Raw genomic sequence first — 56,268 nt, forward strand, 5'->3', positions numbered from 1 at the left:
GTGGGGGGGGGGGGAGGGGGGTGAAAACGGGTCGGCGGGGGGGCGGGGGGGGGGGGGGGCGGGGGGCGCACGGGGGGGAGGTCTCAGCCCCGCTCATCGTTCCTCCTCAGGACGGGCGAAGTGGCGGTGGGACCGGCCGGCCGGTCCCACCGCCACTTCGCTTCCACGATGCACGATGTCAGCTGTTGGCGCCCTCGAGCGCGTCAGCGAAGTCGTTGAGGAACTCCGTGTACGTCTGGATGCCCTCATTCGTGTACGTGTCGGCGGGCATGTACACGATCTGATCATTCTGCACGGCCGTGACGCCCGCGAGCGCCTCGGAGTTCTCCAGGATGTCGGCGGCGGGTTCCACATCGCCCTCGCCGACGGCCGCGTCACGATCCATCACGAGGATCCAGTCCGGGTTGGAGTCGGCGATCGCCTCGACCGAGATGTCATCGCCCTGGTGATCGTCGGACGCCCCGTCGATCTCGAGCGCGGGTGTCAGGCCGAGGATGTCGAAGATCGGGCCGAGGGTGCGCCCCACCGTGGGAGCGAGATAGCCGATCTCACCCCCGGAGGTGTTGACAGCCATGACGCTCTGTCCCTCATCGTAGGCGGACCTCGCCCGCTCGACGGCCTCATCGAAGTCGTCGACGAGCTGCTGAGCCTCGTCCTGCTTGTCGAAGATCTCGCCGAGCACGGTGACCTGTCGCTTGAGCTCCTCATCGAAGGGCTCGCCCTCGCGCGGTTCGAGCTCGAGGACAGCGGCGTCAGGCACCAGCTCAGCGATCTGGTCGTCGTAGTCGACGAAACGCTGGCCACTGATGACCAGATCCGGTTCGACGGCGACGATCTGCTCGAGATCGGGCTCTCGGTGGTTGCCGATGTCGATGATCGAGTCGTCGGTGGTGTAGTCGATGGTGTCGGGCATGAGCGAGACGGCCGCGGCACTCAGCTCGATGTCCCAGTCCGCGAGGGTCTCGAAGGTTCGATTGTCGAGGGCGACGACCGAGGCCGGTGGGGAGGCCACGGTCTGCGTGCCGTTGTTGTCCTCCACCTCGACGGTACTGCTCTCATTCGCCGGCGTGTCGTCGTCGGAGCCCGACGAGGAGCACGCCGCGAGGACGAGGGCGGACACCGCGACGACTGAGAGTGTCGCGATCGGACGGCGCAAGGACATCGATTTCTCCTTCTGGCGGACGGCTAACGAGTCGATCGGCCTTCACTGCCGCCGACCGAAGACAGGCTAACCTAACTACAATGCCGAATGGCCTCCTCCCCTACCCCTTGTGAACTGGCTCATAGTGGGGCATGCTGGGCATGGCAAGAAGAACTCCACAGCGACCCGGTCCCGGTACCCACGCGGCGATCTCCCGTCCCACAGGGCAGTCGTCTCGGGACATCCGCATAGCGGCCCCGCGGCGATGATTCGACGAAGGCACGCTTGGTAGCCGATCACCGGGTTGATGGCGGCGTCACCCTACGCGGGTGGCGCCGCCGCCTTGTGCCCAGCGAGATCCACCGCCGTGGCTGGACCATGCCAGCGCATCGGGTGGTGAGCTATTCCGCACCTGCGCGCCGAAAGTGCGTGATCACTCACCTGGGTGATGCGATGAGCAGCGCGCCGAATACGGTCGAGAGATGCGCACGACACCGCAAGCGAGTCAGCGCGAGAGCGGTGACGCCTCCGCGGCGCGGGTCGCGGCCTCGGCGGCATACAGCAGCCATTGATGCACGCCTGTGCCGTCACTGGACCGATAGCCCTCGAGGGCGGCGAAATAACCCGGGGCGTCGGCGACATGTCCGGCCTCGGGGACGGTGACCGAGGCCGGATCGATGCCCTTGGCCACCCAGACCAGACGCTCGGCGGCACGCGCCACGACGGCATTGTGCGATACGAACGCCCCGGCATCGGCGATCTCCGCGTGGACCAGGGCGGCCACCACCAAGCCCGGCGCCTCCGTCGGCTGACCGAGGAGCCGCGCGAGATTGGTCAACCGGGCGACGCCCTCGGGGTTGACCGGACGGCCGAGCTCGGCGTCGTCGATGCTTCCGGCCGCGGCGATCGCGTGAATGCGGGCGAGGGCCTGCACCGGCGAACGCTGCCAGGCCGGCAGCAGCCCCAGCAGCTCGGTCGACAATCGCACCGCGCCCCGGGCGGTCGCGTCCCCGGCGCCGGCGGCGAGCTCATCGACCGTGTACGCCGAGCCCTCCAGAGTCGCGGTGGCCCAGGCGCCGAGCAGCAGTGCCTGCGCGGTGTCCTCCGGGGCGGTCTTGCGCAGGCCGCGGTCGCGCAGCACGGCGTCGATCCCGTCTCGAGCTGCGGCGGCGGCGGACGGAACACCCTCCAGCGAGGCGGCCGCGATGAACGGATCGGACACCACGGCAGCGTATCGCCATCTCGCCGGGTGGACGGACGCTGCCCCACCGCACCGGAGGGGCCCGGCGACGGCCACCACGGCGCGTGGGATCTGACCCGATCGGGCCATGAGGACAGTTACGATCGAGGGGTGAACCCCGTCGCGCCCGCAGCACGCGCCCTCAACTGGTTGGTCGGCGACCACCTGGCGCTCGTGCTGCATGTCGGCGACGGCCCCCTCGCCTATGAGCTGGCTGACCAAGGACACGATGTCACGATCGTCGGCGATGACGTGACCACCGTCCGCCACCAGCACATCTCCTATGTCCGTTCTCAGGGCGACCTCCTGCCCTTCCGCTCGCGCAGCTTCGAGGCCGTCGTCGCGCCCGAGATCGACGACGAGGTCACCGCCCTCGGCGAGTACGCGCGGGTCCTGACCGACGACGGCCTGCTGTCGACCATCGCCCGCCGCTATGACGACTCGATCCCCTGGATGCGCAAGCTGCGCACCATCACCGGGGACCGCTCGGGTGACGTCACACCCGTCGCCACGTTCACCGCCTCGGGACTCTTCAACGTGCCCGAGCGCCAGGAGTTCAATGCCTGGGAGGAGCTGGACTTCCCGACCCTCATGCGCTTCGCGGAGACGACCAAGCACCCGTCGGTGCCCGGTTCCGCCCTCGGCGCCGTGCGCGACCTATGGCGCGAGTACGGCGAGCAGACCGGATCCCTCAGGCTGCGCCACGAGACGATCTGCCTGCGGGCACGTGTGGACAAGTCACAGCTCGCGGCCGAGCCCGATCCGCCCGACACCGTCCTCATCGACTTCCGGTGACATGACCGATCTGGCGCTCGCCGCCGTGTTACTGGTGGCCGGGCTCGGCGCGGCCCTGCTGATCCGCTGGCGCTATCTGGGCCGTCGGCGAGGGCTCGGATCCCCCGAGGAGAGGGCCACCTATACGACCCTGCACACCGCCTCCCTCGCCGCCCCGGCGCTGCGCGGTGGGCTCACGGCCGAGAGCGCCGGCCGGGCCGTGCCGCATCTGCGCGCACTCATCGGCGCCCGGACCGCGGGCCTCACCGACGCGCAGGGGCCCTTGGCCTGGGAGGGCGATCCCGCCTGGGCCGAGACCGCACAGGCGGTCCGCGACGTGCTCGACAGCGGGCGACCTCAGGCCGCCGGCGATGCCTTCGCCGCGCCGCTGACCGTGGAGGGCCGGGTCGTCGGCACCCTCGTCGTCGCCGACGACGCCCCCTCGGCAGGACTGGCACGGACGGTGACCGAGGTCGCCCGGTGGGTCTCCAGTCAGCTCGAGCTCGCCGAGTTCGATGCCTCCCGCACCGCGCTTATGGAAGCCGAGCTGCGGGCGCTGCGGGCGCAGATCTCCCCGCACTTCATCTACAACTCGCTCGGAGCGATCGCCTCCTTCGTCCGGACCGATCCCGAGCGAGCCCGCGAGTTGCTGCTGGAGTTCGCGGACTTCACCCGGTACTCGTTCCGCCAGCACGGCGAGTTCACGACCCTCGCTGAGGAACTGCGCTCGATCGAGCGCTATCTCGTCCTGGAGAAGGCGCGATTCGGCGACCGGCTGCGGGTCATGACCCGGGTGGCGCCGGAGGTGCTCAATGTGACGGTGCCCTTCCTGTCGGTCCAGCCGCTCGTGGAGAACGCGGTGCGGCACGGACTGGAGAAGAAGGACGGCACAGGGACGATCACGGTCGTCGCGGAGGACGCCGGGGCCGAATGTCTGATCTGGATCGAGGACGACGGAGTGGGCGCCGAGCCCGATGTCGTCCGCAGCGTCCTCTCCGGGCACGGCGACTCCATCTCGGTCGGCCTGGCGAATGTCGACGAGCGGTTGCGCACCGTCTACGGCAACGACCACGGCATCGTGGTCGAGACCGGCCCGGGGCTCGGCACCAAGGTCACGATGCGTGTGCCGAAGTTCGCCCCCGGCGTCGACTGACGGCCGTCCGGCCCCACTCGCGCCCCGTAGACTCACGGGGTGAAGTTCCTCAACGGACAGCAGCCGACGCACGACCTCACGTACAACGACGTCTTCATGGTGCCGAGCCGATCGGACGTGACCAGCCGTTTCGACGTCGACCTCTCGGCGAGCGACGGCACCGGTACGACCCTCCCGCTCGTGGTGTCGAACATGACCGCCATCTCCGGGCGACGCATGGCCGAGACCGTCGCGCGTCGCGGTGGCATCGCGATCATCCCGCAGGACATCCCCGTGGACGTCGTGGCCGCGACGGTCCGCCGGGTCAAGGGCGCTCACACCGTCTTCGATACCCCGGTCACGCTGTCCCCGTCGATGACGATCGGCGAGGCATTGAGCTTGATCCCCAAGCGGTCGCACGGCGGGGCTGTCGTCGTCGACGAGGGCAAGCTGGTCGGCATCGTCACTCCGCGCGACGGCGCCGAGATCGACCGCTTCGCCCAAGTCCGCGAGGTGATGCGCACCGACACCTTCACGGTCGATGCCGGCCTCGATCCGCGCGAGTACTTCAACGAGCTCTCCGCCCAGCACGTGCCCTTCGCGCCAGTGCTCGACGGTGGCGACCTGCTCGGTGTCATCACCCGCAAGGGCGCTTTGCGCTCGACGATCTACACCCCCGCGGTCGATGCCGAGGGATGGTTGCTCATCGGGGCCGCGGTGGGCATCAACGGCGACGTCCGCGGCAAGGCCGATGCGCTGCTGGACCTCGGCATCGATGTGCTCGTGGTCGACACAGCGCACGGCCATCAGGAGAAGATGATCGAGGCATTGCGCGTCGTCGCCGATGCCCGCGACGCCTTCGCCGAGCGCATCGGTCGCCGCGTCCAGATCGCGGCGGGCAATATCGTCTCCGCGGACGGCACCCGGGAGCTGGTGGACGCCGGAGCCGACATCGTCAAGGTCGGAGTCGGCCCCGGTGCCATGTGCACGACCCGCATGATGACCGGTGTCGGGCGTCCGCAGTTCTCCGCCGTGCTCGAATGCGCCGAGGCCGCCGATGTGCTCGGCGCGAGCGTCTGGGCCGACGGCGGAGTCCGCTTCCCGCGCGATGTGGCCCTCGCCCTCGCGGCAGGTGCGGGCAGTGTGATGATCGGCTCGTGGTTCGCCGGCACGCACGAGAGTCCCGGGGACCTCAAGATCGCCTCGGACGGCCGCGCGTACAAGGAGTCCTTCGGCATGGCGTCGTCGCGCGCCGTCGCCAACCGCACGCGCGACGCGGCGGGCTTCGAGAAGGCCCGTATGGCGTTGTTCGAGGAGGGCATCTCCACCTCGCGGATGTTCCTGGATCCCGAGCGCCCGGGTGTCGAGGACCTCATCGATCAGATCACCGCGGGTGTCCGTTCGAGCTTCACCTATGCGGGTGCGCGCAGCCTGGAGCAGTTCCGCGAGCGCTCGATCGTCGGCATCCAGTCGACCGCAGGCTACGACGAAGGACGCCCCCTCCACGCCAGCTGGTGATCCCGCCACGGAACGGTGAGTAGGCGACCATTCCCACAGCACAGCGGTGTGTAGGCGCCCTTCTCAAGCCAGGAAAGGACGCCTACTCACCGGCCTCCTCGGACGGGAGCGAACAACGAGTGCCAGCGTCGGGCGAAGAGGGGTGCTGGACCCTGGTAGCCACGCTCGACATCCCTCGCGAACTGCCGCGGATTTTCCGCGTGCTGGCGGCCCTCGTACTCGATCGCCAACATCCACACGCGATAGAGCAGGTCGACGATCCCGATCTCGCGCGCGCCGTCGTACACGGGTGCGTTGACATCGGGTGCCGGCAGTCCCGAAAACGCGAGGTATGCGCGCACCCGTGACTCCTTCGGCGAACGGCTGAGCGCATCCAGATGCGGCAAGACTCGCAGGCTCTGCGCCGCGCCTGGACGCCACGACTGAGTCCGGGCGATCCAGGCAATCTCATCGGTCGTCGCGTGCTCGCGATGGAGCAGTCAGTCGCGGATGACGATGAGGTCCAGCAGTCGGCCGGTCGCGCAGGCCTGAACGAAGGCCGATGCGAGGGTGACTCCGCGATCGTCGCAGGGAGGGAGAACCTCCGTCCGAGGAACGAAGACGCCGGGCAGGCGCAGATGCAGATCGCCGCTCACCGTGAAGTGGATCGGGCGGGGATCGCCGAGGAGCAGGCCGAGGTCATGGAGACGGCTGAGATGGCTCACGTGTGCGCGTTCCGGCAGCGCCAGTCGCGCCGCCTGAATCCAACCGTGGACGTCCATGCCGACCCCAGCGACACTCCATACACGGGGAAATAGCCGAACGAATCGCCGCCCACGCAGCATCTTCTCGGTCACTCCGAGCTCGCGTGCCATCGCATGGGTGAAGGGTCCGGCCATGAGCTCGGGAGGGATGGGGCGCGTCATGGAACCAGTCATCCCAAGGAAATACGGATCTGGCCAGAGCCGTATCACGGGACTGTGGATAATCTCCACCACGCACGACCGACGAGGGGCGGTGACTCAGCGTGCGGGGCGCGCTTCCAGGCCGGTGAGGATGATCGAGAGTCCGCGGTCGAAGGAGTTATCGAGGTCAGCGTCCTCCTCGATGGCACCGACGGCGCTGGCCTGGCGATGGGTCTGCGTCGACTGCGTGTGGCCGAAGGTGAACAGCAGCAGCGTGCGCGCCCCGTCATCGCCTACGAGATCGGCGAGCCGCTTCTCGACCCCGGACACCCCCAACCGGAAAGCCGAGGCAGTGGCGACGACCTCGGCGCCGTCGCGCACCGCGAGCATGGCGCTGCGCAGGGCATGGCACAACGATCTCGCATCTTCGCCGTCGACCTCGGACACCAGCTCATCGGCCATCAGCGCCAACAATGTCTGCTTGTTCGGCACATGGTGATAGAGGGCGCTGGGCTGAACCTCCAGCTCGGATGCGACCCGGCGCATCGAGCAGAACTCCAGCCCATAGGAGTCGAGCACGCGCAGAGCCGCTGCGACGACATCGGGGAGGCTGTTGGCCATGGCAGCATCCTATCGGGTAGCCTGAACGGCGTTCAGGTGAACACCGTTCAGTTCCTATGAGGAGTCCATCCATGACGACCCGCAGCCCGGCCCGTCGCCGCTCGTCGGCGGCCGACCTCGCCCTCATCACCACCTTCGCTGCCGTCATCGGCGTCTGCGCGGTCCTTCCCGCGATCACCGGCGTGGCCGGCGTCCCCTTCACCCTGCAGATGTTCGGCATCTTCATCGCCGGTGCACTGCTCGGCCCCATCCGCGGGTTCCTGGCCGTCCTCCTCTATCTCGCCGTCGCGACCGCCGGCGTGCCGATCTTCACGCAGGGCCAGGCCGGACCGGGCGTCTGGGCCGGGACCACCGGCGGCTACCTGCTCGCCTTCCCCTTCGCCGCGCTGCTGGTCGGCGCTGCGGCCGCTCTCGTGGCGCGTCGTGGTCCGGCGGTGTTCACCGTGACCGTGGCACTCGTGGCGGCGGTCGTGACCGTCGCGGTCGTCGGCACCCTCGGCACCCTCGGCATGGCGCGCGCCATGGACGTTCCCCTCGGCGTCGCGTGGGGCTATGCGACCCCCTTCTTCCTGGTGGATATCGTCAAGGGCGCCCTCGCTGCCGTCGTGGCCGCCGCGGTGCACCGGGCGTTCCCTCAGTTGCTGCGCGGGTAACGTCGACCCGTGATCGAGCTGCACAGTGCGAGCGTCGTCGTCGACTCCCCCGACGGCCCGATCACCCTGCTCCACCCCACGAGTCTGAGCCTGACGGAGCATCGGATCGGCATCATCGGTCCCAACGGCTCGGGCAAGTCGACACTGGTCCGCCTGATCAACGGCCTCGTCCTCCCGGCGACGGGCGAGGTGTTGATCGACGGACTCGACACCGGACGAGAGGGCCGCGAGGTGCGTCGCCGAGTCGGTTTCGTCTTCACACATCCAGACTCCCAGCTCGTCATGCCGACACCACTGGAGGACGTGACCCTCTCCCTGCGCCGGAGCGTCGCGAACAAGTCTGAACGCCGCGAACGGGCCCGTGAGGTGCTCTCGGAGATCGGACTCGCCGATCGTGCGGATGTCTCGGTGCACGCGCTGTCGGGCGGGCAGAAGCAGCTACTCGCCCTCGCGGGGGTGTTGGCGACCGAGCCCGAGCTCGTCGTGGCGGACGAGCCCACCACGCTGCTCGATCTGAGGAACGCCCGCCTCGTCGCCGCCCGGCTCTTCGGGCTCCGCCAGCGGCTCGTGCTCGTGACCCACGATCTCGACCTCGCCCGCCGATGCGACCGGGTCCTCGTCGTCGACGATGCGCGAGTCGTGTTCGACGGGGCCCCGGACGCCGCCGTCGATCACTACATCGCTCTGGCCGAGGCGACCCCATGAGCCGGCGAAGAACCGAGATCTGCTCCCTGTTCGCGCTCTCGATTGACGAACAGGGAGCACATCTCCATGCGGTGGCGACATGACTGAGCTGTTGGGTGTGTACCGCCCGGGGAGGACGCTGCTGCACCGCACCGGCCCCGGACCGAAGCTGGCATTCCTGGCGCTCTGGTCGATCGCGGTCGTGGCCCTACGTGGGCCGGTCGCGTCACCCATCTTCGTGGCCGTCGCTGTCGTCATCGCCGCGTGGTCGGGACTCCGGCTGCGGCGGTCGCTGCGGACGATGCGCGGGCTCCTCCTGATGCTCACACTCATCGCCGCCTTCCAGACCTGGCAGCGCGGCGTCGACGTCGCGATCGCGGTGGTGTCGAGCCTGCTGGCCCTCTTCCTCATCGGTCTGGCATTCACCGCCACGACGGCAGCCGATGATCTGCTGAACACCGTCGAACGGCTCGTCGCTCCCCTGCGCTTCGTCGGCCTGCGGCCCGAGCGGATCGCCCTCGCCTTCGCTCTCGTGCTCCGTGCCCTGCCCGCGGTCCTGGAGGTCGCGCGGGAGACACGCGCGGCGGCCCGCGCGCGTGGACTCGATCGCAGTCCTCGGGCACTGCTCGTGCCCTTCGTCATCCGAGTCGTGGCCCACGCCTATGCCACAGGTGACGCGCTCGCCGCCCGCGGTCTCGACGACTAGGGAATCACCGATGAGTGGGCCACCTCGGCGGGAACGGTGACCTGCGCGTCTCGAACAGGTCGAGCGGGTTGTCGGGTTCCGGGCGGGCCGCGCACGAAGGATGTGCTGCCGACCTGGACCCCCCTCCACACGGCCACACGAGGTCCCTATCCCTGCATCAAGCAGCTAGACGCGACGCGTGAACGTCAGGTGCACCACGCCGGTCGGCGAAGACACCGCCTCGAGGTCGTATCGCTCCTCGAGCGACTCCAACCCGTCCCAGAGGCGCACACCTCGCCCCAGCACGATCGGCACCTGGACCACGTGCATCACGTCGATGAGACCGGCGCCGAGGAAGTCACGGACCGTCGTCGGCCCTCCCCCGACGCGCACGTCGAGGTCGCCGGCGGCCTCACGGGCGAGCGCCAGCGCCTCGGCGGGTGGAGCGTCCACGAAGTGGAAGACCGTCCCACCCTCCATCTCGATCGACGGCCGGGGATGGTGAGTGAGGACGAAGACCGGCGTGTGGAACGGGGGATTCGGTCCCCACCAGCCGCGCCACTCCTGTTCGGTGCCCAGGTCCGGCCAGGGTCCGGTGAGGGGCCAGAACTTGCCCCGCCCCATGATCTCGGCACCGACCCCGTCCTCGTGCCGTCGCGCGAAGGACTCGTCCACGCCGTTGCTGCCGCCGGACTCCCCGAGCATCCTGCGGCCGAAGCGGGTGGCGAACATCCACTCGTGCAACCGCTCTCCCGCGTGCCCGAAGGGGTCCTCGAAGCTGAGGCCTTCGCCGGTGCCGAAGCCGTCGAGGGAGATCGAGAAGTTGTGCACGACGACCTGGGACATGAAGACTCCTCCACCATAATGTTCCGCCGCACAGCCTGAGGCCGCGACGCGACGGCCGGATGTGACTACCATCACCAAGGTGACTGCCCTGCGCACGCTCGTGGTCGATGACGAGCAGCCGGTGCTCGATGAGCTCGTCTGGCTGCTGGGACGCGACGACCGCATCGCCGACCCGATCGCCACAGCGCACTCGGGCACCGAGGCGCTCCGCCGGCTCGAGAGGGGCGATATCGACCTCGTCTTCCTCGACATCGCGATGCCGGGGCTGAGCGGTATCGAGATAGCGCGGCTGCTGGGACGTTTCTCGCAGGCACCGCAGATCATCTTCGTCACCGCACACGACGCGCACGCCGTGGAGGCCTTCGAGCTCGACGCCGTCGACTACCTGCTCAAACCGTTGCGCGAGGAACGACTCCGCGAGAGCATCCGCCGTGCGTCGGCCGAACGCGACATGGTCCACGACGCCGATGACACGATCGCCGTGGAGCTCGCCGGGGTCACCCGCTTCGTCTCGCGTTCGCACGTCACCTATGCCGAGGCACAGGGCGACTACGTCCGATTGCATCTGCTCGACGGTACCAGCCATCTGATCCGCGCATCGTTGACCGCACTCGCCGACGAGTGGGAGAGCGCGGGCTTCCGTCGCGTGCACCGCAGCATCGTGGTCAACCGGGCCCATCTCGTCGAGGCCCGATCACAGGGCGGTGGCGCGACCCTGGTGCTGCCCTCGGGCGACGGGACGACTGAGGTGCCGGTGTCCCGTCGGCACCTGCGCGACCTGCGCGAGCTCATCGGCGAGTTCAGCCCATGACCCCGCCACCGGAGCCGTGGGGAGGGAACGGATGAGCGAGCCGCGGAGGGAGCGGATCACCAGCCCGTTGACGAGTGCGCGGACCCATGTGCCGCGCACCGTGCGACAGGAGATCGATGAGTCGACCGGCGTCGGTCAGGTCTATGTCCGCAGCCTCGTGCGTTCGCAGCTGCGCGCGGCACTGACTGTCGTGGCGACTGTGGCGCTGACCATCGGCCTCCTTCCTCTCGTGTTCCTGGTGTTCGGCGACCTCTCCCGCACCACCGTCGCCGGTATCGGACTGCCCTGGATCGTGCTCGGCGTCGCCGTCTACCCCGCGATCCTCGTCCTCGGCTGGCTCTACGTGCGCTTCGCCGAGCGGGCCGAGCTGGATTTCGCCGCCCTCGTGGAGACCTCCGGCCAGGAGGAGGAGCCGTGAACTCGGGTGCCGCGGTCGCGGCGATCTTCGTGGTGACGGTCGCAACGGTCACCATCGGTGCCCTCGGCCTGCGGATCAGCCGCACGACCAGTGACTTCTACGTCGCCTCGCGGACGGTGTCGCCGGGGCTGAACAGTTCGGCGATCAGCGGCGAGTATCTGTCTGCGGCGTCCTTCCTGGGCATCGCGGGTCTCGTACTGACCTTCGGCGCGGACATGCTCTGGTATCCGATCGGGTGGACCACGGGCTATCTGCTGCTGCTGGTCTTCGTCGCTGCTCCCCTGCGGCGCTCGGGGGCCTACACGATCCCGGACTTCGCCCAGTTGCGACTCGGATCGAGCGGGGTCCGACTGACGTGCACCTGGCTGGTCGTCGGTGTCGGATGGCTCTATCTGATGCCGCAATTCCAAGGCGCGGGGCTGACGGTACAGGCGACGACCGGGGCACCTTCCTGGGTGGGCACGGCGCTCGTTGCTGTGGTGGTCGTGGTCAATGTGCTCTCCGGCGGCATGCGCAGCATCACCTTCGTGCAGGCCTTCCAGTACTGGGTCAAGCTCGCCGCGATGCTGGTGCCGCTGGCCTTCCTGCTGCTGGTGTGGCGCTCGGACGGCGCCCCGGGTCCGGTCGCCCCGGAGCAGTGGTTCGCCCCGCTGGGCGCCGCCACCCCGCAGAGCGTCTACACGACCTATGCAGTGATCATCGCGACCTTCCTGGGCACGATGGGACTGCCACATGTGGTGGTCCGCTTCTACACCAATCCCGACGGTCGGGCGGCGCGTCGGACGACGCTGATCGTGCTCGTACTGCTCGGCGTGTTCTACCTGTTGCCGACCGTCTACGGCGTCCTCGGACGCATCTATGCCCCCGATCTGGTCGACGCGGGCCAGGCCGACACGGTCGTCCTGGAACTGCCGGGCCGGATGATCGACGGGGTAGCGGGCGATGCGCTCTCCGCGCTGCTGATGGGCGGGGCGTTCGCGGCCTTCCTCTCGACCTCATCCGGGGTGACGATGGCGCTCGCCGGGGTGGTCGGGCAGGGCCTCAGCCGCCGCTCTTGGTGGCCCTCGCGGTGGTCCCAGGTGGCCGCGCTCCGGTGGGCCGCGGCCGCGTGCGTGTCCGTGCCTCTCGCGCTCGGACTGCTCGCCCAGCCGATCCCGGTGGCCAACTCGGTCGTGTTCGCCTTCGCCCTCGCGGCGTCGACCTTCTGTCCGCTGCTGGTACTGGGCATCTGGTGGCGGGGGCTGACCGCGCCGGGTGCTGTCGCCGGACTGGTCGGTGGCGGGCTCGCGGCGACGGCCGCGCCCCTGCTGACCCTCACCGTCGCCCCGTCCGGCTGGCTCGGCACGCTCCTCGCCCAGCCGGCGGCCTGGTCGGTGCCGCTGGGCTTCGCCCTGATGATCGGGGGCTCTCTGCTGACCCGGTCGCGAGTCCCCACCGATGTCACCCACACGATGGTCCGGCTGCACACCCCCGAGCGGCTTCGCCTCGACCGCGGCTGACCTCCGACGAGGCGGTAGACCGTCAACCTCATCGAGACCCGATGGGGTCGGCCCGGTCCCCCTACCCGATCCGTAGGGTTGGCCAGGCACCGCCACCTGCGCAGCGGAGCTTCCTAGAATGAGCGCCATGTACCGTCCGCCGTTCACCGGGGTCGACGACGACGCTGAGATCCGCTCCTTCGTCGCCGAGGTAGCCGCGGGCGAGGTCGTGACCTCGGGCCACGACGGCTTTCCCCGCTCCACCCGGCTCCCGCTCGTATGGCGCGAGGACCTGCTCATCGCCCACTTCGCGCGCGCCAATGACCACTGGCGCGAGATCGCCGACGGATCCCCCGTCCTCGTGATCGTCGGCGGCATCGAGGGCTATGTCTCGCCGAGCTGGTACGCGAGCAAGCGCGAGCACGGCCGCGTCGTGCCCACCTGGAACTACGAATCGGCGCAGATACGCGGTCGCGCGCGCGTCATCGAGGATCCCGACTGGCTCCGGGGGGCGGTCACCGCTCTCACGGAAGCCCATGAACGTCGGCGGCCCGACTCCTGGGAGGTCAGCGACGCGCCCGAGCGATTCGTCGAGGGCCAGCTGCGGGGGATCGTCGGCCTCGAGATCCGCATCGAGGACGTCGCCGCCAAGGCGAAGCTCAGCCAGAACCGCTCCGCCGCCGACCGCCAGGGTGTCGTGGAGGGCCTGGACGCGAGTGACGATCCCCGCGACCAGATCCTCGCCGAGCGCATGCGGCGCGTGTGAGCGAGTCCGACATGCTGCGGACTCGATCCGCGGTGCCGTTCGTCGTTCCCAGGACACCGCTCATCGCGTGACCCACGCCACATATCGACCTCGATCGGCCCTTGAGCGACCAGCCCGCGAACCATCTGGCACACCCCCGCGCGACGGTCCTAGCGTCGGCTCACGGCGCCACCGCCGCGCGCCGAGCCGATAACGAAAGGGGGAGCCATGGCCGAACCGATCTCACCTGAGACCCATGCCGCCTATGAGCGCGTCCACGCGACCGCGGAGTTCGCCGAGCTCAGGAACAACTACCGCAGCTTCGTGCTGCCGATGACCGTGGCATTCATGGTCTGGTACCTGCTATACGTGATCGCATCGAACTGGATGCCGGGCTTCATGAACACGCAGGTCTTCGGCACGATCAATGTCGCGCTGCTCTTCGGCCTGCTGCAGTTCATCACCACCTTCGGCATCGCCTGGTGGTACGCCCGGTACTCCGCACGCAAGATGGACCCGCTCGCGGACGATCTGCGCGACGGCTTCGAACGGGAGGTCGGCCAGTGACCACCTCACTGCTCTCCTCCGACGTCCTCCTCGCCGCGAGCGAGGAGTCGAATCAGGCCCTGACCGCCTCGCTCTTCGGCCTGGTCGTGGTCCTCACCGTGGGCATCACCTTCTGGGCGAGCCGGAACACCAAGACCGCCGCCGACTACTACGCGGGCGGACGCTCCTTCTCCGGCGTCCAGAACGGCTTCGCCATCGGCGGCGACTACATGTCCGCCGCCTCCTTCCTCGGGATCTCCGGGGCGATCGCGCTCTCCGGTTACGACGGCTTCCTGTACTCGATCGGGTTCCTGGTCGCCTGGCTCGTCGCGCTCCTGCTCATCGCCGAGCTGCTGCGCAACTCCGGACGGTTCACGATGGCCGATCAGCTGGCCTATCGGATGCGGCAGCGACCGATCCGCCAGGCCGCGGCGATCTCGACCGTGGTGGTCTCGATCTTCTACCTGCTGGCGCAGATGGTCGGCGCCGGCGCGCTCGTCTCGCTGCTGCTCGGGGTCGACTCGCAGGCGGCCAAGAACATCACCATCGTCTCGGTCGGCGTGCTGATGATCTTCTATGTCGTCGTCGGCGGCATGAAGGGCACGACCTGGGTGCAGATCGTCAAGGCCGTCCTGCTGATGTTCGGCACCCTGTTGATCAGCGTCCTGGTCCTCGCCAAGTTCGGCTTCAATCTCTCCGACCTGCTCGGCACGGCGGCCGAGGCGAGCGGCAAGGGCCAGGCCTTCCTCGAACCCGGGTTGAAGTACGGTATCTCGACGACGAGCAAGATCGACTTCCTGTCCCTCGGCATCGCCCTCGTGCTCGGCACCGCCGGACTTCCCCACATCCTGGTGCGCTTCTACACCGTGCCGACCGCCAAGCAGGCACGTGTCTCGGTGCTCTGGGCGATCGGCCTGATCGGCACCTTCTACCTGATGACCCTCGTGCTCGGCTTCGGTGCCGCGGCACTCGTCACCGGTGACGCCAAGGATCAGATCGCGGCATCGGGAGGCAATCTCGCGTCCCCGCTGCTCGCCGAGGCCATCGGCGGTGGTCCCGGCACGCTGGGCGGCGCGGTGCTGCTGGCATTGATCTCGGCCGTCGCCTTCGCGACGATCCTCGCCGTGGTCGCCGGCCTCACCCTGACCTCCGCCTCCTCGGTGGCACACGACCTCTACGCGAATGTGTGGCGCAAGGGCAAGGCCAGCGAGAAGGACGAGGTGAAGGTGGCGCGGATCTCGGCCTTCATCATCGGCGGCGTCGCGATCGCCCTGGCCATCCCGGGCCAGAGCCTGAATGTCGCCTTCCTGGTGGCACTCGCCTTCGCGGTCGCGGCCTCGGCCAATCTGCCCGCGCTGCTCTACAACCTGTTCTGGAAGCGCTTCAACACCCGCGGTGCGTTGTGGAGCATCTACGGCGGCCTGATCTCGGCGGTCGGCCTGGTGTTCTTCAGCCCGGTCGTCTCCGGCAAGGTCGACCCGGACACGGGCGCCAGCCTGTCGCTCTTCCCCGCGAGCGTCGACTTCAGCTGGTTCCCACTGGAGAACCCGGGCATCGTGTCGATCCCGCTCGGCTTCTTCCTCGGTTGGCTGGGCACGGTCACCTCCTCGGACAAGGGCTCGGTCGAGCGGTTCGCCGAGCTGGAGGTGCGCGCCCTCACCGGGGCAGGCGCCGAGAAGTGAGACCCCGGGGAGCGCCCCGTCGGGGGTGGGCGCTCCCCGGCCCCTTCGCCCGCCGGCGTGGTGTGCGACACAATCATGAACAGGAACCCATCCAAGGAGAGACATCCCGTGACCGAGACAGGCATCGACAACCTCGCCCGTGAAGATCGCGTCTTCGAGCCGCCGGCGGCGATCGCCGAGCACGCGAACGTCACGGCGGCCGCATACGAGGAGGCCGCCGCGGACCGGTTGGGCTTCTGGCGCACGCAGGCCGAACGGCTGGACTGGCAGACCCCCTTCACCGAGGTACTGGACTGGAGCAACCCGCCCTTCGCGAAGTGGTTCGCCGACGGCAAGCTCAATGTCGCCTACAACTGCGTGGACCGCCATGTGGAGGCGGGTCGCGGCGACAAGGTCGCCTTCCACTTCGTGGGGGAGCCCGGCGACACGCGCACCCTCACCTATGCCGATCTGAAAGACGAGGTCAGCAAGGCAGCCAACGCCCTCACCGATCTCGGCGTCCGAGCGGGGGATCGCGTCGCGATCTACCTGCCGATGATCCCCGAGGCCGTCATCGCGATGCTCGCGTGTGCGCGGCTGGGCGCGCCCCACACCGTCGTGTTCGGCGGCTTCAGCTCCGACGCGCTCTCCAGCCGGATCACCGACTGCGAGGCCAAGGTCGTCATCACCGCCGACGGCGGCTACCGGCGCGGCAATCCCTCGAGTCTCAAGCCGGCGGTCGACGAAGCCCTCGGCAAGGTCGACGGCATCGTGGAGCATGTGCTGGTCGTCCGCCGCACCGGCCAGGAGACCTCGATGACTGCGGGCCGCGACGTGTGGTGGCACGAGGTGGTCGATGCAGCGTCACCCGAGCACACGCCGGAGGCCTTCGACGCCGAGCATCCGCTGTACGTCATGTACACCTCGGGCACGACCGGCAAGCCGAAGGGCATCCTGCACACCTCGGGCGGTTATCTGACCCAGGCCTCCTACACCTTCCATGCGGTCTTCGACCACAAGCCCGACACCGATGTGTACTGGTGCACCGCCGATATCGGCTGGGTCACCGGCCACTCGTACATCGTCTACGGGCCCACCGCCGAGGGCGCCACGCAGGTGCTCTACGAGGGCACACCCGACACGCCGCACAAGGGCCGTTGGTGGGAGATCGTCGCCGAGTACGGCGTCACGCTCTTCTACACGGCCCCGACGGCGATCCGCACCTGCATGAAATGGGGCGCCGAGATCCCCGCCGAGTTCGACCTGTCGAGCCTGCGCATCCTCGGCACGGTGGGCGAGTCGATCAATCCTGAGGCCTATGTCTGGTACCGCGAGAACATCGGCGGCAGCCGTACCCCTATCGTCGACACCTGGTGGCAGACCGAGACGGGCGCCCACATGCTCAGTCCGCTGCCGGGCGTGACCGCCGCCAAGCCGGGCTCGGCGATGGGTCCGCTGCCAGGGATCAGTGCCGAGGTGGTCGACGATGCGGGCAACCCCGTCGGCAACGGCCAGGGCGGGTATCTCGTGCTCACCGAGCCGTGGCCGGCGATGCTCCGCACCATCTGGGGCGATGACCAGCGCTTCGTTGACACCTACTGGTCGCGCTTCCCCGATGTGTACTTCGCGGGCGACGGTGCCAAGAAGGATGAGGACGGAGCGATCTGGCTGCTCGGTCGCGTCGATGACGTCATGAATGTCTCGGGGCATCGGCTGTCGACCACCGAGATCGAGTCCGCTCTGGTGTCGCACCCGAGCGTCGCCGAGGCAGCGGTGGTCGGAGCGACCGACGACACCACCGGCCAGGCGGTCGTCGCCTTCGTCATCCTGCGCGAGTCGGCGGTCGACAGCGGCGAGGAGACGGTCGCGGAGCTGCGTGCCCATGTCGGCACGCAGATCGGACCGATCGCCAAGCCGCGGCAGATCATGGTGGTCGCCGAGCTGCCCAAGACTCGCTCGGGCAAGATCATGCGCCGCCTGCTGCGCGATGTGGCCGAGAACCGTGAAGTCGGCGATGCGACCACCCTCGCGGACTCTTCGGTCATGGACCAGATCACCGCCGGCATGAAGAAGGGCGCCGACGACGACTGATCCGCCCGTCGATATGTGTGCCCCGGGGTCCTCGGCCCCGGGGCACACGCCTGTGCGGCGCGGCCAGGAGAGGAGAGCGGGGAGGTCAGCCGGAGGTCAGGTACGGGCCACGATGTGCTTCCGTGGTCGCCATAGCCGCCTCGACAGCACATCGTCCATCGCGCAGATCGGACAGGTGGAGTGCTGCGCTGTCCTCACGGCCGGTTCTCGGTAGGCTCATCGCATGAGTGAGCAGCAGCCCGTCTCCGAGGAACCCACCATCGGCCACCTCGTCGCCGATGTCACGCGCGACCTCTCCTCGCTGATCCAGCACGAGATCCAGCTGGCGAAGTCGGAGATGAAGGTCAGCGTCCGCGCCGGTGGAATGGGAGCCGCGTTGCTCGCGGTCGCCGCGTTCCTCCTGCTGCTCGTCGTGATCCTCGCGTCGATCACCATCGGCTTCTTCCTGACGATGACCGGACTGCACCCCGCGTGGGCATTCCTCATCGTCACCGGCGGCTACCTGCTGCTCGCCCTCCTGCTCGCCTTCATCGGGATCCGCCGCTTCAAGAAGGTCACCGTCCCGCAGAAGACGATCGACACCGCCAAGCAGATCCCCACCGCCCTCAAGGGCAAGGTCGCCTGATCGCCTCGCCCTCGTCCACGTCGGCTGGACGCCGGACCCGGCTGCCCGCCGAGACCCCGGCATCGGGTCAGGCCGGTCGGCGCCGGCGCTCCCAGAGCGCCACGATCCCCCGGCACACCAGACCGACCACGATCGCCGCGACACCGGCCAGCGCGAGCTGTTCGACCCACTCGTCGAGCGAGGCGGTGAAGCGGTCGGCCACCGCATCGGTCAGCACCTGGCCGAACTGCGAGGATCCCGATGCGGCACGATCGAGGACGGCCGGCACCGTGACCCGCGTGCCGACATAGGTCACGCCCGCGATGGCGAGGGCACCCACCCCGACCCAGGCCAGCCCGGCCGACCGACGTCTCGCGAACACCAAGCACAGCACCGCGGCGGCACCCGCCGCCAGCAATGTGATCGACTTCCAGGTCGGCGTGGTCTCCACGAAACGCAGCCCGGGCGGAGCGGTGGCGACCGGCACGCGGACCTCCTCGGGGGATTCGATCGCGAGGGGCAGCGCCGTGTTCACCTGGTGCAGCGCGAGATCGACCAGCGGGGTGACGTCGACCTGCAACTGCTCCGGGATGTACCGCCCGCCGAACCACAGCTGGTGGCTGCGACGCTGCGAATCGTCCCAGGCCTCGCCGAAACCGGGCACCTCCTCGAGGGCGCCGAGCGCCTGGCCCAGCTGGGCCGCCACCTGATCGCGGACCGCCTCGGGAAGATCACCGGCCACCCGCGCGGCCGCCGTGTCAGCCACTGCCTCCACGACCCGCGGATCATCGCGGAGATCGCGCACGAGCTCGACATAGCCGCTCTCCTCGGCCACATTGTCGGCGATCCAGGTCACCGGCAGGGCCACGATCCCGGCCAGCACGGCGATCACCCAGCAGACCACCGAGGTCAGAGTTCTCATCGGACACATCCTCCTGTCGAGACTCGGTCGGTCGCCTCGATCCCCGCCTGGGCGTTGCCCGCGGCCTGCTCGGCCGTGACGGCGTAACCCGTCGACGAGTCGCTGATGGAGGCGGCGAACACGATGCCATAGACCTCACCGGCCGCCGAGACCAGCGGTCCCCCGGAGTTGCCCGAGCGCACGAGCGACCGCACGGAGAAGGCATCGCGCGGATGCTCCCCCTGGCCGTAGATGTCCGGCGCGCGCATCGTCGTGAGGTCGCGGATACGCGCGGCGCGAGCATCGAAGGGGCCGTTCTCTGGATAACCGAGGACCGCGGCCTCGGTTCCCGCCGCCCCGGTGAGGTCGAATCGGAGATTCGGGACGTCCAGATGTCGGGTGCGCAGCACCGCGATGTCCATCTCGGCATCGAAGAGCACGGGCACGGCGTCCACGGACCGGCCGTCGATCTGGACGACGGGATCGCTGACCCCGGCGACAACGTGGGCATTGGTCATGACTCTGCCGTCGGCGTAGACGAAGCCCGATCCCTCGATACCGCGGCCGCATTCGGCCGAGCCGATGATCTTGACCACGCTGCCCGCCGCAGCCCGGACCCCGGGCTGCGCGAGGGTCGCCTCGTCCGGGGGCTCCACCGAGGTGATGACCTCGGGCTCGAAGGGCTCGAGGTACCGCGGGAAGACGTCCTCGGTCAGCGACCGGCTGAAGGCCGCGAGCACATCGGAGGCCTGAGAAGGCATGACGCGGTCGACCCGCTCGAGGATCACCGAGGTGCGGACCGCCTGGCTCAGATACGGGAGCGATGCCCCGCTCGCGGCGAACCCGAGGGCCCACGCGGCGCCGAGGACCGCGACGATTCCCAGCGCGGCTCCCGCGACGGCGTCGATCGCGCGCCACGGCCCCTCGGTCACCCGCAGATCGCGTCCCACGAGACGCCCGAGGAACTGCCCCAGCAGCAGGAAGGCCACGACCAGGAGCAGCGAGAGGAGGGGGTGCGCGACATCGCCGCTGCCGAAGATCAAGGGGGCGACGATGATGCCGATCACGCCTCCGGCGACCAGCCCGATGCCCTCGATGAGGTTGACGACGAAACCGTGCACGAAGCCCGAGGCCGCGTACAGGACCACGAGCGCCAGCAGGATCAGATCGAGACTGTTCACGCCGCCGCCCCGTGGGCGCCCGGTCCATGCCGGCTCATGTCAGTGGATCTCCGGCAGCGGGCGCACGATGGACTCGTCCCAGGGCCTCGACCAACCGACCCGCTCGAACACCCGCGAGACGATGCCCGCCGTGAAACCCCAGAGCGGTGTCTCGGTGCCGATATCGAAGGCGGGGCCCTTCCACCCGGACGGGTGCACGACGCTGAAGCGCCGTCGCGGGTCGATCAGCTCCTCGATCGGCGTCCAGAGCACCTCGGCGACCTCCGCGACGCTCACCGGACGCAGTGTCGGGCTCCAGGAACGCCAGTAGCCGAGTACGGGAGTCACCGCGTGGTTGCTCGGCGGGACCCACAGGGTCGGCAGCTCGCCGAAGATCTGCACGGCGGCCGGATCGAGTCCGACCTCCTCGTGGGCCTCTCGAAGGGCCGTGGCCGCTGGGTCGGCATCGCCGGGGTCGGCGCGGCCGCCGGGGAAGGAGATCTGCCCGGCGTGATTGCGCAGCGTGCTCGCTCTCTCGGTCAGCAGCAGCTCGTGTCCGCGCGGCGTCTCAGCGAACAGCATGAGCACCGCCGAGGGGCGCGCATCGGCCGGCGGATGCGGGAAGCGGGGGGCGAGCTGCTCGGCCTCGACGGAGCCGGCGAGATCGGCCAGCGGCTGGAGCCAGCCGGGGAGGGTCGTGGTCATGCGCGTCCTTGGGTGGTCACGAGCTTCTCGGCCTCGACCGGATCGGTGGGTCCGATGCCGTACGAGGGACACCAGCGCGACACCGGGCAGGCGCCGCACGCCGGTGTGCGGGCGTGGCACCGTCGCCGGCCGTGCCAGATCAGCCGCTGGCACATGTCCGTCCAGTCCCGGCGGGGGAACAGGGCTCCGAGAGCGTGTTCGGCCTTGACCGGCTGTCGAGCGGTGGCCTCGTCGAGCCAGCCGAGCCGGCGGGTCAGGCGCGCCACATGGGTGTCGACGGTGATGCCGGGGATGCCGAAGGCATTGCCCAGCACGACATTGGCCGTCTTGCGTCCGACTCCCGGGAGCGTCACGAGGTCATCGAGGCGCGGTGGCACCTCGCCGTCGAATCTCTCGACGAGCGCCGCCGCCAGCCCGAGAAGGCTCTCGGTCTTGGCCCGGAAGAACCCGGTGGGTCGGATGATCTCCTCGAGCTCCGTCCGATCGGCCGCGGCGAGGGCGGCGGCATCGGGATAGGCCGCGAAGAGCGCCGGACTGACCGCGTTGACCCGACGATCGGTGGTCTGCGCCGACAACACGGTGACCACCAGCAGCTCGAAGGGTGAGGAGAAGTCGAGCTCCGGGCGAGCATCGGGGTAGGTCTCGGCGAGGACCCGATCGACCTTGCGGGCACGGCGCACCAGGGCGGTGTCGCGGCGGCCAGTCTCGGTCGTGGTCACACCGACAGCGTAGAGGTTCGGCGAAGGGTCGAGGTCCTCCGCCGCGGGCGCGGGACGCGCGGAGACTATCGTTCTCCGTTGGAATCGCCGCACGGCGGGCGTTGCGCCGCCCGTCATGTGGTCGAGTGTGAAAAACTGTGACACGGACCCCATTGGGCCGTGACCGAGAAGGAAGAACCAGTGACCGACGACGTACTGCGCCAAGCACCCCTGTTCAACGGACTCGACGATGCCGCGTCGAGCGCCTTGGAGTCCTCGATGGAGTCGTTGTCGCTGAGGCGCGGCGAGATCCTGTTCAACGAAGGCGATGATGGCGACAAGCTCTACGTCGTCGTCGATGGCAAGCTCAAGCTCGGACGCACCTCGCCCGATGGCCGTGAGAACCTGCTCGCGATCCTCGGCCCCGGTCAGATGTTCGGCGAGCTCTCGTTCTTCGATCCCGGCCCACGCTCGGCCACGGCCACCGCGGTCACCGATGTCGAGCTGCGCAGCCTCGGCCACGATGCGCTCGGCCCGGTGCTCAATGATCACGCCGATGTCGCCAAGGCTCTGCTCCACCAGCTCGCCGGGCGTCTGCGCCGTACCAATGAGGTCGTCGGCGATCTGGTCTTCTCCGACGTCCCCGGTCGCGTCTCGAAGGCCCTCCTCGATCTCGCCGATCGCTTCGGTCGTGAGGATGAGGACGGCATCCACGTCAACCACGACCTCACACAGGAGGAGCTGGCGCAGCTCGTCGGCGCCTCACGCGAGACGGTCAACAAGGCTCTCGCCGATTTCGCGTCCCGCGGGTGGGTGCGTCTCGAGCCCCGCAGCGTCGTCATCCTCGATCTCGAGCGTCTGCAGAAGCGCGCCCGCTGATCCCGGCTCCGATCCCGAGGGTGAGCGGTGACGTACGCACCTCTCAACAGCGCTGACACGTGCGCAGCCCACCGCCCGGGACGCTGAGGGGTGCGTAAGTCACCGCCCCGGAGTGGTGGCCCAGCGCTCGGTCCAGGTCAGTCGCGCAGGTAGGCGAGCTGAGCCTCCACGCTGCGCTCCGCGGCGGGCCACAGGACGGGGTCCACGTCGGCGTAGACCCGCTCGACGACCTCGCGTGCCGTCGTGTCGCCCGCGGCGAGCGCCGCACGTACCTGATCGAGCCGTTCCTGGCGGTGCACGATGTAGAAGTCCAGCACCGCTGCGGGATCCTCGATGACCGGACCGTGTCCGGGCAGGATCTGCCGGACGAGCCCCTCCTCGGTCATCTCGCGCAGGCGCGCGAGGGAGTCGAGATACGGCCCGAGCGCGCCGTCGGGCCAGGCCACGACGGTGGTGCCACGGCCGAGGATCGTGTCGCCGCTGAGCAGCGATCCTTCCGCGGGGAGCGCGAGGCACAGCGAATCCATCGTGTGACCGGGGGTGGCCACGGCCTCGATGCGCAGCCCGTCGACCTCGATGACCTCCATGTCGGCGACCGGCTCGGCATCGGAGCAGAACTGCTCGCCGATCGCGCGCGCCGGCGCGCCCGTCAGCTCCCGCATCCGGTCGAAGGCCTCGGTGTGATCGGCGTGATGATGGGTGTAGAGCACCAGCCCGACCTCACCGGCCGCCTCGATCACGACCGCGAGATGGTCCTCATCGGCCGGACCCGGGTCGACGACGACGGATCGCCGCGCACCCGGCTCACGCAGGATCCACGTGTTGGTGCCGTCCAGCGTCATGATCCCGGGATTGTCGGCCCGCACGACCGAGGCCCGCTCGGTCACCCGGGTCTCCCGCGACTCGCTCATGCCGCCACCTGCCAGGAAGAACAGCGATAGACAGGCCCCGGCATGAGATACCCCATCGTTCGCTCGCTCACAGGTGCTCCTGACTCTCGGTCTGCAGGTACATCTCGCCGTCCACCTCGACGATACGCGGCTCGATGGGCGTGACCGTCCGCTGCAAGGACGCGGCGAGGATCTCACCGGCTCGGTGCTCGACCAGCTCGCGGCAGGTGGCCACGGTCGGCGGCAGCATCGCCGCACCCCCGGCATCGACGCGCTCGAGCACCCTCGTCAACGGCGCCCACAGGGAGCGGTCGGCCTCCCCGCTGACACTGTCGATCCGCTGCCCATCGGGCAAGGCCGCCACGAAGAAGCGGGTGTCATAACGTCGCGGCTCGAAGGCCGGGGTGATCCAGTGCGCCCACACTCCGAGCAGATCGGCCCGCAGCACGAGGCGGTCGCGACGCAGGAACTCCGCGAAGCCGAGACGATGGTCCTCCAGGTCCTCGCGAGCCTGGGTCATCTCCGGGATCGTGGTGTCACCGAAGACCGTGTCGGCATCGGGACCCGCGAGCAGGACACCGGTCTCCTCGAAGGTCTCGCGCACGGCGGCGACGACCAGCGCGTGGGCGAGGTCGGGGGCGCAGCCGAGCCGCTCACCGAACTCCTCGGGAGACGGCCCGGTCCAGTCGACGACGCCGAAGTCGTCCTCGTGGACACCGCCACCGGGGAACACGTACATGCCCGCCGCGAAAGCCATCGACGACTGACGACGCATGAGGAACGCCTCTATCCCCTCCGCCCCGTCGCGCACCACGGCGATCGTGGCCGCATCCTTCGCCGGGACCGGGGACGTCGCCCGCTCCGCATACTCCCGTAGGCGCCCCGGCAGCGGGATCAGCATCAGCCCACCTCGACCACGATCTCGACCTCGACCGGCGATCCCAGAGGCAGCACCGCGACTCCGACGGCACTGCGGACATGCTGCCCCGCCTCGCCGAAGGCCTGCCCGATCAGCTCGCTGGCACCGTCGGCGACCTTCGGCTGGTCGGTGAAGGACGGATCACTCGCCACGAACACCACGACCTTGACGACCCGCACCACCTCATCCAGGGCGACCTGCGAGGCGACCGCGGCAATCGCATTCAACGCGCACTGGCGGGCAGCCGAGACCGCCTCCTCCAGCGAGACGCCCGCGCCGACCCTGCCCGTCACGTCGAGCCGGCCGTTCACGAAGGGCAACTGCCCCGAGGTGTACACATAGGCACCCGTGCGCAGCGCCGGGACGTAGTCGGCGACCGGTGCGGCAACGGCGGGCACCGTCAGACCCAGCTCGGCCAGGCGCTCCTCCACCGCGGTCACGTCAGGCCACCGGACGCTTGAAATAGGCGACGAGGTTCTCCGGATTGGGTCCCGGCACGATCTGCACGAGCTCCCATCCGTCCTGGCCGAAATTGTCGAGGATCTGCTTCGTGGCGTGCACGAGCACCGGCGCGGTCAGGTATTCCCACTTGGTCATGTGCCGACTCTAATGGACTGACGGCCCCTCGGGCCGTACACCGGTTCCACAGCACGACGACCTCGGACCGCCTACGCTCGGGACGTGGCTCTCTCGACCCCTCTGCACATCGTGACCGGCAAGGGCGGCACCGGCAAGACCACGGTGGCGGCGGCCCTCGCGATCGCCCTCTCCTCCGACGGAGGCCGGGTGCTGCTCTGCGAGGTCGAAGGACGGCAGCAGATCGCGCAGCTCTTCGATATCCCCCCGCTTCCCTATGAGGAACGCCCGATCGCGGGCACCGGGCGGGGTGGGGGCGAGGTCTATGCGCTGGCGGTCGATGCCGAGGCGGCTCTCCTGGAGTATCTCGCCATGTACTACCGGCTCGGCCGCGCGGGCAAGGCCCTCGATCGCTTCGGAGTGATCGACTTCGCGACCACCATCGCGCCGGGTGTCCGCGACGTGCTGCTGACCGGCAAGGTCTACGAGGCCGCACGCCGGCGGACCGACGGGCCTGAGAGCGACTTCGTGTACGACGCGATCGTCGTGGACGCGCCGCCCACCGGGCGGATCGCCCGCTTCCTGGGGGTCAATGACGATGTCGCCGGACTCGCCAAGGTCGGTCCGGTCAAGAACCAGGCCACGTCGATCATGACGATGCTCCGCTCGGAGCAGACCCGGGTGCATCTGGTGACGGTGCTCGAGGAGATGCCCGTCCAGGAGACCATCGACGGGATCGAGGAGCTCAGCGCCGCGTCCCTTCCGATCGGGCACATCGTCGTCAACATGGTGCGCCCGAGCCTGCTCAGCGAGGAATCGGCCGCGGCGCTCGACGCGGCGACCGTGGACGTCGACGAGGTGGCGGTCTCGCTGGCGCGTGTGAGCCTCCCCTCCGCGGCGGCACAGGACCTGCTCGATGAGGGCACCGCGCACCTCGAGCGCCAGCGCCTGCAAGACGAACAAGATTCCCTCTTGGCGGCGACCGGGCGTGACATCGTGCACCTGCCGCGCCTGGCCGATGGCATCGACCTCGGCGCCCTCTACGACCTCGCCGACGACCTCGAGGAGATGACGCGATGACCAGGCCCGCGCAGACCCGCCCCCGTTCGACCGCGCGGGGCGGTCGACAGGCACGCCGCGGCACGGCCCCCGCACTCGACGTCGACCGGCTCATCGACGACGATCGCACGCGGATCGTGGTCTGCTGCGGCTCCGGGGGTGTCGGCAAGACCACCTCGGCTGCCGCGATCGCCCTGCGGGCCGCCGAACGCGGTCGCCGCGTGTGCGTGCTCACGATCGACCCTGCCCGCCGACTCGCGCAGTCGATGGGACTGACCGAGCTCGACAACACGCCCCGTCCGGTCGACGGCATCGACACGAGTGCCGGCGGTTCCCTCGACGCGATGATGCTCGACATGAAGCGCACCTTCGATGATGTCGTGGAGGCCCACGCGTCGCCGGAGAAGGCGCAGCAGATCCTCCAGAACCCCTTCTACGTGGCGCTCTCGAGCTCCTTCGCCGGCACCCAGGAGTACATGGCGATGGAACGGCTCGGGCAATTGCACGCCGAGGGACGCTGGGATCTCATCGTGGTCGACACGCCACCCTCACGGTCCGCGCTGGACTTCCTCGACGCGCCGGAACGGCTGTCCTCCATGCTGGACGGCCGCTTCATCCGGCTGATGCTCGCCCCGGCCAAGGGACCGGCCCGTTTCCTGACAGCGGGGTTCGGAGTCGTGACGGCGGCGCTCAACAAGGTGATCGGTGCGCAGATCCTCACGGACATGCAGACCTTCATCGCGGCCTTCGACACTCTCTTCGGCGGATTCCGACAGCGTGCCGAGGCCACCTACGCCCTCCTGCAGGCCGAGGAGACCGCTTTCCTGGTGGTCGCGGTGCCCGATGACGCACCGATGCGAGAGGCCGCCTATTTCGTAGAGCGGTTGGAGGCCGATGAGATGCCTCTGGCCGGTCTCGTGGTCAACCGGTGCCACGACGAACGGGCCGCGGGCATCACGGCAGCCGATGCGGAGTCGGCATCGCCCCGGCTCGCGTCGGGCTCGGCGACCGACCAGCTGACCTCGGACCTGCTGGCCGTCCACGCCGACCGTGTCCGTCTCGCGGCACGCGAGGGCCGGGTGCGTCGCCGTTTCGCGGCCGCCCACGGCGATGTCGCGACCGCGGTCGTCCCTGCGCTCTCGGCCGATGTGCACGATCTCGACGGGCTGCGGACGATCGCCGAGCACCTCACCGCGCCACGTTGAGCATCGGACGGTTCGGTCAGCGCGTCGTCTGACGATCGGTGCCGCGCTCAGGCTCCTCCCGCGCGGGCTTCAACACGTCGTGCCAGCGGGTGACGTGGGGCCTACGGCGCAGGAGAGCACGACGCTCCCGTTCGGTCATGCCGCCCCAGACACCCCACTCGATGCGGTGGTCGAGGGCCTCGGCGAGGCACTCGGCCTTGACCTCGCAGGCATTGCACAGCTGCTTGGCGCGGTTCTGCTCCGCACCCTGGACGAAGAGATCGTCCGGGCGGCCGCGGCAGGCGGCCTCCTGGGCCCATTGGGCATTCCACATCGTCGAGCCCTTCCCGAGAAACCGGCCCCCGAGGGAGACCGAAGTGATTCGTCCGCTTCAGCCTAAGGGGAGAGCGCTGTCCAGTTGAGATCCCGGGGGATGGTTCCTCATAGCCCGAATGGGCCATCTTCGATGTTCCATAACGGACGACGCCATCGGCGATCCGATCGACGACCTGCCTCGGCGGTACCGCCGAGACATTGGCCATATCGCTTATCCTCGATGCATGGCATGGCGAGATATCGAGTCGACGATGAAGAAGGCTGCCCAGACACAGCCCAAAGCCGGCTCGACGTCGTCAGCGCTGTTCTCGATCGCGCGGCTCTCGGCCCTCGCCGGGTTGATCGTGGCAGCTGTGGCAGTCCCGGCGGCGACCGCCGCGACCATGACCACGCGCGAGGTCACCAGGGACGTCATGGATCTCCCGCTCACCCTCGAGGATGTCCCCAATCCCCAGACCACCGAACTGTTCGCCTCCAATGGCGACCGGCTGGCGTACTTCTACGAGGAGAACCGCCAGGACATCCCGCTCGATGAGATCGCCCCGGTCATGCAGGACGCGATCATCGCGATCGAGGACTACCGCTTCTATGAGCACGGTGCCCTCGACCTGCAGGGCACACTGCGTGCCCTCGTCAACAATACCGGCGGCGGCTCCACCCAGGGCGGCTCGACGCTGACCCAGCAGCTCGTCAAGCTGACCACGTTGCAGCAGGCCACCACGGCCGAGCAGCGGGCCGCGGCGGTGGAAGCCACCGTCGCGCGCAAGGTGCGAGAGCTCAAGCTGGCGATCAACTTCGAGGAGAAGTACACCAAGGACGAGATCCTCGAGCGCTACCTGAACATCGCCTACTTCGGCAGTGGAGCCTACGGCGTCAACGCGGCCGCGCAGCGGTACTTCTCGGTATCGCCCGCAGAGCTCACGGCCGGTCAGGCAGCGCTGATCGCCGGCCTGGTGCAGAACCCGGTCCAGTTCGATCCGCGGGTCTATCCCGAGCGGGCTCTCCAGCGTCGCAACACCGTCCTTGCGGTTATGGCCCAGCGCGGCAAGATCAGTGCCGAGGAGGCTACGCAGCTGAGCGAGGAACCCCTCGGCCTGAACGAGACGGAGTTCGCCAACGGCTGCTACGGCTCGGTGGCGGCCTTCTCCTGCGACTACATCCAGCGCCTGCTGCTGGAGGAGCCGGCCCTCGGCGACACCCGTGACGAGCGGCTACGGCAGCTCCAGCGCGGTGGCCTGACGATCAAGTCGAATATCGACATCGGCATGCAGAATGCCGCCAATGCGGCCGCGGCCGATCACGTGGACCCCACGGACCAGGCGATCGGAGCGTTGGCGATGATCGAGCCGGGCACCGGCAAGGTCCGCGCCCTCGCCCAGTCTCGGCCGATGGGCGATGACGCCGAGGCCGGCCAGTCCTATCTGAACTACACCGTCCCCAAGCAGTGGGGCGATGCCAACGGCTTCCAGGCGGGCTCGACCTTCAAGATGTTCACGGTGGCCGCCGCCCTGCGCAAGGGCATCCCCGTCAGCAAGAGCTACAACTCGCCGCAGACCATGACGATGCCGGCCGGCAGCTACTTCACCTGCGAGGGCAATGGCGTCGGCCCGTGGCCTCTGGCCAACTCCACCGGCTCGGGCACCTTCAATATGTACACGGCCACCCGCCAGTCGGTGAACACCTACTTCTCGCAGCTCGAACGCGATGCCGGCCTGTGCGAGACCGTGTCGATGGCCGAGGCGATGGGCATCCAGGTTCCCGATCGCGACAAGGTCGGTCCGTTCACGCTCGGCGCGACCGATGTCAGTCCGCTCGATCTCGCCGCCGCCTATGCGGTGCCCGCCTCCGGCGGCATGTACTGCAAGCCGCAGCCGATCGACGAGATCCTCGACCGCCAGGGCAATGTTCTCAAGAAGTACGAGCCCGAGTGCGATCGTGTGCTCACCGATGAGGAGGCCGCGCAGATCAACGACATCCTGCGGGGTGTCCAGGAGCCGGGCGGTTTCGGCCATCAGACCGCCGGCCTCTCGATACCCTCGGCCGCCAAGACCGGTACCACCAACGACACCATGAGCGTGACCTACGCCGGCTACACCCCCGAGCTCGCCACCGCGGCGATCATCGCGGGCGCCAACCAGGCCGGCCAGCCGCACGATCTGCGCGGCATCGTCATCAAGGGACGGGTACCGGGCGGCATCGCGTCGGGCTCCGGCCTCGCCGGACCGATGTGGGGGCAGGCCATGCGGGCGATCCAGGGTCAGCTCGCGCCGGTGGACTTCGCTCCGCCGCCGCGCCGCCAGCCGGCCAACCGGCCGCCGCCCCGGCCCGAGGCGCCGGCACCGCAGCCTGACAACGGCGGGGACAATGGGGGCGATGATGGGGGCGACGACGACTGACGAGATGCGCACGTCCGGCGGCCTCTCCGTTCGTTCCCTTCGTCACGGCCGGATGGACGATGCGTCTCGGTGGTTGTCCCAGCGACCACCGAAGCACATCTTTCGTACCGTCCGGGGTGTCAGCTGGTCAGCTGACGACGCACCTCAGCAGCGACCTGTGCTCCGTCGGCACGTCCCTTGGTCTGCGGCGTCACGACGCCCATGACGCGACCCATCGCCTTCATCCCCTCCCCGGCGGCACCGGTCTGCTCGATCGCGGTGGCGACCAGCTCGCGGAGCTCGTCCTCACCCAGCTGGGCTGGCAGGAAGTCCGCGATCACGGCGGCCTCGTCGCGTTCTTTCTGCGCCAGCTCGGGCCGGTTGCCGTCGTCGAAGGCCTCGGCCGCCTCGCGGCGCTTCTTGCTCTCGGTGGCCAACACGGCGATGACGTCCTCATCGCTCAGCTCACGTGCCTCGGATCCGGCGACCTCGGCATTGGTGATGGCCGTGAGGACCATCCGGATCGTGGACGAACGCAGGGAATCGCGAGCCTTCATGGCCGTGGTGAGCTCCGCGCGCAGGCGGTCCTTGAGAGCTGACATGGCTCCAGTATGACGCGGCGGCCCCGCCCCGGAACCGGGACGGAGCCGCGCACACCCAGGGAGGGTCAGGAACGCGGCTCCCAGCGGAAGAACCGACGCGCCATCTCGGTGCCGACGGCCGTCCAGATCACCAGTCCCGCTGCCGCGGTCAGAGCCGACCCGGGGGTCGGCACGTCGAATGCCAGCCGCGCGAAGGTGACGACCGCACCGCCCGGTGTGAGATCCATCAGCTGGCTGTCCGCGAACGGCGTCGCGAAGACCGAGCCGATGACGAACAGGAAGTAGGGGACCGTCGTCATCTGCGCGGCCGAGGCATTGGGAGTCACCGATGCGGTGCCAAGGCCCATCGCCAGACAGGAGACGATCGACCCGAGTGCCGCCGCCACGATCCACCACGGCTCGACAGGAACCTCGAAGCCGATGATCGCCAGCACCACCACGACCACGATCATCTGTGCCAGGCAGAGCAGGGCCGTCGGCAGTGTGATCCCGGCGAAGATCGCCACATCGCTGCTCTCGCCGGAGCGTAGCCGCTTGAGGTAGAGGTCCTGTCGCCGCGAGACCGCCGTCAGCGTGACGGTCATGTAGACCGTCATGCTGGAGAAGATCGCCACCATGATCGAGGTCAGGCCCGCGGCCGCCATCGGCCCCTCGGCGTCCTGGATGAGATAGAGCGCGGTCAGCGCCAACGGGAAGAGCGTGGCACTGAACAATACCGTCTTGTTGCGGGCGATCAGTTTCCACTCGGTCCGCGCGATCACCTTGGTCTGCCGTGCGGTACTCATACGAGCTCCTCCTGCTTCTGCTGGCCGGCGGCGATCTGTGCGAACACATCGCTCAACGACGCCTGACTGACGGTGATGTTCTCGAGACGGTGCCCCTGGGAGTCGGCCCAGCCCAGCAGTCGCCCGAGCGCCTGTTGCGCATCGGTGACATCCAGGACGACCCCGTCACCGGCTACCGTCTCCAACCGTTGCGGTCCGACGACGGTGCGCAAGGCACGGTCGATGTCGGCGCTCGACAGCTCCGCGGGTCGCCGGAAGGAGATCTGCGTCGGTCGGTCGTGGACCAGCTCGGCGAGGGTGCCCTCGACGGCGATGCGGCCGGCGTGCATGATCGCGATGCGATCGGCGAGACGCTCGGCCTCCTCGAGATAGTGCGTGGTCAGGACGATCGTCGTCCCCGATCCGCGCAACGTCTCGATGAGGTCCCAGGTGCGACGTCGCGACTCCGGATCGAGGCCGGTCGTCGGCTCGTCCAGGAAGACCAGATCGGGCCGCGTGATGGTCGCCAGCACCAGGTCGAGACGGCGCTTCTGACCACCGGAGAGCTGCACCACGCGCGTATCGGTCCGATCGGCCAGGTCGAGGCGCTCCATCGCCTCGACCGCCGTGTCGGGACGCCGGCCCCTCTCCCCCAGGGGCGAGGAGGACAGTGCGAGCCACATGTCGACCGTCTCGGCGACGGTCAGCTCCCCGGCGAAACCGCTCTCCTGCAGCATGATCCCCACACGCGGGCGCACCCGCGGCCGTTCAGTGTAGGGATCGTGTCCGAGGACGCTGAGCGTGCCGCCGTCGGCACGACGATGTCCTTCCAGGGTCTCCATCGTGGTGGTCTTGCCGGCGCCGTTGGTGCCGAGCAGGGCGAACATCTCGCCGGAACGGATCTCCAAGTCGATCCCCCGTACAGCTTCGAAGTCGCCATACGCGCAGCGCAGATCGTGTGCCTGGATCGCGAAGTCGGGTGTCGTGGTCATGTCTCCACCCTCTGCGGTCCGGGCAGCGCGCAGTAGTGTGCGGCCGTCACGGCTTCCGATGACATATGTCACCGTCGATCTGCACTACCGTTGAGGGCGATGACCGAGCCGCTGACCGTCTCCGACGACCTGGACCGACCACCCCGCCGCGACAGCTTCCAGCAGACGTGGCGGTACAACTACTGGTCACTGTGGATCTATCTCGTCTTCGGCTCCTTCGGGGCCGTGGCCAATGCCCTCGGGCTGGCTCCGTTCGGCACCCTACGCCGCGTTGTGGTCCTCGCCCTCATCGCGGCCATCATCGGCTGGGCCGGGTGGTGGGCGCGACGGCTCATCGTCGGGCGCGGCCGCGGGGTCATTCCACGGGCAGCCTTCATCGGCGTCATCGCGCTGTCGATACCTTTCGTGATCCTCAGCGGCTGGGACCCGGCGGCACCGATCGGCTATCTCCTGGTCCCCTGGGCCGCTGCCACCGTGCTCGGCCTGGACTTCGGCCGCTCGCGCTACCTCATGTGGCTCGTCGCATGGGCCGTGGCGCTCGCCGCGCTCCGGTTCGGTGTCTTCGTGGTCAGCGGTGGTGACCTCGGTGACTACCTGCCCGATGACTTCGCCGCGTGGTACCTCCTGGGATTCTTCTGCTTGTTCCTGCCGGCGGCGGCATGGGTGCAGATGTGGGTGTGGGAGCTGACCATCGGCGTCCGTGATGCGGGGGTGACCAAGGCCGAGCTCGCCCGGGTCCGCGAACGACTGCGCTTCGCCGCCGATCTCCACGACATCCAGGGCCACCACCTGCAGGTCCTCGCGCTGAAGACCGAGCTCGCCGAGCGTCTCATCGACCGCGACCCCGAGGAGGCCCGCCGCGCCATCCACGAGGCCCAGCAGATCGCGCGGACAGCCTTGGAGGAGACGCGCACGCTGGCGCACGGATATCGGCAGGTGTCGCTGCGCGACGAGATCGTCAACGCGGCCTCGGTGCTGGAGGCGGCGGGGGCGATCGTGGAGGTCGATATACCCGACGACCTGGATGACCCCCTGCTCGCGACGGCCCTGCGCGAGGCGACGACCAATATCCTGCGGCACAGCCAGGCCGGACGGGTCCACATCACCGGCTCGGTCGGTCCGCCGACTTTGCGAGTCGTCAACGACGGGGTCGGCACGGTCGCCGCTGGCCGCGGATCCGGTCTGGCGTCCCTCGCTGAGCGCCTCGCCGCCGCGGGTGGCGATCTGCGCACCGAGCACGCCGAGGACCGATTCGAGTTCGTCGCGATCGGCCGCGGCTCATGATCCGGCTCGTCGTCGCCGATGACGAGGAGATGATCCGCACCGCGATCGTGTCCCTGCTGGCGATGGAAGAGGATCTCGATCTCGTGGCGCAGACCGACAACGGCGCCGATGCCATCGCCCTGGCGCGCACCCACCACCCGGACGTGGTGCTGCTCGATCTGGAGATGCCTCCGACGGACGGTATCGAGGCGGCCCGGCAGATCCTCGGCTCGGTGGACACGCACATCGTGCTGATGACGCGGCACGCGCGACCCGGCGTTTTGCGGAGGGCGATGGCGGCCGGCATCACCGGCTTCGTGCCGAAGTCGACCCCCGTCGAGCAGCTGGCCGTCGTCGTGCGCGATATCGCGGCCGGTCGCCGCTATGTCGATCCCGATCTCGCGGCACAGGCCCTCAACAGCGAGGCGTGTCCGCTGACCGATCGCGAGCTGGATGCCCTGCGGCTCACCCGTACCCACCTGCCGGTCCAGCAGATCGCCGCGACCCTCCATCTGGCGGAGGGCACCGTGCGCAACTATCTGTCGTCGGCGATGGCCAAGACCGGGACCGACTCTCGTCACGCCGCTGCCGACATCGCCTGGCAGCACGGCTGGATCTGAGCCGACCCCTCCCGTTCCGCCACCGTCCGTCCGCCGTCCGCCGTCCGTCCGCCACCGTCCGCCGAGTGGTGCAATTTCGCCCCCGATCGCCGGATTCCGGGACGAAATTGCATCACTCGCGGTCAGATGTGCGCCACTCGCGACCTTCTCGCCTCGCATCGGCGAGCCGTCTCCCGTGCACGGCCTCAGTAAGCTGATCGGGTGCCGTCCGCCCGTGCCCTCGCCCTCGCCGCGCCCTTCGTCGTCGGTGCCGCGACGCTCGCCTACGGCGCACTGTATGAGGTCCGGGCGTTCACGCTGCGGCGATTCACGGTGCCGGTCCTCGAGCCGGGGTCCCGCCCCTTGCGCCTCCTGCATCTGTCCGATGCGCACATGCTCCCCGGTCAGCATCGCAAGGCCGAGTGGTTGCGCGGCCTCGCCGCCCTCGAGCCCGATCTCGTCGTCAACACCGGCGACAACATCGCCCACCTCGATGCCGCGCCCGCCGTGCTCGACGCCTACGGCGAACTGCTCGACCTGCCCGGTGTGTTCGTCTTCGGCTCGAACGACTACTTCTCCCCTCGACGGAAGAGCCCCCTCGCCTACCTGCGCGGAGGGAGCGGAACCCAGGCCGGAGGCGACTGGGAACGCCCCCGGGACATGCCCTTCGAGGAGCTCCGTTCCGCCTTCACGAGTCGCGGCTGGCTCGATCTGTCGAATCGTCACGACCATCTCACGGTCGACGGTCGGCGGCTCGCCTTCGTCGGGGTCGACGATCCCCATCTGGAGTACGACGAGCTCGACGATCTTCCCGCCGACCCCTCCGCCGATCTGGCCATCGGCGTCGCCCATGCGCCGTACCTGCGCGTCCTGGACCGCTGGAACCGTTCGGGCTACCCGCTGATCCTCGCCGGCCACACCCACGGCGGCCAGCTGTGCCTGCCGGGCTGGGGGGCGCTGGTCACCAACTGCGATCTCGACACCCGTCGCGCCAAAGGCCTCCACCAGCACCAGACACCCGGCCACGATGCCTCGTGGATGCACGTCTCCGCCGGCCTCGGCACCTCGCCGTACGCCCCGATCCGCGTCGCGTGCCGACCCGAGGCGACGCTCTTGACCCTCACTGGGTAGACTCGATGAGGTTCGAGCAATCGAATCGGCCACGGGGTGTGGCGCAGCTTGGTAGCGCGCGTCGTTCGGGACGACGAGGCCGCAGGTTCAAATCCTGTCACCCCGACCATGTGTGATGTCGTAGGACACTGGAAGAGCCTGAACCCACGGAACGTGGGTTCGGGCTCTTTTTCTGTCGTGGCGGGAGTCGCCGCTGGTGTCGACGATGAGCTCGCGGACCGAGTCCGCTGGCAGTGGCGTTGCCGATGCCGATGTGGTGGAGTCATCCGGCGACGCGGAGGGTGACGACGCCGCTGGTATCGATGCGGTCGTGGCGGATTCAGGTGTGGGTCTGGGTGTCGCGGTTGCCCGCGGGGAGCGCTTTGGGGAGTGCGTCGTAACGCGCGCCAGGGATCGCTCGGTGTGGGAGTGATCGATGGGGGCGGTGGTGGCTGTAGCGCTCGATGGACTCGTCGAATAGCGTCTGGAGCCCTGCCCGCGCGACAAGCGGACGTCCGCTGGCGTGATGTGCGACACTGCTGCTATGGCCGAGAGGGACGACGCGCCCCGCGTGAAGAAGGTCGTCATCCGTCGTGTCACCCGCGAGCAGCCCAACGCGCAGAAGCCCGCACCAGAGCAGACCCGTACCCTCACGCGCCCTCGCATTCCACGCCGCGACCGCGAGGAACGATACCCACGGCCGCCGCGTGTTCCCTTCCGTCAACGCGGCGCGGCGATCGCCCGTCGGGGTATGGCGGGCACCCGGCTCGGACTCGACCTGCTGATCGGCGAAATCCGTGCGCTGCGCTGGCCGGCCTGGCCGCCGGATGTCACGGCCGCGGTCACCGGAGCGGCCGCCGGCCTCCTCCTGGCAGTGCTGGGCACCGTCACCACGTGGGGTGTCTCCGGTGTTCGCGGCGTCGCCGGCGGAGCGGGTGGCACCGGCCTCCTGCTCGTCGTCCTGCTGCTCATCCTCGTCGTGGTCGTCAGCGCGCTCTTCCTGCGGTCGGTCGGCTTCCGGCGGCCGTGGACCGTGCCGGCGCTCGGCATGATCGCGGTCCTGACACTCGTCCTCGCCTTCTTCCTCGGGCCGGTCGGCTCCGCGTGGGCCCTCCTGCTCCTCCCGCTTCTCGGCGCCGGGTGTTTCGCCGCCGCCGACCGGGTCCTATCCCTCGCCGCCGACGCACCCGGAGATGATGCCGAGTGACCGCGCCCGTGCTCTGGCAGCCGCCATTGGATGGATCGAGCCGACTGGAGGACTTCCAGCGCTGGCTGCGGGAGAATGGCATCGTCGACACCGGTGACTACGAGTCGCTATGGCGCTGGTCCACCACCGACCTCGACGGCTTCTGGTCGGCGGTGTGGCGGTACCTGGAGATCCCCTCCGACGGAGACCCCACCACGGCCCTCGCAGACGAGGCGATGCCCGGCGCCCGGTGGTTCCCGGATGTCGCCGTGAACTACGCCGAGGCGATGCTGCGGTTGCCCGGCCGAGCCGACGACGAGGTGGTGGTCGTCGCCCGCTCGCAGTCACGCGGGGACATCGCGCTCACCGCCGCCGAGCTCCGCGATCAGGTGGCCCGTGCCCGGGCGGGACTCCTTCGTGCAGGTGTGCGACGTGGTGATCGCGTGGCGGCCTACGCGCCCAATATCCCCGAGACCCTGGTGCTGCTGCTGGCCGCCGCGAGCATCGGCGCGATCTTCTCCTCCTGCGCGCCCGAGTTCGGTACCCAGAGCGTCATTGACCGCTGGCAGCAGACCGAGCCGGTGGCCATGCTCGCCGTGGACGGCTATCAGTACGGCGCCAAGTCCATCGAACGTCGCGCCGAGGTCGAGACCATCCGCGAGGCCCTGCCGAGCATCCGCACGACCATCTGGCTGCCGTATCTCGACGCCGCGGCCGCGTCCCCTGACCAGTCCGTCAGCTGGGCAGAGTTCACCGCCGAGCCCGGATCACTGGAGTTCGAGCGGCTGCCCTTCGACGCACCGTTGTACGTCCTGTTCTCCTCGGGCACCACCGGCCTGCCGAAACCCATCGTGCACGGACATGGCGGCATCACCGTCGAGCACCTCAAGGCGCTGGCGCTGCAGAACGACCTCGGCCCGGATGACCGCTTCTTCTGGTTCTCCACGACCGGGTGGATGATGTGGAATCTCCTCGTCTCAGGATTGGGGGCCGGGGCGACGATCGTCATGTTCGACGGTAATCCGGGCGCACCCGATCTCGGAGAGCTCTGGCGCATGGCCGACGATCTCGGAGTCACCTATTTCGGCACCAGTGCGCCCTATCTGCTCGAATGCCGCAAACAGGGGCTCCACCCGGCGCGCGACCACGATCTGTCTGCGCTGCGGACGATCGGGTCGACCGGCGCGCCGCTGCCCGCGGAGGGGTTCTGGTGGGCGCACGAGGAATTCGGGTCCGAGGTCCAGGTGTGCTCGTTGTCGGGCGGCACGGACACGTGTGCGGCCTTCGTCGGCTCTGCGCCCACCGTGCCGGTCTACGCCGGCGAGATCTCGTGCCGTTGTCTCGGGGCGGCGGTCGAGGCCTACGACGAGGACGCCCGGCCGGTGGTCGGACAGCTCGGCGAGCTCGTCATCACCCGGCCGATGCCCTCCTTCCCCGTCGGCTTCTGGGGTGATGACGACGGGTCGCGGTATCGCGCCGCCTATTTCGAGGACATCCCGGGCGTGTGGCGCCACGGCGATTGGATCTCGATCACCGACTACGGCAGCAGCGTCATCACCGGTCGCAGCGATGCCACGCTGAACCGCGGCGGCGTACGGCTCGGCACCTCGGAGTTCTATGTCGTCGTCGAGTCGCTGCCCGAGATCGCCGACAGCCTCGTGGTGCACCTCGAGGACGATGAGGGCGGCGCCGGACGGCTCCTGCTCTTCGTGACCCTCACGGAGGGCGCGACCTTGGACGACGACCTCCGCGCGCGGATCGGCGATGAACTGCGCAGTCGGCTCTCACCGCGACATGTGCCCGACGAGATCCATCAGGTCCGGGGCACGCCGCGCACCCTGTCGGGCAAGAAGCTCGAGGTGCCGGTCAAGAGGATCCTGCGTGGCACACCGATCGGCGACGCCGCCGCCAAGGGGGCCCTGCAGAACCCCGAGGTCCTCGACGACTACTCCGCCTTCACCTGACCCGACCGGAACCCGTTGAGTGTGACGTTTGGACGGCAAAACCTACGTTTCTACCGTCCAAACGTCACACTCAACGGGTTCCAGGGTCAGACGAGGAGTTCGGCGATCTGGATGGTGTTGAGAGCGGCGCCTTTGCGGAGATTGTCACCGGCCACGAAGAGCACGAGACCGCGCTGCCCGGGGGCCGACCGATCCTGACGGATACGGCCGACGAGGCTCTCGTCGCGGCCGGCGGCCTCCAACGGGGTCGGCACATCGGTGAGCGTGACACCGGGGGCCGCGGCCAGGATCTCCTCGGCCCGCTCCGGCGTGATGTCCCGCGAGAACTCGGCATTGATCGACAGCGAGTGGCCCGTGAAGACCGGTACCCGCACGCAAGTGCCGGAGACCAGCAGCTCGGGGATGCCGAGGATCTTGCGACTCTCGTTGCGGAGCTTCTGCTCCTCGTCGGTCTCATTCGAGCCGTCATCGACGACCGAGCCCGCCATCGGCAGCACATTGAAGGCGATCGGCGCGACGTACTTGACCGGATCCGGGAAGGCGACCGCACGGCCGTCGTGGGTCAGCGCATCGGCCTTCTCGACCACGGCGAGGGCCTGACCGTGCAGCTCCTCGACACCGGCGAGCCCCGAGCCCGAGACCGCCTGATAGCTGCTGACGACGAGACGCTCCAGACCAGCCTCCTCGTGCAAGGGCTTGAGGACGGGCATCGCGGCCATCGTCGTGCAGTTCGGATTGGCAATGATGCCTCGACCACCGGGGCCGTCGGCCGAGGGGATGTCGCCGGGATTGACCTCACTGACGACCAACGGGATCGAGGGGTCCTTGCGCCAGGCCGAGCTGTTGTCGATCACGGTCACGCCGGCCCCCGCGAAGCGCGGAGCCTGCACCTTGCTCATCGTGGCGCCGGCGGAGAACAACGCGATATCGAGTCCGGACGGATCAGCGGTGGCCGCGTCCTCGACGACGATCTCACCGCCCTTCCACGGCAGGGTGGATCCGGCGGAACGGCTGGACGCGAAGAAGCGCACCTCATCGGCCGGGAAGTCGCGATCCTCCAGCAGCTGGCGCATGACGGCGCCGACCTGCCCGGTCGCGCCGACGACTCCGATCGAGAGGCTCATCGTCCCGTCCCTCCGTACACGACGGCCTCGACCTCGCCGGTCCCGAGCCCGAAGGCCTCGTGAGCGGCGCGAACGGCCGTGTCGACATGGGTCTCCGATACCGTCACCGAGATGCGGATCTCCGAGGTGGAGATCATCGCGATGTTGACTCCCGCGGCCGCGAGAGCCTCGAAAAAGGTGGCCGTGATGCCTGGCTGCGAACGCATGCCGGCGCCGATGATCGATACCTTGCCGACGCTGTCGTCGTACAACAGCCGCTCGAAGCCGACCTGATCCTTCAGCCGCGCCAGCGCCGTCATGGCCGTCTGGCCGTCGGCCCGCGGCAGCGTGAAGGAGATATCGGTCAGCGCGGTGGCCGAGGCCGACACGTTCTGCACGATCATGTCGATATTGATCTCGGCGTCGCCGAGGGCGCGCAGGATCGCCGCGGCCTCACCCGGGCGGTCCGGGACGCCGACCACGGTGATCTTGGCCTCGCTGCGATCGTGCGCGACGCCGGAGATGATGGCCTGCTCCATGTCGGAGTCACCTTCCTGCTCGAGGTGCCGCGCGACCTGGTCGGCGGCGACGACCCACGTGCCCGTCTTCTCCGAGAAGGAGGAGCGCACGTGGATGGGCATGTCATTGCGGCGGGCGTACTCGACGCACCGTAGGTGGAGGATCTTGGCGCCATTGGCGGCCATCTCGAGGGTCTCCTCATAGGAGATGGCCGGGATGCGGTGCGCGCGGGGCTCGATCCGCGGGTCGGCCGTGAAGATGCCGTCGACATCGGTGTAGATCTCGCAGACATCGGCTTTGAGGGCCGCAGCCAATGCGACCGCCGTGGTATCCGAGCCACCACGACCGAGCGTGGTGATGTCCTTGGTGGTCTGCGAGACGCCCTGGAAGCCCGCCACGATCACGACCGCACCTTCATCGAGGGCATTCTGCAGACGACCGGGGGTGACGTCGATGATCTTGGCGCGGCCGTGCGAGTCGTCGGTGATGACTCCGGCCTGCGAGCCGGTGAAGGAGCGCGCCTCCTGACCGAGATTGCCGATGGCCATCGCAAGCAGGGCCATCGAGATGCGCTCGCCGGCGGTGAGCAGCATGTCGAGCTCACGGGCGGGAGGGATCGGCGAGACCTCGTTGGCGAGGTCGATCAGCTCATCGGTGGAGTCGCCCATAGCCGAGACCACGACGACGACATCGTGGCCGGCCTTCTTGGCCGCCACGATTCTTCCGGCGACTCGCTTGATGCTCGTGGCGTCGGCCACGGACGAGCCGCCGTACTTCTGCACGACAATGCCCACGGAGGTTCCTTCGGATCGTTGAGGAAACTGAACGCCACGCTGCGCCGCCCCTAGTCTACGCATCCGCGCTGCGGGCGTGATATCCGTCCCAGCCCGCAAGGGCTCAGCTGCCGACCCACATGAGGTCCTGGACGCCTCAGCCGGAGAGAAGAGGTTCAGCTCCCAATCGAGGTCCGGTGCTCGAAGGCGCGGCCGAGGGTCACCTCGTCGGCGTATTCGAGGTCGCCGCCGACCGGCAGCCCGCTCGCGAGCTTGGTGACCCGCAGTCCCAGCGGCATGAGCATCCGCATGAGATAGGTTGCCGTCGCCTCGCCCTCGAGATTGGGATCGGTGGCGATGATGACCTCGGTGACGGCACCGTCCTGCAACCGCCCCAGCAGCTCCTTGATACGCAGCTGATCGGGCCCGACCCCCGCGAGGGGGCTGATCGCACCGCCCAGCACGTGATAGCGCCCACGGAACTCGCGGGTGCGCTCGATCGCGATGACATCCTTGCTCTCCTCGACCACGCACAGGATGGCAGGATCGCGGCGGGTGTCGGCGCAGATGCGGCACTCCGTCTCCACGGTGACGTTGAAGCAGATCGCGCAGAAGTGCACGCGGGTCTTGGCGTCCACGAGGGTGGCGGCAAGCCTCTTGACGTCTTCGGGGTCGGCATCGAGAAGGTGGAAGGCGATGCGCTGAGCGCTCTTGGGACCGATGCCCGGCAACTGGCCGAGCTCTTCGATGAGGTCCTGGATCACGCTCTCGTACACTCCACCAGCCTAGTCGGCTACTCAGGCGATATCAGTAGCGACGCCGGTGACCCCCTGGGCGGCGTACCGTCGAAGCACGATCGAAGGAGTCACTATGAGCATTCCCCGCACCATGCGCGCAGCCGTCAGCAGCGAGGCCGGGGCACCGCTGACGATCGACGAGGTGGAGGTCCCCACCCCCGGACCGCGTGAAGCACTCGTCCGCGTGCTCACCACCGGCGTGTGCCATACCGATCTCCACGCCGTCGAGGGCGACTGGCCTGTCCCGCCCAAGCGTCCGCTGGTGCCCGGGCACGAGGGCTTCGGCGAGGTGGTCGCCCTCGGCGACGAGGTCACCGAGCTCACCATCGGCGATCGCGTCGGCAATGCGTGGCTGTGGTCGGCCTGCGGTCGCTGCGAGTACTGCCGCAAGGGCTGGGAGACCCTCTGCGAGCAGCAGGAGAACGGGGGCTACTCCGTCGATGGGTCCTTCGCCGAGTACATGCTCGTCGACGAGAGATACGCCGCGAGGATCCCCGACGGCGTCGATCCCGTGGAGGTCGCCCCGATCCTCTGCGCCGGGGTGACCGTCTACAAGGCCCTCAAGGAGACCGAGGTGGCACCCGGCGAGTGGGTCGTGATCTCCGGTATCGGCGGTCTCGGCCACGTCGCCGTGCAGTACGCCATCGCCATGGGCATGCGCGTCGTCGCGGTCGACATCGATGACGAGAAACTCGATCTCGCCCGCCGCCACGGAGCCGAGTTCGTCATCAACGCCCGAGATACCGACCCCGGGCAGGCCGTACAGGAGGAGATCGGCGGGGCTCACGGCGTGCTCGTCACCGCGGTCCACCCCTCCGCCTTCGGCCAGGCGGCGGCCATGTCGCGGCGCGGCGGCACGATCGTCTTCGTGGGACTACCGCCCGGTGACTTCCCGGCGGACATCTTCGACACCGTGCTCCGGGGGCTGACGATCCGCGGCTCGATCGTCGGCACCCGCCAGGACATGGTGGAGGCGCTGGAGTTCTTCGCCGCCGGCAAGGTCCGCCCCACGGTGCACACGCGACGGCTCGAGGAGATCAATGAGATCTTCGCGGAGATGAAGGACGGTCACATCGACGGCAGGATCGTTCTGGAGCTCGCCTGAGGCGTCACGAGGCGATCAGACGGCCGATCTCCTGGGTCGGCCCCTGACGGGCGACGCGCTCCAGGTCGGCGAGGGTGTCGACATCATCGCGCAGGCCAGGCCAGTCCCCGGTGATCTCGACGAGGCCGAGCAAGCGGTGCGCATCGGCCGACCCCGGACCGTAGGAGGCCGCCAGCTCGGCCGGCGATGACGACGTGAGCAGGGTGGTGCCCTCTCCGCTGCGGTCGGGCATGAAGGCACGCCGATGGCCGCTCGCTGCGTCGAGGGCCGCGCCCAGGGTGGCCGCGGTGAGAGCGGGAAGGTCGGCGGGGATCACGGCGATCGGGTACTCCGCACGATGCGCGGCAGCCCACGACCGGCCCCGGTCGACCGCCGCGGCCATGGTCCCCGGGTCGGCGAGTCCGATATCCGCGGCCGGGTGAGCGATGCCCACGACGACGACGGTCTCCACCGCCGGAATCCGCCTCAGCTCGCCGAGGACATGGTCGGTGAACCGGCGCGCGAGGCGCGCACGTCGGTCCGGTTCCAGCGCGAGCCGGGACTTGGCCCGGTCGAAGGGCTTGACCGGCACGATCACGGTCCATCGCGGTCCCGCCACGTTGCGGGTCATCGGACGGCTCCCTGCGGTGGCGGTACGTGGACAACCGTATCGGCGACCGATGGGATTGACGGTGTACCGCGGACGCGACCGAGAGGTTGATGGTCTACCGCCCGCTGTTGGGGGGCCCTCGATAGGTCGGTCATGCCGGCACCGGGGTGTAGAGGGTGGTGCGCTGTCGAGCGGGTCGGCCGGCGAGGGCGGCCATCTGCTCGAGTTCGGCGACAGACTTGCGTGAACCGTTGGTCGAGCCGGCCATGCGGCTGATGGTCTCCTCCATCAGCGTGCCGCCGAGGTCGTTAACGCCTCCGTCGAGCACCTGAGCGCACAAGGGTGGGCCGAGTTTGACCCAGGAGCACTGGATATTGTCGACGAGACCGTGCAGCAGGATGCGAGACATGGCGTGCACCGCCCGGTTGTCGCGCGTCGTGGGTCCCGGCCGGGCGACCCCGGCGAGGTAGATGGGGCTCGACTGGTGCACGAAGGGCAGCGGCACGAATTCGGTGAATCCGCCCGTCCTGCGCTGAATATCGGCGATGAGACGCAGGTGCGCCACCCAATGGTGTGGCTGGTCGACGTGTCCGTACATCATCGTGGCGGTGGTCGGCAGGCCCAACTCGTGTGCGGTGGTGACGACCTCGATCCACTGGGCGGTGGGGAGCTTGCCCTTGGTGAGGATCCAGCGCACGTCGTCGTCGAGGATCTCCGCGGCGGTGCCGGGCAGCGAGTCGACCCCGGCCTCGCGGATCGAGACGAGGAACTCGGCGACGGACAGGCCGGTGCGCGCGACCCCGTTCATGATCTCCATCGGACTGAAGGCGTGCAGATGCAGCGACGGCGCGGCGTCCTTGATGGCACGGGCGATCTGCTCGTAGGCGGTCGCGGGCATCGCCGGGTCGATCCCGCCCTGCACGCACACCTCGGTGGCACCGACGTCCACCGCCAGGGCGGCGCGCGTCGCGACCTCATCGAGAGAGAGCGTGTAGGCGTCCGCATCAGACGCACGCTGCGCGAAAGCGCAGAACCGGCAGCCGGTGTAACAGACATTGGTGAAGTTGATGTTCCGGTTGACGACATAGGTGACGTCGTCCCCCACCGCCTCGCGCCTCAGCTCGTCGGCGAGCGAGCACACGGCGTCGAGTGCGGGCCCTTCGGCCGTCATCAGCGCGAGCGCCTGCTCGGCGCTGAGCCCCGCGGGGTCGGCCTCGGCCGCCCGCAGCGCCGCGGCCATCTCGGCCGAGCCGAGATGCTCGCCGGCGAGGGCGGGAGCCGAACGCACCTGCTCGCGCAGCGCGGCCCAGTCCCCGTAGACCTCGTCGAAGTCCCCCCGCCGGTCAGCAGTGCGGCCCGTGGTGTCGATCGTGGTGTGCAGGTCCGTGCGCCCGGTGTCGGTCCAGCCGCCGTCCGGCTCCTGCCACGGTCGCCCGATCACCTGCGCCGCGGGATCGGCGAGGCCGTCGGGTGCGGTGAGCGCGTCGACATGGCCGCGCAACCGCGGATCGAGCCATGGCTCGCGCAGATAGGGCGGGTGGATCGTCAGCCGCTCGCGTAGCGCGAAGCCCTCGGACTCGCACAGCTCGGTGAGCCGGTCGAGCTGGGGCCAGGGCCGTTCGGGGTTGACGTGATCGGGGGTCAGGGGGCTGATGCCGCCGAAGTCGTCGATACCGGCGTCCAGCAGCGAACGGCACTCATCGAGCTCCACGAGATTCGGGGGCGCCTGCAATCGCACCGACGGACCGAGCACGACCCGGCACGTGGCGATCGCCGCCAGATACTCCTCCACACCGAGGTCATCGGCATGTCGCATCGCGGTGTCCGGCTTGGCGCGGAAGTTCTGGACGATGACCTCCTGGATCGCACCATGCTCGCGGCTGATCCGGCGCAGCTCCATGACGCTCTCGGCCCGCTCGGTCTCGTCCTCGCCGATCCCGATCAGCAGACCGGTCGTGAACGGCACCGCCAGACGGCCGGCGTCCTCCAGGACTCGCACCCGCACAGCCGGATCCTTGTCCGGACTCTTGTAATGCGGTTGTCCCTTCTCCGTCAGTCGGGTGCTGGTGGTCTCCAGCATCATGCCCATCGAGGGCGCCACCGGCTTGAGCCGGGCCAACTCGGCCCAGCTCATCACCCCGGGATTGAGATGGGGCAGGAGACCGGTCTCCTCCAATACGAGGATCGCCATCGCCCGCACGTACTCGAGGGTGGACTCGTATCCCGCCTCCTCGAGCCACCGCCGCGCCTCGGGCCACCGGTCCTCGGGTCGGTCACCGAGCGTGAACAGCGCCTCCTTGCACCCCATCGCGGCACCCCGCCGCGCGATCTCGAGTACCTCATCGGGTGAGAGGAAGAGCGACTCACCCTTCGCCGCGAGGACTGCCGGTGACTCGACGAACGTGCAGTAGTGGCAACGGTCCCGGCAGAGCTTGGTCAGCGGGATGAAGACTTTGCGCGAGTAGGTGACCACCTGGGATCGGCCAGCCTCGGCCAACCCCGCATCACGCACGCGGCGGGCAGCGACCATCAAACGCTCCAGGTCCGCACCACGCGCGGCGAACAGGGCCGCGATCTCATCGCGACTCAGGGTCTTGGCCGCCTCAGCCCGGGCTACAGCCCGGGAGACTTCTCGCTCGGTCACCATCACGCTACTCCTTCACACTGCCGTGTCGACTCCGGTGATGGCGATGCCCGAGCGGGTCTTGTACCGCTTGTTCATCGAGATCAGCACGGCCGTCAACGGCTCCAGCTGACGCGCCAGACGCAGACCACCGGCATCGATGCCTCGCTTGCCCGTCACGGCGACAGCGAGATCGGCGATCAGATCCTTGGCCGCGGCGTCGTCGCCGCAGACCAGCACATCCTCGTGGCTCAACGCATCGGGTGTCTTCCACAGGGAGAGCGCCGCGACGTGATGGAACGCCCCCACCACGCGCGCCGAGGGCACCAGGCGTTGCGCCTCCTGGGCCGCGGACTCCTCCAGGACCAGGCCGTAGGGACCATCCTGATCGAATCCGAGCGGATTGACGCAGCTGATCACGACCTTGTCCGCCAGCGCCTCAGCCAGCCCGGTCACCAATTCGCCATGACCATCCCACGGGACCGCCAGCAAGACCACATCCGCATCCGCGACCACCGCCGCATTCTCACCGCCCGTGACCGCTACTCCGGCCTTCTCGGCGATCTCGTCGGCCTTCTCCCTCGCCCGACTCGCGTCCCGGGATCCGATAGCCACCTCATGACCCGCCAACGCGAACCGGTACGCCAGACCACGGCCCTGCGGACCCGTCCCACCCACCACAGCAATCCGATGTTTCGTCATCTCTCCACCCATCTTCGCGTAGTCGTGCTCTTCTGAGGACCGTGCATCACTCACGCCAGCTTCACCTCGATCGCTAGCCCATAGGCAAAGGCCACGGCCTTCACCCGTTCGCTGAGAGCGCCGGCCTCGATATCGTCGTCACCCCGTTCGATCAGCACCCTGCTGCCCTCACGGCGGCACCGCGGGGAAGCCGCCGCGAGCACCGCGTCGACGGACTCCCACTCGCCCGCCGGATCGGGAAAGCCTCGCCGCGACGTACGCAGCATGGCCGCGAGCACCGCCTCACGGGACCCGAGACCGAAGAGGTCGTGTCCCTCGTCGCGCACCAGCGCCGTTGCACCCGGCCCGTCGTCAGCTGTCAGCATGGTCGGATCGAGCCCGCGGAGGATGACGAATGGTCGACCGCCGAGTTTGCCGGACACCAGTTCCGCAGCGCCGGCGATCTCATCGGCGATCGCCGGCGCGGTGACCACGAGCGGGTTGCCATGTGCATCGGTCTGTCCGGCGAAGGACCGGATCGGCACGATACCCGCGCACCCGATCGCCATGTCCGTCTGTCCCTGACGCCACGGACGGCCCGCGGTGTCCGCGATGAGGATGCCCACGGTGACACCGGCCAGTTCCGCGATCCGGGTGCGCAACCGCCGCGCATCACCATCGGGATCGGACGGCAAAGAGATGACATGTCCATCCGCCACATTGGAGGCATCGATACCGGCCGCAGCCATCGTCAACCCGTGGTGGGTCCGCACGATCGACGTGCCACCGCGACGCGCCACGACACGATCCGTCTCGTCCGCGAGCACCTCATCGCGCGACCGCTCGGTCACAAGCCCCGCGGCCTTCGCGACGATCTTGCTCGTCACGACCACGACATCGCCCTCGGCGAGAGAGGCGGTGGCGGTGAGGATTTCCGCGAGATCGTCACCCGGCACGATCTCGCCGATGCCTTCGACCGGGATCAGCTTGACCATCTCAGCGCTCCTTCGCCAACGACCGGGCGAGCTCCAGCGCATCTTCGGCCAGTGTGCAGGTCCTGTCGTCATCGCTCATATAGAGCGGGACGGCCCGCGCGGTGATACCGGCGGACTCGATCCGCGGCACGTCCCCCGCATCGATGGTGTCGACCAGCCAGCCGTCGAGCACCCCGGTATGGAGGCGGGCGCCGTGGAACTCGGCGACACCCGCGGCGCTCACCTCGAGACCGAGCCCGCCGAGGAGCTGATCGGCCATGCCGCGTACATGGCCGCCGTCGATGATCGGCGAGACCCCGACGACCGGTGCTGGCGCACGCCGCAGGAGCTCCCGCACCCCCGGCACCCTGAGGATGGGGGCGATGGAGACGATCGGATTCGACGGAGCGATCACGATCGCGTCGGCATCCTCCACGGCCTCGATGACGCCCGGGGCCGGGACCGCCGCCTCGATACCCTCATATCTCAACGACCGGATCGGCACCTGCGCCCGGTAGCGGATCCAATACTCCTGGAAGTGCACGTCCCGCTCGCCCTCAGGAGTCTCGACGACCAGGCGCGTGGCGACCTCGTCATCGGTCATCGGAACGAGGCGGACACCGGGACGCCATCGGTCACACAGGCCTTCGGTGACCTGCGACAGCGTCAGCCCTGAGCGCAGTCGACTGGACCGGACCAGGTGGGTGCCGAGATCCCGATCGCCGAGACCGAACCAGGACTCGGCCTCTCCGTAGTACTCCAGCTCCTGCCGGACATTCCATGTCTCATCCTGGCGGCCCCAGCGTCTCTCGGGGTCGATGCCGCCGCCGAGGGTGTACATGACCGAGTCGAGATCGGGGCACACGCGGACGCCGAAGATCCAGAGATCGTCCGCGGTGTTGACGACGGCGGTGATATCGGCATCGGGACGTGCCGCGCGGATGCCCTCCAGGAAACGCGCTCCCCCGATCCCGCCGGTGAGCACCACGATGTTCTGCATGACCTCAGTGTCGCGTTCAGTCGACCTCGACGTCGTCGCGGACCCCTCGCCATGCGGTGGTGCCGCCGTCGACCGGGAGGTTCGCACCGGTGATGAAGGACGCATCGTCGCTGGCCAGGAAGCAGACCGCGGCGGCGATCTCCTCCACCTCACCGAAGCGCGGTAGCAGATGCGTGCCGTACATGGCGCGGGCACGGGCGATCTTGTCGTCGGCGGCGTCCAGATGCGATTGACTCATCGGCGTGCGGATCGAGCCGGGCGAGAAGGCGTTGACCCGGATGTGCGGTGCCAGGCCGACCGCCGCCGTCCGTGTCAGCTGCAGGACGGCCGCCTTGCTGACGGAGTAGGCCGTCATCGGCGAGCCGTTCATGCCCGCGACGGACGCGGCGTTGACGATGGAGGGACCTCGAGAAGACTCCATCAGGTAGGGCGTGGCCGCCTTGATCGCGAGCCAGACGGCCTTGAGGTTGATGTCCATGACGGCATCCCACGCCGTCTCCTCGAGTTCGTGCACGCGAACGCGATCGGGATCGGTGAACACGTGGTCGAGCACGCCCGCATTGTTCACGAGCGTGTCCAGGCCACCCGCCCGCCGCGCGAAGTCGTCGACCATCGCGGTGACCTGCTCACCACGCGCCAGATCCACCTCGATCTCGGAGACCTGCGTACCGAGGCCCTCGAGCTCCACTGCGAGGGTGCGCAGACCGTCGACATCGCGGTCGGCGATGCCGGCATGGGCGGCTCCGCGGCGTGCGACCTCCAGGGCGATCTCGCGCCCCATCCCCTGTGCGGCACCGGTGATGAGGATGCGCTTGCCATCGAGCATGTCGTGTCCCTTCGAGGTCATGAGGTCCGCCCTCCTTCGAGCAGGGCGCCGCGGCCGGCGTGGGTCGGCTGGGCGAAGGCGGCCGAACCGGAGGCATGGGTGTAGCCGGCGTCGACGAAGACCTCGCTGCCGGTCATATATCGGGCGTCCTCGCTAGCGAGGAAGGCCATCGCTCCGGCAATGTCATCGGGCTGGCCGGCGCGGTCGAGCATCGCCGATGATGTCATCGTCTCCGTGGCCTGGTCGAGGGCCGTCGCATCGCCGGTGATCGCCGCCGCCGTCATGGGTGAGACCACCGCTCCGGGCACGACGGTGTTGACCCGGATGCCGAAGGGTCTCAGCTCGGCCGCGACGGAGCGGACCAGACCGATCACACCCGCCTTCGTGGCGCTGTAGACGTGGGGTCCGGCTCCCCCGATGATCCCACCGGGACTGGCGGTGACGATGATGCTGCCGCTGCGTTGCGGCTGCATCACGCGCGCAGCGTGCTTAAGGCACAGGATGACACCGCGCAGGTTCACCGCGATCGTCAGATCGACATCGGCGGTGCGTTGTTCGGAGATCGGGCCGATCGCGCCGAAGACGGCGGCATTGGCGACGAAGACGTCCAGGCGCCCATGCCGCTCCTGGACGGTATCGACGAGTCCGGCGATGCTGTTCTCATCGGTGACATCGGTGGCCACGAACTCGGCTCGGTCACCGAGCCGACCGGCGAGTTCGCGAGCAGGGTCGGCCTGCACGTCGGCGATGACGACATGGGCGCCCTCGTCGACGAACCGGGCGACTGTCGCTGCACCGATCCCGGTAGCACCTCCGGTGACGATGACCACGGCTTGGTTCAGTCCACGCATACTGGCCTCCTAATCCATGCTAACGATATATATAGAAAGGCCTCACGGCTAGGGCGCACCGATAATCGCGGCCTCGTCGAAGTAGCGGGGTGGCGCACGAGGAGACCCTGCGAGCACGTGAGCGGCCGGCACCGCGCCGCTGGGTCAGTGCGGACCGCGGAGCTCGCCGATCGCCGCGAGGCAACCTGCCACCATGTCGTCGACGATCTGCCGCGTCGGGCGGAGCTCGGTCATCCGGCCGACCACCTGGCCGACGAAGAAGGACGTCAGGTCACCGACATCGCGGCCCTCCTCCGCCGCAGCCTCGATGAGCGCCCAGGCATCCTTCGACAACAGCAGCTGTTGGTCCATCGGCAGGATCTCGGGCGCATCCGAGCGCTCCCAGGCATCATGCCAGGCCGATCTGAGCTGACGCGCGGGCTTGCCCGTCCGGGCGGCGGAACGCACCGTGTCGCCGCTGCCGGCTCGCAGCAACCGCCGCTTCACCGTCATCGGCGTGACGTCCTCCTCACTCGCGAGCCACACCGAACCGCACCAGGCCCCGGCCGCCCCCAACGCGAGGCTCGCGGCGAGCTGCCGTCCGTCGGCGATCCCGCCCGCCGCCAGCACCGGCACGTCACCGGCGAGGTCGACGATCTCCGGGGTCAACACCATCGTGGCGATCGAGCCGGTGTGGCCACCGGCCTCGGTGCCCTGGGCGACGAGCAGGTCGACTCCGAGATCGAGTTGCCGGCGAGCGTGTGCGGAGGAGCCGATGAGCGCCGCCACCAGCACGTCCTCGGCGTGGGCACGCTCGACCAGACGGGCCGGGGCCGGCCCGAGGGCATTGGCCACGAGTGCCGGACGATGCGCGAAGGTCACGTCGAGCAGCGCTTCCACCCCGGCCGAGGAGATCGAGGTGGTCGTCGTCGAGCCATGACCGAGCGCACCGAGCCCTGGTGCCTCGATCCCGTGCTCGGCAAGCAGATCCCTGACGAACTCGATGTGCGAGGAGGGAAGCGGACTCCTCGCCGACTCCGTCATCGGACCGGGTGGCACGAGGAGATCGACCCCGAAAGGCGCCCCACCGCACCGCTCCGCGATCCACGTGAGGTGACGATCGAGCTCATCGGGGCCGTACGGTGTGGCCGCCAGGACGCCCAGACCGCCAGCGGAACTCACCTCGGCGACGACACCGGGTGATCGACTGAACCCGGCGAGGGGGAGATCGAGCCCCAGCATCCTCGTGAACCGCGTGTCGACGATCACACTCACCGCGGCAGCCCCATCGCCCGAGCGATGATGCCTCGCTGGATGTCATTGGTGCCGCCACCGATCACGTACATCGGGGCCAGTCTCAACATGGCCTCATAACGGCCCTCGAGGACGGCCTCGGGACCCAGCAGATCGAGTGCCGTGCGGCCGAACTCCTCGGCAAGATGCCCGCTGAGCACCGCCGACACGGGTCCGAGAATCCGGGCCTCATCACCGTCCATCGCCCGGGTGGCCTTCACCACGAGGACCCGAGCCGCCTGAAGACGCGCTGCTACCGACCCGAGCCGGTCGACGGCGACCGGGTCGATATCGCGACGCCCGCGCACCTCGCGCAGCAGAGCATCGAAATGGCCGAGGAGCGTCGCGGCGATACCGCCCATCAGCACGCGTTCGGCGGCAAGGGCATCGGTGATGACCCGCCAGCCGTCGTTGACCTCACCGACGCGAGCTGTGTCCGGGACACGGACATCATCGTAGAAGACCGAACAGGAGATCTCCCCGGACAGCGCCCGGTGTTGCTGCACGGTGATACCCGGCGTGTCCATCGGCACCAGGAAGATCGTGATCCCGGCGTGACGCGGCTGCGCCTCCGGATCCGTGCGCACCGCCAGCCATACGTGTGAGGCCGTGTGGGCACGCGTGGTCCACAGCTTCTGCCCGCGGATCACCCAGTCATCGCCCTCACGCACGGCTCGAGTGCTGAGTGAAGCGAGATCCGAGCCGGCTTCGGGTTCGGAATATCCCAAGCAGAAGGCCATGCGGCCCTCCCGCAGGAGGGGCAGGAAGTCCGCCTTCTGCTCGGCACTGCCGTGACGCAGCAGCGAGTGCCCGATCAGCATGGTCGCGCTCATCGCCCGGTCGACGGGACCGCCGGCGTATTTCATCTCCTCGTTGAGCACCACCTGCTCTTCCAACGAAGCGGCACGTCCCCCGTGCTCCCGCGGCCATGAGAGGGCGAAGAGGCCCGCGGCGGCGGCAGCGGCCCGCACCCCCTCAGTGTCGAAACCGTCCTCTCGCCGGTGAGCATCGAGGAGCTCGCGTATCTCCCGGCGCAACCGCTCGGCCCTCTCCCCGAGATCGAGCGATGGCAGACCACCGCCTTCGGCGAGGAGCAAGGTGGGGAGTCCGTACGACGCCGCGACAGCTCCTTCGAGCGAACGCAGTCGCGACACCTCGGCGTGGACGAAGCGGAACAGCCACGCCACCTCGTGCTCGTCGAAATATCCGATCGCGCCGAGCGTGTGCTGGGCCCCGGCGAGGACATCGACCGCGTGATCGCGGGCGTGACGCGCGGCGAGGGCGCAGGCGAGCGTCGCCGGACCTCGCATCGCACTCCGCGTGGCCTCCTCGACGAGCGCATCGTGGGCAAGCACGTCGATCTGCCCGGTGGCGACTCTCTGCTGTACGGCGCCGAAGGAACCGATGGCCTTTCCGAACTGGCGCCGCGTAGTGGAGTGCTCGACCGCGAGTCGATGGGCGCGACGGCAGGCGCCGCCGAGTCGCGCAGCGGACGCGAGCCGCAGCACGGCGATGCTCTCCTCCACGAGACCGGGATCGACCTGCAGGTCTTCGGCGGTACCCACCGTCACACGAGACCAGTCGGGCACGGGGAGACCGGGCGCGGGAGTCGAGCGCTCGACCGGCAGGAGTCGTGCCCCCGGTCCGATGGCATCGAGTTCGATCACATGGGTCGCTTCGACCGGGACAAGCGCCTCGGCGGCTCGGCCGACACAGACGACGGGACGGACGGTACCGGTTTCCAGGTCCAGGCCGGGCACCAGGAGCGACGCGACATAGGCGTCGGCGAGCGGGAGGGGACAGGCTCGCTCGCCGAGGATGCCCTCGGCGGCGATGAGACAGTCGATCGCTCCGGCGGAGCCGAGTTCGAACCATCCCTGCTGTGCCGCCACAGCGCGCAGCTTCTCGAGGTCTGCCACCGGCGCTGCAGTGGCATCGGGCCACACGGCTTCGAGCGCGCCCTCCACCGACCGTACGAAATCGCGAACCTCGGGATTTACTGATCGACTATCGTTCATGAACGAAATACTGAACGATGGCCGTCTGAAATACAAGCGGTACCCTCGCGCTGTGGAAAGCACCTCCCCGGGCCGGCCGCGCGACCCCGCCGTGGACGAGCGGATCACGGCGGCTGCCGTCGAGGTCTTCGCCCGGCAGGGGTGGACCGGCTTCAGCCTCGATGCCGTCGCGCGCACCGCCGGGGTCGGGAAGGCCTCGATTTACCTGCGCTGGAGCGACAAGGAGGCACTACTGACCGATGCCATGGCGGCCGTGTTCGCACCGATCGCCCATATCGACTCCGGCACATTGCGCGGCGACCTCGAACAGCTCGCCGCCCTCCTGTTGACCCTCTATGCCGACGGGGTGCGCGGAACGGCCGCGCGACGCATCGTCGTCGAGTCGGAGGTGACAGAGACGGTGCGCGATCGCTGGGCGACCGTACGGTCCGAGCAGATCGCCACCACCCGCGCGATCGTCCGCCGGGCGGTCGAGCGGGGTGAGCTCGCGACCGATGCCCCGGTCGCCCTCCTCCTCGACAGCCTCTGCGGCGCGGCGATGCTCCATCCCGTCGCAGTGCCTGCCGATCACCTGACACAGGATGCGCTCGCACGCCATGCCGCTGCGATGGTCGACTTCGTCCTCGCGGGGGCCGCCGCCTACACCCGCAGGTAAGCGGCGGACGTGCCTCTTCAACGCGATCGCGACTATGCATCAGGACGCAGGATGTGGAACGCCGCCGTAGTACGCCCTGCCTGCGGAACCGGGCACCGCATCACCGCCGTCGATGACCACGGTCGCGCCGTTGACCCGGTGGGCACGGGAAAGGAAGTACGCGGCCTCTGCGACATCCTCGCTCGTGGTGGGCACGCCGGACGAGGATCGTGAGGCCAGCTGCTCGTAGGCGCGCTCCACATCGGCGGGCCCGGTGCCGACGAGGCCGGCCGACAGTGAGCTCACCGTGGCACCGGGAGCCACCGCATTGGCGGTCAGCCCGTACGGCGCGATCTCGACGGCCACGGACTCCACGAGGCCCTTCACCGCGTGCTTCGCCGCGGTGTACAGATGGGGACCGAGACCGCCTCGCACGCTCGCGACCGAAGCCGTCGCCACGAGGGCTCCGCGACCCTGGGGGCGCATGTGCGCCACGCCGTGCTTGAAGGCCAGGAACACACTCGTGAAGAGCCGGTCCATCGTGGCCCGCGCGTCGTCCACCGCGGTGCCTTCCAGGAGGCCGGTGACACCGACCGCTCCGGCATTCGCGTACACGGCGTCCACTGCGCCGTAGGACGATGCCGCATCGAACAGCGTCATCGTGTCGGCCTCGCTGGTGGCATCGGCGGCGACGAAACAGGCCGCGGGACCGAGCTCGCGCGCGAGCGACTCACCTTGCTCCACCGCGAGATCACCGAGCACGACATGTCCGCCGGCGGCCACCACCCGGCGAGCGATCGCGGCGCCGATCCCCCGGGCGCCCCCCGTAACCACCGCCACCTGAGCGGGATCAGACATCCCCGCGACCGATCTGGACGAGGTCCTCGGCTCGGACACTCTTGATCCGCGGACGACCCTCGGGACGACCGGCCGAGCGCTCATGCCGGTCGATGCGTTTCCACGCTGCCGCATCGAGCCGATCGGGCACGAGCGTCTCGAGATCATCGCCCATGGCCAGTCCCCGGGGGATCAACCCCTCGCGCACATCGCGCAACAGGGCGGCCACCGTCTCCTGGGCGCACAACTTGTTCGTACCGATGACCCCTGAGGGACCTCGCTTGATCCAGCCCACGACATAGGCGCGCCCCGTCCACTGACCCGACGGATCGACCACCTTGCCCTCGTTATTGGGCACCACACCTCGTTCGCCGTCGAAAGGGAGCCCCGGCACCGGTTCACCGAAATAACCGACGGATCGCAGGACGAGACCACAGTCGATATCCTCGATCTCCCCTGTGGGACGCGCGGCCATGCGGCCCCCTTCCTCCACCAGTTCATTGCGGGCGATCCGCAGACCGGTCACCCGGGAGTCGCCCAGCACCCCGGTCGGCGAACTCAGGAAGCGCAGGGTCACGATGCGATCATCGGCCTCGGGTTCGGTCGCCGCCGCCTCGCCGAGCACCTCGACCTTGAGCCGTGCGATGTCATCGACAGGCTCACCGAGCACACCGTCGAGACCCTCGACCCGTACATGAACCCCGCGCGTGGCGAGCAATCCGAGCAGCTCCGGGGTGGTGAAAGCGGCCTCCGCCGGACCCCGGCGGCCCAGGACCACGACCTCGCGGATCGCCGACGAACGCAGCGCCTCGAGCGCGTGGTCGGCGATATCAGAGCGCTCCAGCGTGGTGAGATCGGCCGTCAGGATGCGGGCGACGTCGAGAGCCACATTGCCATTGCCGATGATGACCGCGCGCTCACCACTGAGATCGAATTCGTGGCCGACCGCCTCGGGATGTCCGTTGTACCAGG

Annotated in this window: 57 protein-coding genes and 1 tRNA gene (1 of these 58 only partly in view); 26 read left to right on the forward strand and 32 right to left on the reverse strand. The window is 68.8% G+C overall.

The features are described 5' to 3' along the window. Positions 1-178 precede the first annotated feature (178 nt). Positions 179-1,162: an ABC transporter substrate-binding protein gene (locus BHE97_RS08285; RefSeq protein WP_087623566.1), complete on the reverse strand. Its 984-nt coding sequence runs from the start codon at positions 1,160-1,162 to the stop codon at positions 179-181. A 484-nt stretch (positions 1,163-1,646) separates the two neighbouring features. After that, positions 1,647-2,363 carry an oxidoreductase gene (locus tag BHE97_RS08290; RefSeq protein WP_236757593.1) on the reverse strand — a complete coding sequence of 239 codons (717 nt, stop codon included), beginning with the start codon at positions 2,361-2,363 and terminating at the stop codon, positions 1,647-1,649. A gap of 129 nt (positions 2,364-2,492) precedes the next feature. Here BHE97_RS08290 and BHE97_RS08295 point away from each other — a divergent pair, with 129 nt between their 5' ends. The 3 genes from BHE97_RS08295 to BHE97_RS08305 are packed head-to-tail and all read left to right on the forward strand — an operon-like array spanning position 2,493 to position 5,805. Next, the gene (locus BHE97_RS08295) at positions 2,493-3,176 is read left to right on the forward strand and encodes a class I SAM-dependent methyltransferase (protein WP_087623568.1); all 684 of its coding nucleotides are present in this window, start codon (positions 2,493-2,495) and stop codon (positions 3,174-3,176) included. Position 3,177: 1 nt separating this feature from the next. Next, positions 3,178-4,308: a histidine kinase gene (locus tag BHE97_RS08300; protein ID WP_087623569.1), complete on the forward strand. Its 1,131-nt coding sequence runs from the start codon at positions 3,178-3,180 to the stop codon at positions 4,306-4,308. 39 nt (positions 4,309-4,347) lie between these two features. After that, entirely contained in the window at positions 4,348-5,805 is a 1,458-nt protein-coding gene (locus BHE97_RS08305) for a GuaB1 family IMP dehydrogenase-related protein (RefSeq protein WP_087623570.1), read from the forward strand. 86 nt (positions 5,806-5,891) lie between these two features. Here the strand turns inward: BHE97_RS08305 and BHE97_RS08310 are convergent, their stop codons facing one another. From BHE97_RS08310 to BHE97_RS08320, 3 genes are all read right to left on the reverse strand, one after another. Further along, positions 5,892-6,146, reverse strand: a complete 255-nt coding sequence (locus BHE97_RS08310) for a hypothetical protein (RefSeq protein ID WP_087623571.1) — start codon at positions 6,144-6,146, stop codon at positions 5,892-5,894. Positions 6,147-6,284: 138 nt separating this feature from the next. Then, a complete protein-coding gene (locus BHE97_RS08315; RefSeq protein WP_087623572.1) occupies positions 6,285-6,710 on the reverse strand; it encodes a hypothetical protein in 426 nt (141 codons plus the stop codon). A 96-nt stretch (positions 6,711-6,806) separates the two neighbouring features. After that, complete coding sequence (locus BHE97_RS08320; protein WP_087623573.1) at positions 6,807-7,310, reverse strand: TetR family transcriptional regulator; 504 nt, start codon at positions 7,308-7,310, stop codon at positions 6,807-6,809. A gap of 71 nt (positions 7,311-7,381) precedes the next feature. On the opposite strand from BHE97_RS08320, the gene BHE97_RS08325 reads away from it, so the two are divergent. From BHE97_RS08325 to BHE97_RS08335, 3 genes are all read left to right on the forward strand, one after another. After that, a complete protein-coding gene (locus tag BHE97_RS08325; RefSeq protein ID WP_201791365.1) occupies positions 7,382-7,963 on the forward strand; it encodes a biotin transporter BioY in 582 nt (193 codons plus the stop codon). 9 nt (positions 7,964-7,972) lie between these two features. After that, the gene (locus BHE97_RS08330) at positions 7,973-8,668 is read left to right on the forward strand and encodes an ABC transporter ATP-binding protein (protein WP_087623575.1); all 696 of its coding nucleotides are present in this window, start codon (positions 7,973-7,975) and stop codon (positions 8,666-8,668) included. Between the two features lie 79 nt (positions 8,669-8,747). Then, entirely contained in the window at positions 8,748-9,353 is a 606-nt protein-coding gene (locus BHE97_RS08335; protein WP_087623576.1) for a CbiQ family ECF transporter T component, read from the forward strand. Positions 9,354-9,518: 165 nt separating this feature from the next. Here the strand turns inward: BHE97_RS08335 and BHE97_RS08340 are convergent, their stop codons facing one another. Continuing rightward, the gene (locus BHE97_RS08340; protein WP_087623577.1) at positions 9,519-10,178 is read right to left on the reverse strand and encodes a dihydrofolate reductase family protein; all 660 of its coding nucleotides are present in this window, start codon (positions 10,176-10,178) and stop codon (positions 9,519-9,521) included. A gap of 79 nt (positions 10,179-10,257) precedes the next feature. Here BHE97_RS08340 and BHE97_RS08345 point away from each other — a divergent pair, with 79 nt between their 5' ends. From BHE97_RS08345 to BHE97_RS08380, 8 genes are all read left to right on the forward strand, one after another. Further along, positions 10,258-10,989, forward strand: a complete 732-nt coding sequence (locus tag BHE97_RS08345) for a LytTR family DNA-binding domain-containing protein (protein WP_201791366.1) — start codon at positions 10,258-10,260, stop codon at positions 10,987-10,989. A gap of 31 nt (positions 10,990-11,020) precedes the next feature. After that, entirely contained in the window at positions 11,021-11,407 is a 387-nt protein-coding gene (locus tag BHE97_RS08350; RefSeq protein ID WP_087623579.1) for a hypothetical protein, read from the forward strand. Next, positions 11,404-12,906 carry a cation acetate symporter gene (locus tag BHE97_RS08355; RefSeq protein ID WP_087623580.1) on the forward strand — a complete coding sequence of 501 codons (1,503 nt, stop codon included), beginning with the start codon at positions 11,404-11,406 and terminating at the stop codon, positions 12,904-12,906. Before BHE97_RS08350 ends, BHE97_RS08355 begins: the two co-directional genes overlap by 4 nt. Positions 12,907-13,033: 127 nt before the next feature. Beyond that, a complete protein-coding gene (locus BHE97_RS08360) occupies positions 13,034-13,651 on the forward strand; it encodes an FMN-binding negative transcriptional regulator (protein WP_087623581.1) in 618 nt (205 codons plus the stop codon). A gap of 207 nt (positions 13,652-13,858) precedes the next feature. Continuing rightward, entirely contained in the window at positions 13,859-14,197 is a 339-nt protein-coding gene (locus BHE97_RS08365; protein WP_087623582.1) for a DUF485 domain-containing protein, read from the forward strand. Continuing rightward, positions 14,194-15,858 carry a cation acetate symporter gene (locus BHE97_RS08370; protein WP_087623583.1) on the forward strand — a complete coding sequence of 555 codons (1,665 nt, stop codon included), beginning with the start codon at positions 14,194-14,196 and terminating at the stop codon, positions 15,856-15,858. Before BHE97_RS08365 ends, BHE97_RS08370 begins: the two co-directional genes overlap by 4 nt. Before the next feature lie 108 nt (positions 15,859-15,966). Next, a complete protein-coding gene (gene acs / locus BHE97_RS08375) occupies positions 15,967-17,928 on the forward strand; it encodes an acetate--CoA ligase (protein ID WP_087623584.1) in 1,962 nt (653 codons plus the stop codon). Positions 17,929-18,151: 223 nt separating this feature from the next. Next, positions 18,152-18,553, forward strand: a complete 402-nt coding sequence (locus tag BHE97_RS08380) for a phage holin family protein (RefSeq protein WP_087623585.1) — start codon at positions 18,152-18,154, stop codon at positions 18,551-18,553. A 67-nt stretch (positions 18,554-18,620) separates the two neighbouring features. Here BHE97_RS08380 and BHE97_RS08385 read toward each other — a convergent pair whose 3' ends face one another. From BHE97_RS08385 to nth, 4 genes are read right to left on the reverse strand one after another with little or no spacing between them, the layout of a single operon-like run. Next, complete coding sequence (locus tag BHE97_RS08385; RefSeq protein ID WP_087623586.1) at positions 18,621-19,454, reverse strand: hypothetical protein; 834 nt, start codon at positions 19,452-19,454, stop codon at positions 18,621-18,623. After that, the gene (locus BHE97_RS08390; protein WP_087623587.1) at positions 19,451-20,614 is read right to left on the reverse strand and encodes a MarP family serine protease; all 1,164 of its coding nucleotides are present in this window, start codon (positions 20,612-20,614) and stop codon (positions 19,451-19,453) included. The genes BHE97_RS08385 and BHE97_RS08390 overlap by 4 nt, the downstream gene beginning before the upstream one ends. A 39-nt stretch (positions 20,615-20,653) precedes the next feature. Beyond that, positions 20,654-21,298 (reverse strand): CoA pyrophosphatase, encoded by a 645-nt coding sequence (locus tag BHE97_RS08395; RefSeq protein WP_087623588.1) that lies wholly within the window; start codon positions 21,296-21,298, stop codon positions 20,654-20,656. After that, positions 21,295-22,017 carry an endonuclease III gene (gene nth / locus BHE97_RS08400; RefSeq protein WP_236757594.1) on the reverse strand — a complete coding sequence of 241 codons (723 nt, stop codon included), beginning with the start codon at positions 22,015-22,017 and terminating at the stop codon, positions 21,295-21,297. The genes BHE97_RS08395 and nth overlap by 4 nt, the downstream gene beginning before the upstream one ends. Before the next feature lie 180 nt (positions 22,018-22,197). Here nth and BHE97_RS08405 point away from each other — a divergent pair, with 180 nt between their 5' ends. Further along, positions 22,198-22,875 (forward strand): Crp/Fnr family transcriptional regulator, encoded by a 678-nt coding sequence (locus BHE97_RS08405; RefSeq protein WP_087623590.1) that lies wholly within the window; start codon positions 22,198-22,200, stop codon positions 22,873-22,875. 137 nt (positions 22,876-23,012) lie between these two features. Here the strand turns inward: BHE97_RS08405 and BHE97_RS08410 are convergent, their stop codons facing one another. From BHE97_RS08410 to BHE97_RS08425, 4 genes are all read right to left on the reverse strand, one after another. Next, entirely contained in the window at positions 23,013-23,786 is a 774-nt protein-coding gene (locus BHE97_RS08410) for an MBL fold metallo-hydrolase (RefSeq protein WP_087623591.1), read from the reverse strand. A gap of 67 nt (positions 23,787-23,853) precedes the next feature. Next, positions 23,854-24,666 (reverse strand): hypothetical protein, encoded by an 813-nt coding sequence (locus BHE97_RS08415; protein WP_087623592.1) that lies wholly within the window; start codon positions 24,664-24,666, stop codon positions 23,854-23,856. Then, positions 24,666-25,124 (reverse strand): RidA family protein, encoded by a 459-nt coding sequence (locus tag BHE97_RS08420; protein ID WP_087623593.1) that lies wholly within the window; start codon positions 25,122-25,124, stop codon positions 24,666-24,668. Before BHE97_RS08420 ends, BHE97_RS08415 begins: the two co-directional genes overlap by 1 nt. 1 nt (position 25,125) lies before the next feature. Next, the gene (locus tag BHE97_RS08425) at positions 25,126-25,281 is read right to left on the reverse strand and encodes a DUF4177 domain-containing protein (protein WP_087623594.1); all 156 of its coding nucleotides are present in this window, start codon (positions 25,279-25,281) and stop codon (positions 25,126-25,128) included. Between the two features lie 84 nt (positions 25,282-25,365). Here BHE97_RS08425 and BHE97_RS08430 point away from each other — a divergent pair, with 84 nt between their 5' ends. Both BHE97_RS08430 and BHE97_RS08435 read left to right on the forward strand, forming a co-directional pair. Next, complete coding sequence (locus tag BHE97_RS08430) at positions 25,366-26,340, forward strand: ArsA-related P-loop ATPase (RefSeq protein ID WP_087623595.1); 975 nt, start codon at positions 25,366-25,368, stop codon at positions 26,338-26,340. After that, a complete protein-coding gene (locus tag BHE97_RS08435) occupies positions 26,337-27,524 on the forward strand; it encodes an ArsA-related P-loop ATPase (RefSeq protein ID WP_087623596.1) in 1,188 nt (395 codons plus the stop codon). Before BHE97_RS08430 ends, BHE97_RS08435 begins: the two co-directional genes overlap by 4 nt. Positions 27,525-27,540: 16 nt before the next feature. On the opposite strand, the gene BHE97_RS08440 is transcribed toward BHE97_RS08435, so the two are convergent. Further along, positions 27,541-27,837: a WhiB family transcriptional regulator gene (locus BHE97_RS08440; RefSeq protein WP_087623597.1), complete on the reverse strand. Its 297-nt coding sequence runs from the start codon at positions 27,835-27,837 to the stop codon at positions 27,541-27,543. Positions 27,838-28,063: 226 nt separating this feature from the next. Here BHE97_RS08440 and BHE97_RS08445 point away from each other — a divergent pair, with 226 nt between their 5' ends. Beyond that, a complete protein-coding gene (locus tag BHE97_RS08445) occupies positions 28,064-30,235 on the forward strand; it encodes a transglycosylase domain-containing protein (RefSeq protein ID WP_170931339.1) in 2,172 nt (723 codons plus the stop codon). 119 nt (positions 30,236-30,354) lie between these two features. On the opposite strand, the gene BHE97_RS08450 is transcribed toward BHE97_RS08445, so the two are convergent. From BHE97_RS08450 to BHE97_RS08460, 3 genes are all read right to left on the reverse strand, one after another. After that, complete coding sequence (locus tag BHE97_RS08450) at positions 30,355-30,816, reverse strand: GatB/YqeY domain-containing protein (RefSeq protein ID WP_087623599.1); 462 nt, start codon at positions 30,814-30,816, stop codon at positions 30,355-30,357. Between the two features lie 65 nt (positions 30,817-30,881). Continuing rightward, entirely contained in the window at positions 30,882-31,601 is a 720-nt protein-coding gene (locus BHE97_RS08455) for an ABC transporter permease (protein WP_087623600.1), read from the reverse strand. Further along, complete coding sequence (locus BHE97_RS08460; RefSeq protein WP_087623601.1) at positions 31,598-32,572, reverse strand: ABC transporter ATP-binding protein; 975 nt, start codon at positions 32,570-32,572, stop codon at positions 31,598-31,600. Before BHE97_RS08460 ends, BHE97_RS08455 begins: the two co-directional genes overlap by 4 nt. Before the next feature lie 99 nt (positions 32,573-32,671). On the opposite strand from BHE97_RS08460, the gene BHE97_RS08465 reads away from it, so the two are divergent. The 6 genes from BHE97_RS08465 to BHE97_RS08495 all read left to right on the forward strand — a co-directional run bounded on the left by BHE97_RS08465 (position 32,672) and on the right by BHE97_RS08495 (position 38,694). Further along, positions 32,672-33,856 carry a histidine kinase gene (locus BHE97_RS08465; protein WP_087623602.1) on the forward strand — a complete coding sequence of 395 codons (1,185 nt, stop codon included), beginning with the start codon at positions 32,672-32,674 and terminating at the stop codon, positions 33,854-33,856. Next, the gene (locus BHE97_RS08470) at positions 33,853-34,455 is read left to right on the forward strand and encodes a response regulator transcription factor (protein ID WP_087623603.1); all 603 of its coding nucleotides are present in this window, start codon (positions 33,853-33,855) and stop codon (positions 34,453-34,455) included. The genes BHE97_RS08465 and BHE97_RS08470 overlap by 4 nt, the downstream gene beginning before the upstream one ends. A gap of 201 nt (positions 34,456-34,656) precedes the next feature. Continuing rightward, positions 34,657-35,565 (forward strand): metallophosphoesterase, encoded by a 909-nt coding sequence (locus BHE97_RS08475; RefSeq protein WP_087623604.1) that lies wholly within the window; start codon positions 34,657-34,659, stop codon positions 35,563-35,565. Between the two features lie 32 nt (positions 35,566-35,597). Further along, positions 35,598-35,674, forward strand: a tRNA-Pro gene (locus BHE97_RS08480). Between the two features lie 414 nt (positions 35,675-36,088). Next, positions 36,089-36,751 carry a hypothetical protein gene (locus tag BHE97_RS08490; RefSeq protein ID WP_087623606.1) on the forward strand — a complete coding sequence of 221 codons (663 nt, stop codon included), beginning with the start codon at positions 36,089-36,091 and terminating at the stop codon, positions 36,749-36,751. Further along, entirely contained in the window at positions 36,748-38,694 is a 1,947-nt protein-coding gene (locus tag BHE97_RS08495) for an acetoacetate--CoA ligase (RefSeq protein ID WP_201791368.1), read from the forward strand. Before BHE97_RS08490 ends, BHE97_RS08495 begins: the two co-directional genes overlap by 4 nt. An 86-nt stretch (positions 38,695-38,780) precedes the next feature. On the opposite strand, the gene BHE97_RS08500 is transcribed toward BHE97_RS08495, so the two are convergent. From BHE97_RS08500 to recR, 3 genes are all read right to left on the reverse strand, one after another. Beyond that, positions 38,781-39,818 (reverse strand): aspartate-semialdehyde dehydrogenase, encoded by a 1,038-nt coding sequence (locus BHE97_RS08500; RefSeq protein ID WP_087623607.1) that lies wholly within the window; start codon positions 39,816-39,818, stop codon positions 38,781-38,783. Beyond that, positions 39,815-41,110 carry an aspartate kinase gene (locus tag BHE97_RS08505; RefSeq protein ID WP_170931340.1) on the reverse strand — a complete coding sequence of 432 codons (1,296 nt, stop codon included), beginning with the start codon at positions 41,108-41,110 and terminating at the stop codon, positions 39,815-39,817. The genes BHE97_RS08500 and BHE97_RS08505 overlap by 4 nt, the downstream gene beginning before the upstream one ends. A 155-nt stretch (positions 41,111-41,265) precedes the next feature. Further along, positions 41,266-41,865 (reverse strand): recombination mediator RecR, encoded by a 600-nt coding sequence (gene recR, locus BHE97_RS08510; RefSeq protein WP_087623608.1) that lies wholly within the window; start codon positions 41,863-41,865, stop codon positions 41,266-41,268. Between the two features lie 94 nt (positions 41,866-41,959). Here recR and adhP point away from each other — a divergent pair, with 94 nt between their 5' ends. Next, positions 41,960-42,991, forward strand: coding sequence for an alcohol dehydrogenase AdhP (gene adhP, locus BHE97_RS08515; protein ID WP_236757595.1), 1,032 nt, complete (start codon positions 41,960-41,962; stop codon positions 42,989-42,991). 4 nt (positions 42,992-42,995) lie between these two features. Here the strand turns inward: adhP and cofC are convergent, their stop codons facing one another. The 9 genes from cofC to BHE97_RS08560 all read right to left on the reverse strand — a co-directional run bounded on the left by cofC (position 42,996) and on the right by BHE97_RS08560 (position 53,825). Beyond that, positions 42,996-43,601, reverse strand: coding sequence for a 2-phospho-L-lactate guanylyltransferase (gene cofC / locus BHE97_RS08520; protein WP_087623609.1), 606 nt, complete (start codon positions 43,599-43,601; stop codon positions 42,996-42,998). A 130-nt stretch (positions 43,602-43,731) separates the two neighbouring features. Next, complete coding sequence (locus BHE97_RS08525; protein ID WP_087623610.1) at positions 43,732-46,227, reverse strand: bifunctional FO biosynthesis protein CofGH; 2,496 nt, start codon at positions 46,225-46,227, stop codon at positions 43,732-43,734. Positions 46,228-46,239: 12 nt separating this feature from the next. Next, positions 46,240-46,959, reverse strand: a complete 720-nt coding sequence (npdG, locus tag BHE97_RS08530) for an NADPH-dependent F420 reductase (protein WP_236757596.1) — start codon at positions 46,957-46,959, stop codon at positions 46,240-46,242. Beyond that, positions 46,956-47,879, reverse strand: coding sequence for a coenzyme F420-0:L-glutamate ligase (gene cofE, locus BHE97_RS08535; RefSeq protein ID WP_087623611.1), 924 nt, complete (start codon positions 47,877-47,879; stop codon positions 46,956-46,958). The genes npdG and cofE overlap by 4 nt, the downstream gene beginning before the upstream one ends. Position 47,880: 1 nt before the next feature. Further along, a complete protein-coding gene (gene cofD / locus BHE97_RS08540) occupies positions 47,881-48,858 on the reverse strand; it encodes a 2-phospho-L-lactate transferase (RefSeq protein WP_087623612.1) in 978 nt (325 codons plus the stop codon). 16 nt (positions 48,859-48,874) lie between these two features. Next, positions 48,875-49,705 (reverse strand): SDR family NAD(P)-dependent oxidoreductase, encoded by an 831-nt coding sequence (locus tag BHE97_RS08545; RefSeq protein ID WP_201791369.1) that lies wholly within the window; start codon positions 49,703-49,705, stop codon positions 48,875-48,877. Then, positions 49,702-50,535 (reverse strand): SDR family oxidoreductase, encoded by an 834-nt coding sequence (locus tag BHE97_RS08550; RefSeq protein WP_087623613.1) that lies wholly within the window; start codon positions 50,533-50,535, stop codon positions 49,702-49,704. The genes BHE97_RS08545 and BHE97_RS08550 overlap by 4 nt, the downstream gene beginning before the upstream one ends. Before the next feature lie 144 nt (positions 50,536-50,679). Beyond that, positions 50,680-51,789 (reverse strand): nitronate monooxygenase, encoded by a 1,110-nt coding sequence (locus BHE97_RS08555; protein WP_201791370.1) that lies wholly within the window; start codon positions 51,787-51,789, stop codon positions 50,680-50,682. Then, positions 51,786-53,825: an acyl-CoA dehydrogenase family protein gene (locus tag BHE97_RS08560; RefSeq protein ID WP_087623614.1), complete on the reverse strand. Its 2,040-nt coding sequence runs from the start codon at positions 53,823-53,825 to the stop codon at positions 51,786-51,788. The genes BHE97_RS08555 and BHE97_RS08560 overlap by 4 nt, the downstream gene beginning before the upstream one ends. 52 nt (positions 53,826-53,877) lie before the next feature. On the opposite strand from BHE97_RS08560, the gene BHE97_RS08565 reads away from it, so the two are divergent. Continuing rightward, a complete protein-coding gene (locus BHE97_RS08565; protein ID WP_201791371.1) occupies positions 53,878-54,480 on the forward strand; it encodes a TetR/AcrR family transcriptional regulator in 603 nt (200 codons plus the stop codon). A 39-nt stretch (positions 54,481-54,519) separates the two neighbouring features. Here the strand turns inward: BHE97_RS08565 and BHE97_RS08570 are convergent, their stop codons facing one another. Both BHE97_RS08570 and BHE97_RS08575 read right to left on the reverse strand, forming a co-directional pair. Next, a complete protein-coding gene (locus BHE97_RS08570) occupies positions 54,520-55,317 on the reverse strand; it encodes an SDR family NAD(P)-dependent oxidoreductase (protein WP_170931341.1) in 798 nt (265 codons plus the stop codon). After that, positions 55,310-56,268 carry the 3' portion of a 4Fe-4S binding protein gene (locus BHE97_RS08575; protein ID WP_087623617.1) on the reverse strand. The gene runs 694 nt beyond the window's last position, so only the last 959 of its 1,653 coding nucleotides appear in the window; the start codon falls outside the window, past its right edge; its stop codon occupies positions 55,310-55,312. Before BHE97_RS08575 ends, BHE97_RS08570 begins: the two co-directional genes overlap by 8 nt.

It is taken from the genome of Aeromicrobium sp. PE09-221, from assembly GCF_002174305.1.
Taxonomy (GTDB): Bacteria; Actinomycetota; Actinomycetes; order Propionibacteriales; family Nocardioidaceae; genus Aeromicrobium.

Bases quoted from the DNA above. Each gene is read 5' to 3' on its own strand.
- BHE97_RS08285 (WP_087623566.1), bottom strand. From the start codon at position 1,162: ATGTCCTTGCGCCGTCCGATCGCGACACTCTCAGTCGTCGCGGTGTCC.
- BHE97_RS08300 (WP_087623569.1), top strand. From the start codon at position 3,178: ATGACCGATCTGGCGCTCGCCGCCGTGTTACTGGTGGCCGGGCTCGGC.
- BHE97_RS08315 (WP_087623572.1), bottom strand. From the start codon at position 6,710: ATGACGCGCCCCATCCCTCCCGAGCTCATGGCCGGACCCTTCACCCAT.
- BHE97_RS08320 (WP_087623573.1), bottom strand. From the start codon at position 7,310: ATGGCCAACAGCCTCCCCGATGTCGTCGCAGCGGCTCTGCGCGTGCTC.
- BHE97_RS08325 (WP_201791365.1), top strand. From the start codon at position 7,382: ATGACGACCCGCAGCCCGGCCCGTCGCCGCTCGTCGGCGGCCGACCTC.
- BHE97_RS08335 (WP_087623576.1), top strand. From the start codon at position 8,748: ATGACTGAGCTGTTGGGTGTGTACCGCCCGGGGAGGACGCTGCTGCAC.
- BHE97_RS08340 (WP_087623577.1), bottom strand. From the start codon at position 10,178: ATGTCCCAGGTCGTCGTGCACAACTTCTCGATCTCCCTCGACGGCTTC.
- BHE97_RS08350 (WP_087623579.1), top strand. From the start codon at position 11,021: ATGAGCGAGCCGCGGAGGGAGCGGATCACCAGCCCGTTGACGAGTGCG.
- BHE97_RS08360 (WP_087623581.1), top strand. From the start codon at position 13,034: ATGTACCGTCCGCCGTTCACCGGGGTCGACGACGACGCTGAGATCCGC.
- BHE97_RS08365 (WP_087623582.1), top strand. From the start codon at position 13,859: ATGGCCGAACCGATCTCACCTGAGACCCATGCCGCCTATGAGCGCGTC.
- BHE97_RS08380 (WP_087623585.1), top strand. From the start codon at position 18,152: ATGAGTGAGCAGCAGCCCGTCTCCGAGGAACCCACCATCGGCCACCTC.
- BHE97_RS08385 (WP_087623586.1), bottom strand. From the start codon at position 19,454: ATGAGAACTCTGACCTCGGTGGTCTGCTGGGTGATCGCCGTGCTGGCC.
- BHE97_RS08395 (WP_087623588.1), bottom strand. From the start codon at position 21,298: ATGACCACGACCCTCCCCGGCTGGCTCCAGCCGCTGGCCGATCTCGCC.
- BHE97_RS08410 (WP_087623591.1), bottom strand. From the start codon at position 23,786: ATGAGCGAGTCGCGGGAGACCCGGGTGACCGAGCGGGCCTCGGTCGTG.
- BHE97_RS08415 (WP_087623592.1), bottom strand. From the start codon at position 24,666: ATGCTGATCCCGCTGCCGGGGCGCCTACGGGAGTATGCGGAGCGGGCG.
- BHE97_RS08425 (WP_087623594.1), bottom strand. From the start codon at position 25,281: ATGACCAAGTGGGAATACCTGACCGCGCCGGTGCTCGTGCACGCCACG.
- BHE97_RS08435 (WP_087623596.1), top strand. From the start codon at position 26,337: ATGACCAGGCCCGCGCAGACCCGCCCCCGTTCGACCGCGCGGGGCGGT.
- BHE97_RS08440 (WP_087623597.1), bottom strand. From the start codon at position 27,837: ATGTGGAATGCCCAATGGGCCCAGGAGGCCGCCTGCCGCGGCCGCCCG.
- BHE97_RS08445 (WP_170931339.1), top strand. From the start codon at position 28,064: ATGGCATGGCGAGATATCGAGTCGACGATGAAGAAGGCTGCCCAGACA.
- BHE97_RS08450 (WP_087623599.1), bottom strand. From the start codon at position 30,816: ATGTCAGCTCTCAAGGACCGCCTGCGCGCGGAGCTCACCACGGCCATG.
- BHE97_RS08455 (WP_087623600.1), bottom strand. From the start codon at position 31,601: ATGAGTACCGCACGGCAGACCAAGGTGATCGCGCGGACCGAGTGGAAA.
- BHE97_RS08460 (WP_087623601.1), bottom strand. From the start codon at position 32,572: ATGACCACGACACCCGACTTCGCGATCCAGGCACACGATCTGCGCTGC.
- BHE97_RS08465 (WP_087623602.1), top strand. From the start codon at position 32,672: ATGACCGAGCCGCTGACCGTCTCCGACGACCTGGACCGACCACCCCGC.
- BHE97_RS08470 (WP_087623603.1), top strand. From the start codon at position 33,853: ATGATCCGGCTCGTCGTCGCCGATGACGAGGAGATGATCCGCACCGCG.
- BHE97_RS08490 (WP_087623606.1), top strand. From the start codon at position 36,089: ATGGCCGAGAGGGACGACGCGCCCCGCGTGAAGAAGGTCGTCATCCGT.
- BHE97_RS08500 (WP_087623607.1), bottom strand. From the start codon at position 39,818: ATGAGCCTCTCGATCGGAGTCGTCGGCGCGACCGGGCAGGTCGGCGCC.
- adhP (WP_236757595.1), top strand. From the start codon at position 41,960: ATGAGCATTCCCCGCACCATGCGCGCAGCCGTCAGCAGCGAGGCCGGG.
- cofC (WP_087623609.1), bottom strand. From the start codon at position 43,601: ATGACCCGCAACGTGGCGGGACCGCGATGGACCGTGATCGTGCCGGTC.
- BHE97_RS08525 (WP_087623610.1), bottom strand. From the start codon at position 46,227: ATGGTGACCGAGCGAGAAGTCTCCCGGGCTGTAGCCCGGGCTGAGGCG.
- cofE (WP_087623611.1), bottom strand. From the start codon at position 47,879: ATGGTCAAGCTGATCCCGGTCGAAGGCATCGGCGAGATCGTGCCGGGT.
- cofD (WP_087623612.1), bottom strand. From the start codon at position 48,858: ATGCAGAACATCGTGGTGCTCACCGGCGGGATCGGGGGAGCGCGTTTC.
- BHE97_RS08545 (WP_201791369.1), bottom strand. From the start codon at position 49,705: ATGACCTCGAAGGGACACGACATGCTCGATGGCAAGCGCATCCTCATC.
- BHE97_RS08550 (WP_087623613.1), bottom strand. From the start codon at position 50,535: ATGCGTGGACTGAACCAAGCCGTGGTCATCGTCACCGGAGGTGCTACC.
- BHE97_RS08560 (WP_087623614.1), bottom strand. From the start codon at position 53,825: ATGAACGATAGTCGATCAGTAAATCCCGAGGTTCGCGATTTCGTACGG.
- BHE97_RS08570 (WP_170931341.1), bottom strand. From the start codon at position 55,317: ATGTCTGATCCCGCTCAGGTGGCGGTGGTTACGGGGGGCGCCCGGGGG.